At 69.9% G+C, this 57,671-nt stretch carries 48 protein-coding genes, 1 tRNA gene and 1 pseudogene (2 of these 50 cut by a window edge); 29 read left to right on the plus strand and 21 right to left on the minus strand.

Going from position 1 to position 57,671, the window contains the following annotated elements; translation table 11 throughout:
* The 4 genes from gltB to qcrB all read left to right on the plus strand — a co-directional run.
* Positions 1–2,137: the end of a glutamate synthase large subunit gene (gene gltB, locus ABT063_RS13180; RefSeq protein WP_351057548.1), read on the plus strand. The gene continues 2,498 nt to the left of window position 1, outside the view; the window shows 2,137 of its 4,635 coding nt (coding positions 2,499–4,635); its start codon lies beyond the left edge, outside the window; it ends in the stop codon at positions 2,135–2,137.
* Complete coding sequence (locus tag ABT063_RS13185; protein WP_351057358.1) at positions 2,130–3,593, plus strand: glutamate synthase subunit beta; 1,464 nt, start codon at positions 2,130–2,132, stop codon at positions 3,591–3,593. The genes gltB and ABT063_RS13185 overlap by 8 nt, the downstream gene beginning before the upstream one ends.
* 209 nt (positions 3,594–3,802) lie before the next feature.
* On the plus strand, positions 3,803–4,525 hold the full coding sequence (locus ABT063_RS13190; protein WP_351057359.1) for a vWA domain-containing protein: 723 nt from the start codon (positions 3,803–3,805) through the stop codon (positions 4,523–4,525).
* Positions 4,526–4,651: 126 nt separating this feature from the next.
* On the plus strand, positions 4,652–6,304 hold the full coding sequence (gene qcrB, locus ABT063_RS13195) for a cytochrome bc1 complex cytochrome b subunit (protein ID WP_351057360.1): 1,653 nt from the start codon (positions 4,652–4,654) through the stop codon (positions 6,302–6,304).
* On the opposite strand, the gene ABT063_RS13200 is transcribed toward qcrB, so the two are convergent.
* Positions 6,279–7,238, minus strand: a complete 960-nt coding sequence (locus ABT063_RS13200; protein ID WP_351057361.1) for an acyl-CoA dehydrogenase family protein — start codon at positions 7,236–7,238, stop codon at positions 6,279–6,281. The genes qcrB and ABT063_RS13200 overlap by 26 nt on opposite strands.
* Complete coding sequence (locus tag ABT063_RS13205) at positions 7,238–8,377, minus strand: acyl-CoA dehydrogenase family protein (protein ID WP_351057362.1); 1,140 nt, start codon at positions 8,375–8,377, stop codon at positions 7,238–7,240. Before ABT063_RS13205 ends, ABT063_RS13200 begins: the two co-directional genes overlap by 1 nt.
* Positions 8,378–8,457: 80 nt before the next feature.
* Here ABT063_RS13205 and ABT063_RS13210 point away from each other — a divergent pair, with 80 nt between their 5' ends.
* From ABT063_RS13210 to ABT063_RS13220, 3 genes are read left to right on the plus strand one after another with little or no spacing between them, the layout of a single operon-like run.
* On the plus strand, positions 8,458–9,246 hold the full coding sequence (locus tag ABT063_RS13210; RefSeq protein WP_351057363.1) for an SDR family oxidoreductase: 789 nt from the start codon (positions 8,458–8,460) through the stop codon (positions 9,244–9,246).
* 25 nt (positions 9,247–9,271) lie between these two features.
* Complete coding sequence (locus tag ABT063_RS13215) at positions 9,272–9,907, plus strand: TetR/AcrR family transcriptional regulator (protein ID WP_351057364.1); 636 nt, start codon at positions 9,272–9,274, stop codon at positions 9,905–9,907.
* A 26-nt stretch (positions 9,908–9,933) separates the two neighbouring features.
* Entirely contained in the window at positions 9,934–11,091 is a 1,158-nt protein-coding gene (locus ABT063_RS13220) for an acetyl-CoA C-acetyltransferase (RefSeq protein ID WP_351057365.1), read from the plus strand.
* 3 nt (positions 11,092–11,094) lie between these two features.
* On the opposite strand, the gene ABT063_RS13225 is transcribed toward ABT063_RS13220, so the two are convergent.
* From ABT063_RS13225 to ABT063_RS13240, 4 genes are read right to left on the minus strand one after another with little or no spacing between them, the layout of a single operon-like run.
* Positions 11,095–12,144, minus strand: a complete 1,050-nt coding sequence (locus tag ABT063_RS13225) for an NAD(P)H-dependent flavin oxidoreductase (RefSeq protein ID WP_351057366.1) — start codon at positions 12,142–12,144, stop codon at positions 11,095–11,097.
* Positions 12,144–12,860: a CoA-transferase subunit beta gene (locus ABT063_RS13230; protein WP_351057367.1), complete on the minus strand. Its 717-nt coding sequence runs from the start codon at positions 12,858–12,860 to the stop codon at positions 12,144–12,146. The genes ABT063_RS13225 and ABT063_RS13230 overlap by 1 nt, the downstream gene beginning before the upstream one ends.
* The gene (locus ABT063_RS13235; RefSeq protein WP_351057368.1) at positions 12,857–13,693 is read right to left on the minus strand and encodes a CoA transferase subunit A; all 837 of its coding nucleotides are present in this window, start codon (positions 13,691–13,693) and stop codon (positions 12,857–12,859) included. Before ABT063_RS13235 ends, ABT063_RS13230 begins: the two co-directional genes overlap by 4 nt.
* Positions 13,686–14,462: an enoyl-CoA hydratase family protein gene (locus ABT063_RS13240; RefSeq protein ID WP_351057369.1), complete on the minus strand. Its 777-nt coding sequence runs from the start codon at positions 14,460–14,462 to the stop codon at positions 13,686–13,688. Before ABT063_RS13240 ends, ABT063_RS13235 begins: the two co-directional genes overlap by 8 nt.
* A 54-nt stretch (positions 14,463–14,516) precedes the next feature.
* Here ABT063_RS13240 and ABT063_RS13245 point away from each other — a divergent pair, with 54 nt between their 5' ends.
* Positions 14,517–15,272 carry an SDR family oxidoreductase gene (locus ABT063_RS13245; RefSeq protein WP_351057370.1) on the plus strand — a complete coding sequence of 252 codons (756 nt, stop codon included), beginning with the start codon at positions 14,517–14,519 and terminating at the stop codon, positions 15,270–15,272.
* 1 nt (position 15,273) lies between these two features.
* Positions 15,274–16,179, plus strand: a complete 906-nt coding sequence (locus ABT063_RS13250) for an SDR family oxidoreductase (RefSeq protein ID WP_351057371.1) — start codon at positions 15,274–15,276, stop codon at positions 16,177–16,179.
* Positions 16,180–16,296: 117 nt separating this feature from the next.
* Here the strand turns inward: ABT063_RS13250 and ABT063_RS13255 are convergent, their stop codons facing one another.
* A complete protein-coding gene (locus ABT063_RS13255) occupies positions 16,297–17,178 on the minus strand; it encodes a hypothetical protein (RefSeq protein ID WP_351057372.1) in 882 nt (293 codons plus the stop codon).
* A 107-nt stretch (positions 17,179–17,285) separates the two neighbouring features.
* Here ABT063_RS13255 and ABT063_RS13260 point away from each other — a divergent pair, with 107 nt between their 5' ends.
* The 6 genes from ABT063_RS13260 to ABT063_RS13285 all read left to right on the plus strand — a co-directional run bounded on the left by ABT063_RS13260 (position 17,286) and on the right by ABT063_RS13285 (position 24,388).
* Positions 17,286–17,732 (plus strand): GNAT family N-acetyltransferase, encoded by a 447-nt coding sequence (locus ABT063_RS13260; RefSeq protein WP_351057373.1) that lies wholly within the window; start codon positions 17,286–17,288, stop codon positions 17,730–17,732.
* A 113-nt stretch (positions 17,733–17,845) separates the two neighbouring features.
* Entirely contained in the window at positions 17,846–18,196 is a 351-nt protein-coding gene (locus ABT063_RS13265) for a chorismate mutase (protein ID WP_351057374.1), read from the plus strand.
* A 141-nt stretch (positions 18,197–18,337) separates the two neighbouring features.
* Entirely contained in the window at positions 18,338–18,889 is a 552-nt protein-coding gene (locus ABT063_RS13270) for a response regulator (protein WP_351057375.1), read from the plus strand.
* 47 nt (positions 18,890–18,936) lie between these two features.
* Entirely contained in the window at positions 18,937–21,438 is a 2,502-nt protein-coding gene (gene pepN, locus ABT063_RS13275; protein ID WP_351057376.1) for an aminopeptidase N, read from the plus strand.
* A gap of 197 nt (positions 21,439–21,635) precedes the next feature.
* Positions 21,636–22,994, plus strand: a complete 1,359-nt coding sequence (locus ABT063_RS13280) for a pyridoxal phosphate-dependent decarboxylase family protein (RefSeq protein ID WP_351057377.1) — start codon at positions 21,636–21,638, stop codon at positions 22,992–22,994.
* A complete protein-coding gene (locus tag ABT063_RS13285) occupies positions 22,991–24,388 on the plus strand; it encodes a lysine N(6)-hydroxylase/L-ornithine N(5)-oxygenase family protein (RefSeq protein ID WP_351057378.1) in 1,398 nt (465 codons plus the stop codon). The genes ABT063_RS13280 and ABT063_RS13285 overlap by 4 nt, the downstream gene beginning before the upstream one ends.
* A 43-nt stretch (positions 24,389–24,431) precedes the next feature.
* Here ABT063_RS13285 and ABT063_RS13290 read toward each other — a convergent pair whose 3' ends face one another.
* Positions 24,432–26,237 (minus strand): bifunctional metallophosphatase/5'-nucleotidase, encoded by a 1,806-nt coding sequence (locus ABT063_RS13290; RefSeq protein WP_351057380.1) that lies wholly within the window; start codon positions 26,235–26,237, stop codon positions 24,432–24,434.
* 138 nt (positions 26,238–26,375) lie between these two features.
* On the opposite strand from ABT063_RS13290, the gene ABT063_RS13295 reads away from it, so the two are divergent.
* Complete coding sequence (locus ABT063_RS13295) at positions 26,376–27,101, plus strand: SIMPL domain-containing protein (protein ID WP_351057381.1); 726 nt, start codon at positions 26,376–26,378, stop codon at positions 27,099–27,101.
* A gap of 157 nt (positions 27,102–27,258) precedes the next feature.
* The gene (gene pyk / locus ABT063_RS13300; RefSeq protein WP_351057383.1) at positions 27,259–28,695 is read left to right on the plus strand and encodes a pyruvate kinase; all 1,437 of its coding nucleotides are present in this window, start codon (positions 27,259–27,261) and stop codon (positions 28,693–28,695) included.
* A gap of 41 nt (positions 28,696–28,736) precedes the next feature.
* Here pyk and ABT063_RS13305 read toward each other — a convergent pair whose 3' ends face one another.
* Together ABT063_RS13305 and ABT063_RS13310 are read right to left on the minus strand one after the other, a co-directional pair.
* Positions 28,737–29,480: a helix-turn-helix domain-containing protein gene (locus ABT063_RS13305; RefSeq protein WP_351057384.1), complete on the minus strand. Its 744-nt coding sequence runs from the start codon at positions 29,478–29,480 to the stop codon at positions 28,737–28,739.
* A 105-nt stretch (positions 29,481–29,585) separates the two neighbouring features.
* Positions 29,586–29,658 (minus strand) — tRNA-Leu (locus ABT063_RS13310).
* 103 nt (positions 29,659–29,761) lie between these two features.
* On the opposite strand from ABT063_RS13310, the gene ABT063_RS13315 reads away from it, so the two are divergent.
* Positions 29,762–30,418: an ANTAR domain-containing response regulator gene (locus ABT063_RS13315; protein ID WP_351057385.1), complete on the plus strand. Its 657-nt coding sequence runs from the start codon at positions 29,762–29,764 to the stop codon at positions 30,416–30,418.
* Positions 30,419–30,498: 80 nt separating this feature from the next.
* Here the strand turns inward: ABT063_RS13315 and ABT063_RS13320 are convergent, their stop codons facing one another.
* The 7 genes from ABT063_RS13320 to ABT063_RS13350 form a co-directional block, all read right to left on the minus strand.
* Positions 30,499–31,215, minus strand: coding sequence for an ABC transporter ATP-binding protein (locus ABT063_RS13320; RefSeq protein WP_351057386.1), 717 nt, complete (start codon positions 31,213–31,215; stop codon positions 30,499–30,501).
* A complete protein-coding gene (locus ABT063_RS13325; protein ID WP_351057387.1) occupies positions 31,212–32,063 on the minus strand; it encodes an ABC transporter ATP-binding protein in 852 nt (283 codons plus the stop codon). Before ABT063_RS13325 ends, ABT063_RS13320 begins: the two co-directional genes overlap by 4 nt.
* Before the next feature lie 5 nt (positions 32,064–32,068).
* Positions 32,069–33,859, minus strand: coding sequence for a branched-chain amino acid ABC transporter permease (locus tag ABT063_RS13330; RefSeq protein WP_351057388.1), 1,791 nt, complete (start codon positions 33,857–33,859; stop codon positions 32,069–32,071).
* A 5-nt stretch (positions 33,860–33,864) separates the two neighbouring features.
* A complete protein-coding gene (locus tag ABT063_RS13335; protein ID WP_351057549.1) occupies positions 33,865–34,794 on the minus strand; it encodes a branched-chain amino acid ABC transporter permease in 930 nt (309 codons plus the stop codon).
* 127 nt (positions 34,795–34,921) lie between these two features.
* Complete coding sequence (locus ABT063_RS13340; protein WP_351057389.1) at positions 34,922–36,151, minus strand: branched-chain amino acid ABC transporter substrate-binding protein; 1,230 nt, start codon at positions 36,149–36,151, stop codon at positions 34,922–34,924.
* A 1,428-nt stretch (positions 36,152–37,579) separates the two neighbouring features.
* Positions 37,580–38,068, minus strand: a complete 489-nt coding sequence (locus ABT063_RS13345) for a hotdog fold thioesterase (protein WP_351057390.1) — start codon at positions 38,066–38,068, stop codon at positions 37,580–37,582.
* Between the two features lie 48 nt (positions 38,069–38,116).
* Complete coding sequence (locus tag ABT063_RS13350) at positions 38,117–40,396, minus strand: FdhF/YdeP family oxidoreductase (protein ID WP_351057391.1); 2,280 nt, start codon at positions 40,394–40,396, stop codon at positions 38,117–38,119.
* Positions 40,397–40,576: 180 nt separating this feature from the next.
* Between ABT063_RS13350 and polA the strand changes: the two genes are divergently transcribed.
* A complete protein-coding gene (gene polA, locus ABT063_RS13355) occupies positions 40,577–43,303 on the plus strand; it encodes a DNA polymerase I (RefSeq protein WP_351057392.1) in 2,727 nt (908 codons plus the stop codon).
* Positions 43,304–44,208: 905 nt separating this feature from the next.
* Positions 44,209–44,712 carry a hypothetical protein gene (locus ABT063_RS13360; protein ID WP_351057393.1) on the plus strand — a complete coding sequence of 168 codons (504 nt, stop codon included), beginning with the start codon at positions 44,209–44,211 and terminating at the stop codon, positions 44,710–44,712.
* Here ABT063_RS13360 and ABT063_RS13365 read toward each other — a convergent pair.
* Positions 44,633–45,487 (minus strand): DUF4184 family protein, encoded by an 855-nt coding sequence (locus tag ABT063_RS13365; protein ID WP_351057394.1) that lies wholly within the window; start codon positions 45,485–45,487, stop codon positions 44,633–44,635. The two genes, ABT063_RS13360 and ABT063_RS13365, sit on opposite strands and share 80 nt — an antisense overlap.
* Positions 45,488–45,817: 330 nt before the next feature.
* Between ABT063_RS13365 and ABT063_RS13370 the strand changes: the two genes are divergently transcribed.
* The 3 genes from ABT063_RS13370 (at position 45,818) to pgfA (ending at position 48,868) form a co-directional block, all read left to right on the plus strand.
* Positions 45,818–47,578, plus strand: coding sequence for a lytic transglycosylase domain-containing protein (locus ABT063_RS13370; RefSeq protein WP_351057395.1), 1,761 nt, complete (start codon positions 45,818–45,820; stop codon positions 47,576–47,578).
* A 141-nt stretch (positions 47,579–47,719) separates the two neighbouring features.
* Positions 47,720–47,854 carry an SPW_0924 family protein gene (locus ABT063_RS13375; protein WP_107483783.1) on the plus strand — a complete coding sequence of 45 codons (135 nt, stop codon included), beginning with the start codon at positions 47,720–47,722 and terminating at the stop codon, positions 47,852–47,854.
* 21 nt (positions 47,855–47,875) lie between these two features.
* A complete protein-coding gene (gene pgfA / locus ABT063_RS13380; RefSeq protein WP_351057396.1) occupies positions 47,876–48,868 on the plus strand; it encodes a cell envelope lipid trafficking protein PgfA in 993 nt (330 codons plus the stop codon).
* Here pgfA and hrpB read toward each other — a convergent pair.
* Positions 48,858–51,389: an ATP-dependent helicase HrpB gene (gene hrpB / locus ABT063_RS13385; RefSeq protein WP_351057397.1), complete on the minus strand. Its 2,532-nt coding sequence runs from the start codon at positions 51,387–51,389 to the stop codon at positions 48,858–48,860. The two genes, pgfA and hrpB, sit on opposite strands and share 11 nt — an antisense overlap.
* 4 nt (positions 51,390–51,393) lie before the next feature.
* Positions 51,394–52,233, minus strand: coding sequence for a class I SAM-dependent methyltransferase (locus tag ABT063_RS13390; protein ID WP_351057398.1), 840 nt, complete (start codon positions 52,231–52,233; stop codon positions 51,394–51,396).
* A gap of 361 nt (positions 52,234–52,594) precedes the next feature.
* On the opposite strand from ABT063_RS13390, the gene rpsA reads away from it, so the two are divergent.
* The 5 genes and pseudogenes from rpsA (at position 52,595) to ABT063_RS13415 (ending at position 56,726) form a co-directional block, all read left to right on the plus strand.
* A complete protein-coding gene (gene rpsA / locus ABT063_RS13395; protein WP_351057399.1) occupies positions 52,595–54,094 on the plus strand; it encodes a 30S ribosomal protein S1 in 1,500 nt (499 codons plus the stop codon).
* A gap of 357 nt (positions 54,095–54,451) precedes the next feature.
* A pseudogene (locus ABT063_RS13400) lies at positions 54,452–54,553 on the plus strand (FAD-dependent oxidoreductase); the annotation flags it as partial.
* A 116-nt stretch (positions 54,554–54,669) separates the two neighbouring features.
* Complete coding sequence (locus ABT063_RS13405) at positions 54,670–55,608, plus strand: PAC2 family protein (protein WP_351057401.1); 939 nt, start codon at positions 54,670–54,672, stop codon at positions 55,606–55,608.
* Between the two features lie 54 nt (positions 55,609–55,662).
* A complete protein-coding gene (gene coaE / locus ABT063_RS13410; RefSeq protein ID WP_351057402.1) occupies positions 55,663–56,295 on the plus strand; it encodes a dephospho-CoA kinase in 633 nt (210 codons plus the stop codon).
* Positions 56,296–56,345: 50 nt separating this feature from the next.
* Positions 56,346–56,726 carry a tetratricopeptide repeat protein gene (locus ABT063_RS13415; RefSeq protein ID WP_095750091.1) on the plus strand — a complete coding sequence of 127 codons (381 nt, stop codon included), beginning with the start codon at positions 56,346–56,348 and terminating at the stop codon, positions 56,724–56,726.
* A gap of 8 nt (positions 56,727–56,734) precedes the next feature.
* Here ABT063_RS13415 and ABT063_RS13420 read toward each other — a convergent pair whose 3' ends face one another.
* The gene (locus ABT063_RS13420) at positions 56,735–57,010 is read right to left on the minus strand and encodes a DUF6343 family protein (protein WP_351057403.1); all 276 of its coding nucleotides are present in this window, start codon (positions 57,008–57,010) and stop codon (positions 56,735–56,737) included.
* A gap of 68 nt (positions 57,011–57,078) precedes the next feature.
* On the opposite strand from ABT063_RS13420, the gene ABT063_RS13425 reads away from it, so the two are divergent.
* Positions 57,079–57,671 carry the 5' portion of an acyltransferase domain-containing protein gene (locus ABT063_RS13425; protein ID WP_351057404.1) on the plus strand. It continues 307 nt past the right edge of the window, so the window shows 593 of its 900 coding nt (coding positions 1–593); its start codon is at positions 57,079–57,081; its stop codon lies off the right edge, out of view.

Below are 57,671 nucleotides of genomic sequence, written 5' to 3' on the forward strand. Positions count from 1 at the left end.
GGGCGAGCCGCACCTGTTCGACCCGGAGACGGTCTTCCGCCTCCAGCACTCCACGCGCACCGGCCGCTACGACATCTTCAAGAAGTACACCGAGCGCGTGAACGAGCAGTCCGAGCGTCTGATGACGCTGCGCGGCCTGTTCGGGTTCAAGAGCGACCGGCAGCCGATCCCCATCGACGAGGTCGAGCCGGCCAGCGAGATCGTCAAGCGCTTCTCCACCGGCGCCATGTCGTACGGCTCCATCTCCAAGGAGGCGCACGAGACCCTCGCCATCGCCATGAACCAGCTCGGCGGCAAGTCCAACACCGGTGAGGGCGGCGAGGACCCGGAGCGTCTGTACGACCCGGCCCGCCGGTCGTCGATCAAGCAGGTCGCCTCCGGCCGCTTCGGTGTGACGTCCGAGTACCTGGTCAACGCCGACGACATCCAGATCAAGATGGCCCAGGGCGCCAAGCCCGGCGAGGGCGGCCAGCTGCCCGGCCACAAGGTGTACCCGTGGGTGGCGAAGACCCGGCACTCGACGCCGGGCGTGGGGCTCATCTCCCCGCCGCCGCACCACGACATCTACTCCATCGAGGACCTGGCCCAGCTGATCCACGACCTGAAGAACGCGAACCCGCAGGCGCGGATTCACGTCAAGCTGGTCTCCGAGGTCGGCGTCGGCACGGTCGCCGCGGGTGTCTCCAAGGCGCACGCGGACGTCGTGCTCATCTCCGGCCACGACGGCGGCACGGGCGCCTCGCCGCTGACCTCGCTGAAGCACGCGGGCGGTCCCTGGGAGCTCGGCCTCGCCGAGACCCAGCAGACGCTGCTGCTCAACGGCCTGCGCGACCGCATCGTCGTACAGACCGACGGCCAGCTGAAGACCGGCCGTGACGTGGTCATCGCCGCGCTGCTCGGCGCCGAGGAGTTCGGTTTCGCGACCGCGCCGCTCGTCGTCTCCGGCTGCGTCATGATGCGCGTCTGCCACCTGGACACCTGCCCGGTCGGCATCGCCACCCAGAACCCGACCCTCAGGGACCGGTTCACCGGCAAGGCCGAGTACGTCGTGAACTTCTTCCAGTACATCGCCGAAGAGGTCCGCGAGATCCTCGCCGAGCTGGGCTTCCGCTCCATCGAGGAGGCCGTCGGCCACGCCGGGACCCTCGACGTGACCCGCGCGGTCGACCACTGGAAGGCGCAGGGCCTGGACCTGGAGCCGCTGTTCCACGTGCCCGAGCTGCCCGAGGGCGCGGTGCGCCACCAGCTGACCGCGCAGGACCACGGCCTGGAGAAGGCGCTCGACAACGAGCTGATCAAGCTCGCCGCCGACGCGCTCGCCGCGGACTCCGCGACCGACGCCCAGCCGGTGCGTGCCCAGGTCGCGATCCGCAACATCAACCGCACGGTCGGCACCATGCTCGGCCACGAGGTGACGAAGAAGTTCGGCGGGGCAGGTCTGCCCGACGACACCATCGACATCACCTTCACCGGCTCGGCGGGCCAGTCCTTCGGCGCCTTCCTGCCGCGCGGTGTCACGCTGCGCCTGGAGGGCGACGCCAACGACTACGTCGGCAAGGGCCTCTCCGGTGGCCGGGTGATCGTGCGCCCGGACCGGAACGCCGACCACCTCGCCGAGTTCTCGACGATCGCGGGCAACACCATCGCGTACGGCGCGACCGGCGGCGAGCTGTTCCTGCGCGGCCGTACGGGCGAGCGGTTCTGCGTCCGCAACTCCGGCGCCACCGTGGTGTCCGAGGGCGTGGGCGACCACGGCTGCGAGTACATGACCGGCGGCCACGCGGTGGTCCTGGGCGAGACCGGGCGCAACTTCGCGGCCGGCATGTCCGGCGGCATCGCGTACGTCATCGACCTGAACCGCGACAACGTCAACGTCGGCAACCTGGGCGCGATCGAAGCCCTGGACGACGACGACAGGCAGTGGCTGCACGACGTGGTGCGCCGCCACGCCGAGGAGACCGGCTCGACGGTCGCCGAGAAGCTGCTCGCCAACTGGGACGCGTCCGTGGAGCGTTTCAGCAAGATCATCCCCAGCACGTACAAGGCAGTGCTCGCCGCCAAGGACGCCGCCGAGCGAGCCGGTCTCTCCGAGACCGAGATCACCGAGAAGATGATGGAGGCGGCGACCAATGGCTGATCCCAAGGGCTTTCTCAACCACGGCCGCGAGGTCGCCAGGACCCGCCCCGTCGGCGAGCGCGTCAAGGACTGGAACGAGGTCTACGTCCCCGGCTCCCTGCTGCCGATCATCAGCAAGCAGGCCGGCCGGTGCATGGACTGCGGCATCCCGTTCTGCCACAACGGCTGCCCGCTCGGGAACCTGATCCCCGAGTGGAACGACTACGCCTACCGCGAGGACTGGGCCGCCGCCTCGGAACGCCTGCACGCGACGAACAACTTCCCGGAGTTCACCGGGCGGCTGTGCCCGGCCCCGTGCGAGTCGGCGTGTGTGCTCGGCATCAACCAGCCGGCGGTCACCATCAAGAACGTCGAGGTCTCGATCATCGACAAGGCGTGGGAGACCGGTGACGTCGCCCCGCAGATCCCGGAGCGCCTGTCCGGCAAGACGGTCGCGGTCATCGGCTCGGGCCCGGCCGGTCTGGCCGCCGCCCAGCAGCTGACCCGGGCCGGCCACACGGTCGCCGTCTACGAGCGCGCGGACCGCATCGGAGGTCTCCTCCGGTACGGCATCCCCGAGTTCAAGATGGAGAAGCGGCACATCAACCGCCGTATCGAGCAGATGCGCGCGGAGGGCACCCGCTTCCGCACGGGCATCGAGATCGGCCGCGACCTGAAGGCGACGGACCTGAAGAAGCGGTACGACGCGATCGTCATCGCCGCCGGTGCGACGACCGCGCGTGACCTCCCCGTGCCCGGCCGCGAGCTCAAGGGTATCTACCAGGCCATGGAGTACCTGCCCCTGGCCAACAAGGTGCAGGAGGGCGACTTCGTGGCGCCCCCGATCTCGGCCGAGGGCAAGCACGTCGTGGTCATCGGCGGTGGCGACACCGGCGCCGACTGCGTGGGCACGGCTCACCGTCAGGGTGCGGCGTCGGTGACCCAGCTGGAGATCATGCCCCGCCCTGGCGACGAGCGGAACCCGGTCGCCCAGCCGTGGCCGACCTTCCCGATGCTCTACAAGGTCACCTCCGCGCACGAGGAGGGCGGCGAGCGGATCTACTCCGTCTCCACCACCCACTTCGAGGGCGACGAGGACGGCAACGTCCAGTGGCTGCACCTGACCGAGGTGGAGTTCATCGAGGGCAAGCTGACCCAGAAGCCGGGCACGGAGCGCAAGATCCCCGCCCAGCTGGTGACGCTGGCGATGGGCTTCACCGGTCCGGACCGCGACAACGGTCTCGTGGACCAGTTCGGCCTGGACCTCGACGAGCGCGGCAACATCGCCCGCGACGCCGACTTCCAGACCAACGTCCCGGGCGTGTACGTCGCCGGTGACGCGGGTCGGGGTCAGTCGCTGATCGTGTGGGCGATCGCCGAAGGCCGCTCGGCCGCCCGCGGTGTGGACCGCTTCCTGACCGGCGCCAGCGACCTGCCGGCGCCGATCCGGCCGACGGACCGTGCGCTGATGGTCTGACGGCTCCGAGGTAAAACACCTCAACAGACGTCCCGTACAAAGGCGTACGGAACACCAGACGGCGCCTGCCCGCCAGTCCCCGACCGGACGAATGGGCAGGCGCCGCCGCATGTCTACGGCCGGAGCCCGCCCTGAAGCAAGCCGTACATCCGCTGAAGGCGGCCGGTGACGTAACCTCGGCGAACGGTTCAGCGCGAGGGGGAGCTCAAATGGCCGCGATCAGTCTCAGCAAGGTCGAGGAGACCGCGCCCGCGCTGGTCAGCCTGTACAAGAGCGCCGGGGTGTCGCTGCGCAAGCACGGGCTGGAGGGGGTGCGCGCCGCGGTCTACCTCGTCGTCGACTACTCCGGGTCCATGCGGCCGTACTACAAGGACGGCAGCGTGCAGGAGCTCGCCGACCGGGTGCTCGGCCTGTCCGCGCATCTCGACGACGACGGGACCGTGCCGGTGGTGTTCTTCTCGACGGACGTGGACGCCGTGACCGAGATTTCACTCACGGACCACCAGGGGATAGAGCAGTTCGCATCCGGCCTCGGACACATGGGCAGGACGAACTACCACCTGGCGATGGACGCCGTCATCGACCACTACCTCGACAGCGGCTCGAAGGATCCTGCCTTGGTCGTCTTCCAGACCGATGGTGGGCCCAGCAGCAAGCCCGCGGCGGAACGATACGTGTGCAAGGCCGCGAAGCTCCCCCTGTTCTGGCAGTTCATCGGCTTCGGGGATCCCGACAGCCGCCAGTTCGACTTCCTGCGGAAACTGGACGAACTGGCGGTGCCGGACCGGCGGCTCGTGGACAACGCCGGGTTCTTCCACGCCGGTACGGATCCGCGGACGGTGTCCGACGCCGAGTTGTACGACCGGCTGGTGGGCGAGTTCCCGAAGTGGCTGGTGGCGGCGCGGGCGCAGGGGATCGTACGGCCGTCCTGACTCACCCGGCCACGCCCGCCGCGGCCGACTGCTCCCCCCATTGGCCCAGCACCGGCGCTCGCCCTGTTGGCGTGGCCGCGGGGCCGTGCCACGCTGAGGGAGATCCGACGGGGAAGGCGACGACGTATGGACGACGGCGCGCGATCGGGGAACGTGACGGCGCGGTCCGCTCGCCGGGAGCCTCCTGGCAAGGGCGAGAGACTCGCCGACTGGGCTGATGGGCGGCTGGGGATCTTTGCGCTGGCCAAGGCCAACATGCGCAAGGTCTTCCCGGACCACTGGTCCTTCATGCTGGGCGAGGTCGCTCTCTACAGCTTCGTCGTCCTGATCCTGACCGGCGTCTACCTCACCCTGTTCTTCGAGCCGAGCAGCGTCGAGGTCGTCTATCACGGCTCGTACGAGCCCCTCAACGGCGTGATCATGACCAGGGCGTTCGAGTCCACGCTGGACATCAGCTTCGACGTGCGCGGCGGGCTGCTGATCCGGCAGATCCACCACTGGGCCGCGCTGGTCTTCGTCACCGCCATGCTCACGCACATGATGCGGGTGTTCTTCACCGGCGCCTTCCGCAAGCCGCGCGAGGTCAACTGGCTGTTCGGCTGGACCCTGCTGATGCTGGGCATCATCACCGGCCTGACGGGCTACTCCCTGCCCGACGACCTGCTGTCCGGCACCGGCCTCCGCTTCGCGCACGGCGCGATCCTGTCCATCCCGATCGTGGGGACGTACCTGGCGTTCTTCCTCTTCGGCGGGGAGTTCCCGGGCGACGACATCATCGCGCGGCTCTTCCCGATCCATGTGCTGCTGCTGCCCGGGATCATGCTGGGGCTGGTGGCCGCGCACCTGATCCTGGTCTTCTACCACAAGCACACCCAGTACCCGGGCCCCGGCCGGGGCGAGAAGACCGTCATCGGCATGCCCTTCCTGCCGGTCTACATGGCCAAGGCGGGCGGCTTCTTCTTCCTCGTCTTCGGTGTCCTGACGCTGATGGGAGGCATCGCCCAGATCAACCCCCTGTGGGCCTTCGGCCCTTACCGGCCCGATCTGGTCACCACCGGCGCCCAGCCCGACTGGTATCTCGGCTTCTCCGAGGGCCTGATCCGGGTGATGCCGGGATGGGAGATCAACCTCTGGGGCCACACGCTGGTGCCGGGCGTGTTCATCCCGTTCGCGCTGTTCCCGCTGGTCATGCTCGCCATCGGCGTGTACCCCTTCATCGAGGCGTGGATCACCGGCGACAAACGCGAGCACCACATCCTGGACCGCCCGCGCAACGCCCCCGTACGCACCGGCCTCGGCGTGGCCTGGCTCAGTCTGTACTGCGTGCTGCTGATCGGCGGCGGCAACGACATCGTGGCCCTGCGTCTGCACCTGTCCATCAATGCGATCACCTGGTTCGTCCGGGTGTCGGTCTTCGTCGTGCCGGTCCTCGCCTTCATGGTGACGAAACGGATCTGTCTCGGTCTGCAGCGCCGGGACCGGGCCAAGGTGCTGCACGGCAGGGAGACGGGCACCATCAAACGGCTGCCGAACGGCGAGTACGTCGAGGTCCACGAACCCCTCTCGCAGGCGCAGCTGTTCACCCTCACCCAGCACGAGCAGAACCCGCCGTACGAGATCGGGCCGCTCGTCGACGCGGGCGGTGTCCGCCGCCGGGTCAAGCGGTCGCAGCGGCTGCGTGCCCGGCTGTCCCGAACCATGTTCGGGCCCGACACGCGGATCGAGAAGCCGACGGTGGAGGAGTTCCGGGAGCTCACCAGCGGCGATCACCGGCATTGACGACGAGGGCCCGGCACTCCCGCGGACTTCCCCAGGCGGTGCGCAGGGCGCGGGCCTTGGTCAGCCACAGCGACAGGTCGTACTCCGCCGTGTAGCCGATCGCGCCGTGCAGCTGGAGCGCCGTACGGGCGGTGGCGTACGCCGCCTCGCACGCGGCGACCTTGGCGGCGGCCGCCTCGGCGGGGCTCATGCTCAGCGCGGCCCCGAAGACCAGGGGACGCGCGAACTCCAGCGCGATCTTCGCGTCGGCCAGCCGGTGCTTGACGGCCTGGAACGAGCCTATGGGCACGCCGAACTGCGTGCGCTGCTTCACGTACGCCACGGTCCTGTCGAGGAGCGCGAGACCCACGCCGAGGGCCTGGGCGGCGGTGGTGAGGCGGGCGGTGGTGAGGGCGTGGGCGACGGGAGGGTCGGGGACGAGGAGTTCGCCGCCGGGTGCGAGGGGGGTGAGGCGGCGGGCGGGGTCGAGACAGGGGCGCACCGGACCGTGGCCGGGGGCGAGGCGCAGGCCGTCGGGGGTCAGGGCGAGGCGCGTGGTCGCCGCGTCGCCGTCCAGGGCGTACGACCCCGAGGGCGCCAGCGTCGCCATGGCCTCGCCAGAGCCGAGCGCGGGCAGCAGCCGTTTGGCGGGGCCCGGTTCGGTGAGCAGCGCGGCCGCCGTGACGGTTTCGACCAGAGGCCCGGGCACGGCGTGGCGCCCCAACTCGACGAAGGCGACGGCGAGTTCGACGGGGCGCGGCCCCACCCCCTCGTACTCCTCCGGAACCGCCAGCGCGAACACCCCCGCCTCCGCGATACGGCTCCACAGCGCGCGTCCGCTCGCAGGCTCGCCCCGGCTCCACTCCCGTACCACCGACGGCGTGTCCGCGGCCGTCAGCATCGCGTCCAGCGAGTCGGCGAACGCGCGCTGCTCGGCGTCGAGGAGGAAACGCATCAGCGGCGTCCCTTCGGCAGGCCGAGCAGCCGCTCGGCGACGATGTCCCGCTGGATCTCGTTCGTGCCCGCGTAGATGGGGCCGGCGAGGGCGAAGACGTACCGCTGCGACCAGTCCCCGTCCGCCAACTCGCCCTCCGTGCCCAGGAGATCGAGGGCCGTCTCGCTCAGTGCGATGTCGTACTCCGACCAGAAGACCTTGTTCAGGCTGGACTCCGGGCCGAGCAAGGCGCCGTCGAGGAAGCGGGAGGCGGCGGCGTACGTGAACAGCTGGTAGGCGCGGGCGCCGATCAGGGCGTCGGCCACGCGGTCCTTCGTGTCCTGCGGGCTGCCCTGTGTCTGCCAGAGCCGGAACAGCCGGTCGGCGCTCGCCAGGAAGCGGCCGGGGGAGCGGAGCGTCAGCCCGCGCTCGTTGCCCGCCGTGGCCATCGCCACCCGCCAGCCCTGGCCGGGCTCGCCGATCACGTCCTCGTCCGGTACGAACACCTCGTCCAGGAACAGCTCGGCGAAGGCGGGCTTGCCGTCGAGGCGGGCGATGGGGCGGACCGTGACACCCGGGGCACGCAGGTCGAACATCAGGTAGGTCAGCCCCTGGTGGGGTTTCGGGGAGTGCGGATCGCTGCGGAACAGGCCGAACGCGCGGTCCGCGAAGGCCGCCCTCGACGACCAGGTCTTCTGCCCGCTCAGCAGCCAGCCGCCGGGTGCGCGGACGGCCTTCGACCTGAGGGACGCCAGGTCGGAGCCCGCATCCGGTTCCGACCACGCCTGCGCCCAGATCACCTCACCCCGGGCCATGGGCGGCAGCACGCGCGCCCGCTGCTCCTCGGTGCCGTGGTCGAAGAGGGTCGGCGCGAGCAGACTGATGCCGTTCTGGCCGACCCGGCCGGGCGCGCCCGCCGCGTAGTACTCCTCCTCGAAGACCAGCCAGCGGACCAGCCCCGCGTCCCGCCCGCCGTACGCGGTCGGCCAGTTCACCACCGACCAGCGGTCCGCGGCCAGCTCGGCCTCCCACGCGCGGTGCGCCGCGAAGCCCTTCTCCGTCTCCAGGGAGGGGAGGGGCTCGGCGGGTACGTGCGCCGCCAGCCAGGCGCGGGCCTCGGCCCGGAAGGCCTCCTCTTCCCGCGTGAAGGTGAGATCCATCGACGGCAGCCCTTCGACGAGTGCGTCCGGTCCGGATGAGCAACTTCCCTAACAAGTGTTTGGTAGGTTAGCGTGGCCCTATGACAGACGTCGAGAGTCCGGCGTACGTGCCCGGGCACGGACTGCTGGCGGGACGTACCGCCGTCATCACCGCGGCCGCGGGCGCCGGGATCGGCGGGGTCACCGCGCGCCGCTTCCTGGAGGAGGGCGCGCGCGTGCTGATCAGTGACGCGCATGCGCGGCGGCTGAAGGAGTACGAGGCCGAGCTGGCCGGAGAGTTCGGGACGGGATCGGTCGGCGCGGTGCCGTGCGACGTCACCGACGAGGTCCAGGTGCACGAGCTCTTCGAGGCCGCCGTCCGCGAGCACGGCCGACTCGACATCGTGGTCAACAACGCCGGACTCGGCGGCACGGCGGCCCTCGTCGACATGACCGACGAACAGTGGTCCCGCGTCCTGGACGTGACACTGAACGGCACCTTCCGGTGCACCCGGGCCGCACTGCGCCGCATGAAGGAGACCGGCGACGGCGTGATCGTCAACAACGCCTCCGTCGTCGGCTGGCGCGCCCAGGCCGGCCAGGCGCACTACGCCGCCGCGAAGGCGGGAGTGATGGCGCTCACCCGGTGCGCGGCGGCGGAGGCGGCCGAGTACGGGGTGCGCGTCAACGCCGTGTCGCCCAGCCTCGCCATGCATCCGCACCTGGCGAAGGTGACGACCCCCGAACTGCTGGAGGAACTCACCGCCCGCGAGGCCTTCGGGCGGTACGCCGAGCCGTGGGAGGTGGCCAACGTGATCGTGTTCCTGGCCTCGCCCTACTCCTCGTACATGACGGGCGAGGCCGTCTCCGTCAGCAGCCAGCACCCCTAGAAGCCGTCAGGACGACAATGGACCCGTGCCGACCAAGAAGAACCCCCAGGTGACCGCCGCACAGCCCGCCGCGGCTGCCGCCGCTCGCGACCGCCGTCGCGAACTCCTCGACACCGCCGCCGAGGTCTTCGCCGAGCAGGGCTACAACGCCACCACCGTGCGCAAGATCGCGGACCACGCGGGCATGCTCGCGGGCAGCCTCTACTACCACTTCGACTCCAAGGAATCGATGCTGGAGGAGATCCTGCGGACCTTCCTCGACGAGCTCTGGGGCGGCTACGACGCTGTCCTGGGCGCCGAGCTGGGCCCGCGCGAGACCCTCGAAGCCCTGGTCACCGAGTCGTTCCGGGAGATCGACCGGCACCGCGCCGCCGTCGCGATCTACCAGAAGGAGAGCAAGCAGCTGGTCGCGCAGGAGCGGTTCGCGTTCCTCGCCGAGTCGCAGCGCAGGTTCGAGAAGGCATGGCTGTCCACGCTGGAGCGCGGGGTCGCCGCCGAGGTGTTCCGGGCCGACCTCGACGTCCGGCTCACCTACCGGTTCGTGCGCGACACCGTGTGGGTCGCCGCGTCCTGGTACCGGCCCGGCGGACAGCACAGCCCGGAGGAGATCGCCCGGCAGTACCTGTCGATGGTGCTGGACGGGATCGCCGTACGCACGTAACTCATTGACGAGTCTGGGGAGTCGCCATGGCCGAGGCCTACATCGTCGAAGCGGTCCGTACGCCCGTGGGGCGGCGCGGGGGAGGACTGAGCGGGGTCCATCCGGCCGACCTGGGCGCGCATGTGCTGAAGGAACTGGTCGCGCGGGCCGGCGTCGATCCGGCCGCCGTGGAGGACGTCGTCTTCGGCTGCCTGGACACCGTGGGGCCGCAGGCCGGGGACATCGCGCGGACCTGCTGGCTGGCGGCCGGGCTGCCCGAGGAGGTGCCGGGCGTGACGGTGGACCGGCAGTGCGGCTCCTCCCAGCAGGCCGTGCACTTCGCGGCACAGGGCGTGCTCTCCGGCACGCAGGACCTGGTGGTCGCGGGGGGCGTGCAGAACATGTCGCAGATCCCGATCGCCTTCGCGACCCGGCAGGCCGCCGAGCCGCTGGGCTTCACGGAGGGCCCCTTCGCGGGCAGCGAGGGCTGGCGGGCGCGGTACGGGGACCGGGCGGTGAACCAGTTCGTCGGCGCCGAGATGATCGCCGCGAAATGGGGCATCAGCCGGCAGGACCAGGAGGAGTTCGCGCTGCGGTCGCACCGGCGGGCACTGCGGGCGATCGACGAGGGCCGCTTCGAACGGGAGCTGGTGCCCTGCCGGGAGGTCGCCGTCGACGAAGGGCCGCGCCGGGACACCTCCCTGGAGAAGATGGCCGGGCTGAAGCCGGTCATCGACGGCGGCACGATCACGGCCGCCTGCTCCTCGCAGGTCTCCGACGGGGCGGCGGCCATGCTGCTGGCCTCGGAGCGGGCGGTGCGCGAGCACGGGCTGCGGCCCCGCGCGCGTGTGCACCATCTGTCGGTGCGCGGCGAGGACCCCATCCGCATGCTGACGGCCCCCATCCCCGCCACCGCCCACGCACTGAAGAAGACCGGCCTGTCGATCGACGACATCGACCTCGTCGAGATCAACGAGGCCTTCGCACCGGTCGTCCTGGCCTGGCTGAAGGAGACGGGAGCGGATCCGGAGAAGGTCAACGTCAACGGCGGCGCGATCGCGCTCGGGCATCCGCTGGGTGCGACGGGCGTGAAACTGATGACGACCCTGCTGCACGAACTGGAGCGCACCGGCGGCCGGTTCGGGCTGCAGACGATGTGCGAGGGGGGCGGGCAGGCGAACGTTACGATCATCGAGAGGCTGTGAGTCTTAAGGGGAGGGCCTGAGCCCGGCTCGTACCTCCTCCGCCTCCTTCATGATCCGCTCCACCAGCTCCGCGCACGACGGCAGGTCGTCGATCACCCCGGCGACCTGCCCGGAGGCCATCACGCCGAGATCCGTACGGCCGTCCACCATCGCCGACTTCAGCAGCATCGGCGTGTTGGCGGCGAGCAGTAGCTGGCTCCACGTGAGGTCTTTCCCGTGCCGCAGCGCAAGTCCGTCGCGGACCAGCTGCCGCCAGGTCAGCCCGGACAGCTTCCGGAAGCCGGCCGCCCGGCGGACGGCGTGCACCAGGGCCCGCGTCCGGCCGGAATTCTCCAGGGTGCCCACCATTTCCGTACGCAGCATGCGGTGCGGCAGACCGTCGACCGCCCGCGTCACCGTCACGTCCTTCACCGTCGCCGCCAGATACCGCTCCTTCACCGCGTCCGGCACCGTCGAGTCCGAGGTGAGCAGGAACCGCGTGCCCATGGCGACGCCCGCCGCCCCGTAGGCGAGCGCCGCGACCAGGCCCCGCCCGTCGAAGAAGCCGCCCGCCGCCACGACCGGTATCCGCACCGCGTCCACCACCTGCGGCAGCAGGACCGTCGTGGCCACCTCGCCGGTGTGCCCGCCGCCCTCTCCGCCCTGCACGATCACCGCGTCCGCGCCCCACGCCGCTACCTTCTCGGCGTGCCGCCGGGCGCCGACGGAGGGGATGACGACGATCCCCGCCTCCTTGAGCTCGGCGATCAGCTCGGGGGAGGGCGCGAGGGCGAAGGACGCGACCCGTACTCCTTCCTCGATCATGATCCGCACCCGGTCGCCGGCGTCCGCCGCGTCCGCCCGCAGATTCACACCGAACGGCGCGTCCGTACGCGAGGCGACCTCGCGTATCGCCGCACGCAGCCGGTCCAGGGGCATCGTCGCGGAGGCCAGGATGCCCAGCGCGCCCGCGTTCGCCGCCGCCGACACCAGGCGCGGGCCCGCCACCCAGCCCATCCCGGTCTGCACGATCGGATACCGGACCCCGGTCAGCCGGGTGAGCGCGGTCTCCATCAGGCGACCTCCCGGGCACGGGCGTTCTCCGGATCGATCACCTCGCGGATCAGGCGCTGCTCCTCGGCTGTCGGTTCGCGGGTGTACGGCACCTCGTCCGGGACTTCGAGCGTGAATCCCGTCGCCTCCCTGACCTTCTCGACGGTCACCCCGGGATGGAGGGAGACCAGACGCATGGCGTGGTCCGGGGTGGCGAAGTCGAAGACGCCGAGGTCGGAGACGACGCGCGGGACGCGGTGATAACGCGCGCCGGCCGCGCGGTCGTACCCCACTCCGCACACCATGTCGACCTGCTCGACGAAGACCCGTCGGGAGTGCCTGGGGATCCAGTAACTGGTCGGATGGTTCAGGGTGTTGACCGGTGCCCCGCGCACCCCGAGCAGCTGCCGCTTCGGCCGCGCCCAGTCGCCGATGCAGGAGATGTTCTGGTTGCCGTACCGGTCGATCTGGCTCGCGCCCATCATCACGTGCCGTCGGCCGCCGGTGACCAGGGTGAGGTGCTGCCGATAGGGCAGCCAGCCCTCGACCGTGCCGTCGACGCCCACCAGCATCGCCTCGCCGTCGGTCAGCAGCAGGTCCGGCGCGAAGGTGTGCCGGGCGAGGCGGGCGCCGATGGACGGGATCAGGCCCATGGGGCTGGCGAGGATCTCGCCCGCGTCGCGCCAGGCCTCGGCGCAGGCGATCACGCAGTACTCGGCGCGGGTGACCCCCTTCATGTCACCTCCCTGATCGCCGATTGGTACGCCTGTTCGTCCCCACCCAGGAACCGCGCCGCGAACTCCGCCCACGGCGTGGTCGCGTACCGCTTCTGGAACGCCTCGTCCCGCCCGTAGTCGGGCGCACAGGACGTGAAGTGCGCGCCGCTCGGCGCCTCGACGACACCCGTGACCGTGTGCCGCTTGATCAGCAGGGTCTGCGGCGCGGCCTCCTTCGTCAGCTCCGCCGTGTCCACGATCCGCTCGCAGGAGACGTACGCCGCCTGCGCCGCCTCGCAGAACAGGTCGTCGAAGTACGGGTCCGGGCCCAGATACCGGCCGCTGCCCTGCCGGTCCGCGCGATTGACGTGCACCAGCGCCGCATCCATCCGCAGCGCCGGCATGGCCACGAACGTCTCCCCGTCCTCGTACGGCGAAGTCACCGTCCGCAGCCCCGGGTTGACCCGCATCACATCCGAACCGATCCCGGCCCGCACCGGCATGAAGGGCAGCCGGTTCGCTGCCGCGTGCAGGCCCCACATGAACATCGCCTCGTCGATCTCCATCAGCTCGAAGGCCCCCCGCTCGCGCGCCGCGCGGTAGTGCGGTTCGAGCGGGATCGAATCGAGGGTGACGAAGGGCGTGACCAGCCGTCGTACGCGTCCGGCCGCGGCGAGCATGCCGACGTCCGGGCCGCCGTACGACACAAGGGTGAGGTCGGTGATCTCCGACCGGAGCAGCGCTCTGACCAGGGCCATCGGCTTGCGGCGGGAGCCCCAGCCGCCGATGCCGAGGGTCATGCCGCTCTCCAGCCGGCTGACGGCCTCGTCGGCGGTCATCGTCTTGTCAGTCACCCGCACGCTCCCTTCCGAAGCTTTCGCGGACCCGGTCGGCCACGCCGCTGAGGTTGGCCTCGAAGGTGAAACCCTGCTCGAAGCGGTAGCTGCGGCGCACGTCCACCGGGTCGATGCCGTTGATGGCGGCCTTGGCCAGGCGCACCAACTCCCCGTCCTTGGCGGCGATCTCGTCGGCCAGCTCCAGCGCGGCCGCACGCAGTCCGGCGCGCGGCACCACCCGCCACACCGACCCGTGCCCGTGCAGCTCGGCCGCGCTCGCCGTGCGGGAGGTGTAGTACAGCGCCCGCATCAGGTGCTGCGGGACCAGCCGGGCCAGATGCGTGGCGGCACCCAGCGCTCCCCGGTCCAGCTCGGGCAGCCCGAAGGTGGCGTCCTCGCTCGCCACGACCACGTCCGCGTTCCCCACCAGGCCGATGCCGCCGCCCAGGCAGAAGCCCTGCACCGCCACCACCACCGGCACCTCGCACTCGTACACCGCGGCGAAGGCCTCGAAGCAGCCGCGGTTGGCGCCGACCAGCGCCCCCTGCCCCCGCGCCTGGATCTCCTTGATGTCCACGCCCGCGTTGAACCCCCGCCCCTCGGCGGCCAGCACCACACACCGCACCCCGGACTCCCGGCCGGCCGCGCGAACGGCGTCGGCCAGCGCGAACCAGCCGTGCACCGGCAGCGCGTTCACCGGCGGGAAGTCGACGGCGACGACGCAAACCCCGGGAGTCGGGGACGAGACGGAAATCCCCTTTTCCGGGGACGAGGTGGAGACACCCATGGGCGCATCAGCTACCTTTCCACCAAACGTTTGTTAGGTGGAAGGTAGCAGCGAATGGAGCTGGACGGGAAGGTCGCCGTCGTCACCGGCGGCACCCGCGGGGTCGGAGCCGGGATCGCGCGCTCCTTCGCGCGCGCGGGCGCCCAGGTCGTGATCTGCGCGCGCCGGCCACCGGAAGTGCCGGTGGAGAAGACCGATTTCATGCCGTTGGACGTACGGGACGCAGGAGCCGTCCGCCGCTTCTTCGACGCCCTGCCCCGAGTGGACGTCCTCGTCAACAACGCGGGCGGCGCCCCCTACCGGCTGCTGGCCGACGCCGACGCCGAGCGGCACGCCAGGGTCGTCGAACTGAACCTCCTCGCACCGCTGACGGTCTCGCTCACCGCGTACGAGCACCTCAAGCGGACCCGGGGCGCCGTCGTGATGATCGGCAGTGTGAGCGGCAGCCGCCCGTCGCCCGGGACGGCCGCGTACGGGGCGGCCAAGGCGGGCCTGGAGAACCTCGCCCGCTCGATGGCCGTGGAATGGGCACCGGAGGTCCGCGTCAACACCCTCGTCGTCGGCATGGTCCGCACCGAGCTGTCCCACCTCCACTACGGCGACGAGGACGGCATCGCCGCCGTCTCCCGCACCGTCCCCCTCGGCCGCCTCGCCGAACCCGCCGACGTCGGCGCGGCCGCGGTCTTCCTCGCCTCCGACGCCGCGGCCTACATCAGCGGGGCGAGCCTGCTCGTGCACGGCGGCGGGGAACGGCCGGCGTTCCTGGACGCGGCAACCGGCAACGCGGCAACCGCCGACAAGGAGGAGTGAGATGAGTGGAATCTGCGACGGCAGGGTGGTCGTCGTCACCGGCGCGGGCCGAGGACTCGGCCGCGCCCACGCCCTCGCGTTCGCCGCCGAGGGCGCCCGGCTCGTCGTCAACGACCTCGGTGTCGGCCTCGACGGCACACCGGACCCGGACAGCCCCGCCGGGCAGGTGGTGGACACCATCCGCGCGGCCGGCGGCGAAGCGGTCGCGCACGGCGGCGACATCGCGACGAGCGAAGGCGCCACCTCCCTGATCCGGACCGCCCTGGAGACGTACGGCCGCCTCGACACCCTCGTCAACAACGCCGGCTTCCTGCGCGACCGGATGCTCGTCAACCTCGACGAGGACGACTGGGACGCCGTACTGCGCGTCCACCTCAAGGGACACTTCCTGCCCCTGAAACACGCCGCCGCGCACTGGCGCGCCGAGGCCAGGGCGGGACGCACACCCGAGGCACGGATCGTCAACACCAGCAGCGGAGCGGGGCTGCTGGGCTCGGTGGGGCAGGGCAACTACAGCGCGGCCAAGGCCGGGATCGTCGGGCTGACGCTGGTGGCGGCGGCCGAGCTGGCCCGATACGGCGTCCAGGTCAACGCGATCGCGCCCGCGGCCCGCACCCGGATGACGGAACGTACATTCGCCGACACCATGGCCGCACCCACCACCGGCTTCGACGCCATGGCCCCGGAGAACGTCTCCCCACTCGTCGTCTGGCTCGGCTCCCCGGCGAGCGCCGGCGTCACCGGCCGGGTCTTCGAGGCGGAGGGAGGCAGGATCACGGTCATGGAGGGCTGGCGCCCCGGGCCGACGGTCGACAAGGGGGCGCGGTGGGGGCCGGGGGAGGCGGGGGATGCGGCGCGGAAGTTACTGGAAGAGGCGGAGGCGCCAAGAGGGGTGTACGGGGCGTGAGGCGGTACTTCTTGGCCAACCGAGTCGGGCGGCGGGTGGGCATAGGCCGGGAGTCTGGGGGCGGAGCACCCAGGGACGCCCGCACCAAGGCCGGGTGCCTCACCAACGCCGGCCAGCCTACGTATCGCACTCCAACACCGTCCGGCACAACGCACACCGCGCCCGCACCCGCCCCCGCACCGGCACCCTGATCCGCTGATGACAGGTCGGGCAGGGAAACGACACGCGGAGACGGCCGCCACCGTCGGGGCTGAAGGTGTACGGGACACCGGGCTGAGGTTCGGGCGCATGCCGCCGGTCCCGGGCATAGCGCCGCCGCCCCGCCCACCCGGCCGCGGTCAGAGGAGGCTGCTGCTCGTCCTGCCGGGCCCGGGCCATGCCCTTGACGTACGCCGTGTAGGCCTGCGGGCTGGTGAACCACACCGAGGGATCCTCACCGAAGACCAGGGCACGCTTGGCGAGGACGTACCCGAACTCCTCCGGCGTGAGATAGCCCAGCTTCTGGGACGACGCCGCATCCTCCCGGTACGCGTCCAGCAGCAGCCAGCCCGCCCCCAGGTACGTCGTCGCCGTGTCGGTGAGGATCTCGTTGTCCCGGGTGCCCGGGAACGACAGGTCGAGGCGGTGCAGATAGACGTGCATCACCTCGTGGGCGAGGGCCGCGCCGATGTCCCGCCGATGCGTGCGGAAGCGGTCGTTCAGCTCGACGAAGTACTCGGGCCCGGCGGCGAGTTCGACGTTCGCCGCATGACTCATGTCACGGAAGCTGACGACCATCCGGGCATCCGGCAGCCGGTAGTGCCGCACCAGCTCACGGGCCACCCGCTGCGTCCCGAGATACAGATCATCCGTGTCGCAGAACGCCACGTCGGCGGGGGCCACACTGATCGCGAACGTCTGGATGGTGTCGTACGACAACCTTTTGTACAACGCCGTGATCGCGGCCCGCACCGTCTCCAGGTGTGGGTAGCCGTGCTCGACCGGTCCGTCGTTCGCCACGCCCGTACCCCCAAGACGCCGTGAACCCGTCTCCACTCTACGGGGATGCGGCCGGATCATCCCTGCTCGATCCGGCGTGGACCGCGGCCGCTGACATACTCCGGACCGTGACCGACGAACAGCACCCCGAGAACGCCGCCTCGGTGCGGGTGAGCGGCCCGGACGAGACCCTCGAACAGCGACTCGACGACGAACTCACCGCCTTCAACGCCCGCGCGACCGGCGCCGGCACACCTGAGGACTTCACCGTCCGCGTCGAGGACACCGACGGCGAACTGCTCGGCGGGCTCACGGCGTGGATCTGGGGCGGCTGCTGCGCCGTCGACATGCTGTGGGTGCGCGAGGACCAGCGGCACGCGGGCTGGGGGAGCCGGCTGATGCGGGCCGCCGAGGCGGAGGCCGTACGGCGCGGCTGCACCGACATGATCGTCTCCACGTACACCTTCCAGGCCCCGGAGTTCTACCGCAGGCTCGGCTTCCGCGAGACGGGCCGCACCGGAGGAATCCCCGGCGGACACGAGGACGTGCAGTTCCACAAGGCCCTTGGCGCCTAGCCACGCCCCCGGAGCGCGAGCCGAGCCCCGCCGGCGCACAACCAGAGCCCCGACCCCGACGACCCACCCGTGATCGAACGGCACGCAGAACAGGCCACGTAGGGTAGGCACCCATGACCACCAGCAACACCGGTAGCGGTGACGTCGACCCGGCCGTCCGCGAGGAACTCGACCGGCTGCGCGCGAGCATCGACAACATCGACGCGGCCGTCGTCCACATGCTCGCCGAACGCTTCAAATGCACCCAGCAGGTCGGACACCTCAAGGCCCGGCACCAACTGCCGCCCGCCGACCCGGCCCGCGAGGCCCGGCAGATCACCCGCCTGCGCGCCCTCGCCGAGAACGCCAAACTGGACCCGGCCTTCGCTGAGAAGTTCCTGAATTTCATCGTCGGCGAAGTGATCAGGCACCACGAGCGCATCGCCGACGACACGGTGAACGCCTCCACGCACCTGGCGAATTGACCTCGTCCGACGGCTCCCCGCACGTGACACCAAGGCCCACAAGCGGCATGCTGCGCTGTGCACTCCTTGTCAGCTGACGAGCACTCCACGTCAGCTTTTCGGGCATAAGCTGGATCGCCCACGAGGGAGGGACGTCGGGCCATGCCGTCGGATGCCAGGATCCTCATCGTCGACGACCACAAGGACACCCTGTACGCCCTGGAGAGCGCGCTGGCCCCGCTGGGCTACCTGCTGGGCCGCGCCACCAGCGGCGACGAGGCCCTCAAGCAGGTCCTGCGCGGCAAGGTCGGCCTCCTCCTGCTCGACGTGCGCATGCCCGGCGTCAGCGGCCTCGACGTGGTGCGCTACATGCGCCGCCTGGAACAGACCCAGCACATCCCGATCATCCTGCTCACCGGCTTCGGCCCCGACCACGAACTGACCGCCACCGCCTTCGGCCTCGGCGTCGCCGACCTCGTCATGAAACCCATCGACCCCTGGTCCCTGCGCACCAAAGTCCGCTACCTCTTCGACGCCCACCAACGCCAACGCGCCCTCGAACAGGAAGTGCGCGAATTACGCGCCCTGGTCAAGGACCACACCGAACCGGCTAAACCCGCCCCCCGCCCCGCCCTGCCCCACCCGGACGCCCGGGTTCCGCCCCAGCGAGCCCAAGGGGCGCACACCGGAGAGCTGGAGCAGGACCGGACATAGGGCACGTACCGATCCGCCTCTGTGCCACGTCAGCGCCATCAGGCAGCATGTCCTGCATGTCCGTACTGACGCGCGACGAAGCGCAGACCCGTGCCAAGCTCCTCGACGTCCACCGCTACACGATCGACCTCGATCTGACCTGTGGAGACGACAGCTTCGACTCCCGCACCGTCATCAGGTTCACCGTCCGCGCGGACCAGGACGCCACGGACACCTTCGTCGAGGTCAAGCCCGCCGAACTGCGCTCCGTCACCCTCGACGGACAGCCCCTCGACCCGGAAACCCTGGACGGGAACAGGCTGCCCCTGAAGAACCTCACCCCGGGCGAGCACGAACTGCGCGTGGACGCCGGAATGCGCTACTCCCGCACCGGCGAGGGCATGCACCGCTTCACCGACCCCACCGACGACGAAACCTACGTCTACACCCAGCTGTTCATGGAAGACGTCCAGCGCGTCTTCGCCGCCTTCGACCAGCCCGACCTCAAGGCCGTCTTCGAACTCTCGGTCAAAGCCCCCGAAGGCTGGACCGTCCTCGCCAACAGCATCACCGGCCGGCAGGACGACGGCACCTGGCGCGCCGCCCCCACCCCCCTGATCTCCACCTACCTCGTCGCCGTCGCCGCCGGACCCTGGCACTCCGTGCGCACCGAACACCACGGCCTGCCCTTCGGCATCCACTGCCGCCGCTCCCTCGCGCCCCACCTCGACGCCGACGCCGACGAAATCCTCGACATCACGCGCGCCTGCTACGACCGCTACCACGAGAAGTTCGAAGAGCCCTACCCCTTCGACTCCTACGACCAAGCGTTCGTCCCCGAGTTCAACGCCGGCGCCATGGAGAACCCCGGCCTGGTCACCTTCCGCGACGAGTTCGTCTACCGCTCCGCCGTCACCGACACCGAACGACAGACCCGCGCCATGGTCATCGCCCACGAGATGGCCCACATGTGGTTCGGCGACCTCGTCACCCTCAAGTGGTGGGACGACATCTGGCTCAACGAGTCCTTCGCCGAGTACATGGGCTACCAGACCCTCACCGAAGCCACCCGCTTCACCGACACCTGGGTCGACTTCGGCGTCGCCCGCAAAGCCTGGGGCTACGACGCCGACCAACGCCCCTCCACCCACCCCGTCGCCCCCGAAGCCGTCGACGACACCGCCTCCGCCCTCCTCAACTTCGACGGCATCTCCTACGCCAAGGGCGCCTCCGCCCTCCGCCAACTCGTCGCCTGGCTCGGCGAGAAGGACTTCCTGGCCGGCATCAACACCCACTTCGCCCGCCACAAGTTCGCCAACGCCACCCTCGCCGACTTCATCGACTCCCTCGCCGCCCACACCGACCGCGACGTCCACGCCTGGGCCGACGCCTGGCTGCGCACCACCGGCGTCGACACCCTCACCCCCCGCATCACCCCCGACGGCGGCACCTGCACCCTCACCGTCGACCACACCGGCAGCCGCCCCCACCACATCGCCGTCGGCCTCTACGACCGGGACGTCGCGGACGAAGGCCGCCACCTCATCCTGCGCGAACGCATCGACCTCGACCTCCCGCAGACCACCACCCACCCCATCGGCAAACGCCCCGCACTGCTCCTGCTCAACGACGGCGACCTCGCCTACGCCAAGATCCGCTTCGACCCCGAGTCCTTCACCACCCTCACCGCCGCCCTCTCCGGCCTGCCCGAACCCCTCACCCGCGCGGTCGCATGGAACGCCCTCAGGGACGCCGTCCGCGACGGCGAACTCCCGCCCACCGCCTACCTGGAGGCCGCCCGCACCCACCTCCCGCACGAGAGGGACCTCGCCGTCGTCCAAGGCGTCCTCGCCTTCGCCTCCGCCCAGATCGCCGACCGCTACCTCACCCCCGAGACCCGCCCCGCCGCCCTGGCCACGCTCGCCTCCCTGTGCCGCGACCTCATCCGCCGCACCGAGGACGGCGACAACCCCGGCCTGCGCCTGATCGCCGTACGCCACTTCATCGACGTCGCCGCCCACCCCGACACCATCGCCGCCTGGCTCACCGACGGCACCGTCCCCGGCGGCCCCGAACTCGACCCCGAACTGCGCTGGCGCGTCCTCGGCCGACTCGCCGTCCTCGGCGCCACCGACGAAGCCGCCATCGCCGCCGAACTCGACCGCGACCCCAGCGCCACCGGCCAGGAAGGCGCCGCCCGCTGCCGGGCCGCCCTGCCCGAACCGGACGCCAAAGCGAAGGCCTGGCAGGCCATGTTCGCCACCGACGACCTCTCCAACTACCTGTTCACCGCCACCGCCCAAGGCTTCTGGCAGCCCGAACAGGCCGACCTCGTACGGCAGTACGTGCCCCGCTACTACGAGGACGCCGTCGCCGTCGCCGCCCGCCGCGGCCCCGCCATCGCCGAGGCCGCCGGCCGCTGGGCCTTCCCGGGATACGCCATCGACACGGAGACACTCCGCCAGGGCGAGCAGTGCCTCCGGGAAGCCGACCCGATCCCGGCCCTGCGCCGCAAACTCGCCGACCAACTCGACGACCTGGCACGCGCCTTGCGGGTACAGCAGGCGTAGACAGACGTAGACGGCGTAGACAGGGGTAGACAGGCAAGTCGGGGCACGACCGAGACCTGAGGGCCGGCCGTGCCCCGACTGCTTTCCCCGCACCGAATTACCCACTTTCGGGTTCTCATCCCCAGGCTTTTCGGACGCGACCACACAGCCGCATACAAGCTGAAGCTCCCCGCCCGCATCGGTCCCCGGAGGAGCCCATGAGCACGCCGCCCCTGGCCTCAGGCCCCGAAGGCCCCCACGCCCTACGGCCGTTGCTCGACACCGTCCTCGACGCCCTGCGCGACGGCACCCGAACCCGCGGCGGACCACTGCCCGCCGGCGGCCCCGACACGATCGCCGCACACATGCGGGACGCCGTCGGCGACGTACTCCCGGACAACGGCGACCCCGACGCCCTGCGCACCCTCGTCCACGCACTCACCGCAGGCTCCACCGACCCCGCGGACCCCCTGTGCGCCGCCCACCTGCACTGCCCACCCCTCGCCGTCGCCACCGCCGCCGACCTCGCCGCCTCCGCCCTCAACCCCTCCCTCGACTCCTGGGACCAAGCCCCGGCCGCCTCCGCACTCGAGACACTGGTGACACGCGCACTCGCCCGCGAAGTCGGCGCACCCGACGCCGTCGTCACCACCGGCGGCACCGAATCCAACCACCTCGCCCTCCTCCTCGCCCGCGAAACCCACGGCCCCTCACTCCGCCTCGTCTGCGGCACCAACGCCCACCACTCACTACCCCGCGCCGCCTGGCTGCTCGGACTGCCCGACCCCGTCCTCGTCCCCGCCCCCGCCGGCACCCTCGACCCCGCCGCCCTCGACGAAGCCCTCACCACCCTGCCCCGCCCCCTCCTCGTCGCCGCCACCGCCGGCACCACCGACGCCGGACTCATCGACCCCCTCCCCGACATCGCCACCCTGTGCACAGCCCACGGCACCCGCCTCCACATCGACGCCGCCTACGGCGCAGGCCTCCTCTTCAGCAACCGCCACCGCGCACAGCTCACCGGCCTCGATACCGCCGACACCGTCACCCTCGACCTGCACAAACTCGGCTGGCAGCCCGCCGCCGCAGGACTCCTCACCATCAAGAACCCCCACGACCTCACCGCACTCCACCACCACACCGACTACCTCAACGCCGACGACGACACCCAAGCCGGCCTGCCCGACCTGCTCGGCCGCTCCCTGCGCACCACCCGCCGCCCCGACATCCTCAAAATCGCCGTCACCCTCAAAACCCTCGGCCGCACCGGCCTCGGCGCCCTCGTCGACCAAGTCTGCGACCACGCACAAACCCTCGCCGCCCTCGTCCACGACCACCCCGGCTTCGAACTCCACGACCGGCCCACCCTCAGCACGGTCCTGTTCCGGCCCACCGACGCCACCGACGACACCGTCGCCGCCGTACGCCGAAAACTCCTCACCGACGGCCGCGCCGTCCTCGGCCGAGCCCGCCTCGACGGCCGGCTCTGGCTCAAAGCCACCCTCCTCAACCCCCACACCCGCCCCGACGACCTGGCCGCACTCCTGAAACTGGTGGAAGGAAACACCCCCCGATGAGCCCCACCCCCCACCCGACCCACCACGAACCCGACGCACCCCGCGACCTGGTCGGCATCGGCATCGGCCCCTGCAACCTCTCCCTCGCCGCCCTCGCCCACCCCCTCGCCGAACTCGACACCGTCTTCTACGAACAACACCCCACCTTCACCTGGCACCCCGGCCAGCTCATCGAAGGCACCACCATCCAAGTCCCCTTCCTCGCCGACCTGGTCACCCTCGCCGACCCCGCCAGCCCCTGGACCTTCCTCAACTACCTCAAAACCCGCGACCGCCTCTTCCCCTTCTACTTCGCCGAGCGCTTCCACATCCACCGCGCCGAATACGACGCCTACTGCCGCTGGGTCGCCGAAAACCTCCCCGGACTCCACTTCCGCCACCAGGTCGACGCCGTCCGCTGGAACCCCGAACACGACCTCTTCGAAGTCGACTTCACCCAACTCGACAAGGACGGAGAAACCGAAACCCTCGGACGCACCTACACAAGGAACGTCGTCCTCGGCGTCGGCACCGAGCCCCACATCCCCGACCCCCTCAAACCCCTCGTCGAAGCCCCCGCCGTCCCCGTCATCCACGCCGCCGACTACCTCGACCACCGCGACACCCTCCTCGCCGCCGGCCACATCACCGTCATCGGCTCAGGACAGTCCGGCGCCGAGATCTTCCTCGACCTGCTCCGCAACCGCCCCACCGGCCAAGAGAAACTCCACTGGCTCGGCCGCACCGAGGCCTTCGCCCCCATGGAGTACTCCAAACTCGGCCTGGAACACTTCACCCCCGACTACACCCGCTACTTCCACGCCCTCACCGAAAACGTCCGCGACCACCTCGTCACCTCCCAATGGCAGCTCCACAAAGGCATCGACACAGCCACCATCGCCGCCATCCACGACGAGCTCTACCGCCGCACCCTCCACGGCGGCTGGCCCGACACCGTCCTCACCCCCGGCGTCCGCGTCCGCACCGCAGGCCGCATCGCCACCACCAAAGTCGAACTCCACCTCGAACACATCCAGCAGAACACCCGCTCCCGCCTCACCACCGACGCCGTCGTCCTCGCCACCGGCTACCGCGAACGCCCCCTCGACCGCATCCTCGCCGGACTCGACCCCTACCTGCGCCGCGACAGCCGCGCACGCCCCCGCGTCGACGACCAGTACCGCCTCGCCCTCGACCCCGCCGTGACCGGAACGGCCTACGTCCAGAACGCCGAGCGCCACACCCACGGCATCGGCACCCCCGACCTCGGCCTCGCCGCCTGGCGCAGCGCCACCATCCTCAACTCCCTGACACAGAAGGAGCCCTACCCCCTGCCCACACGAACGGCCTTCACCACCTTCGGCCTCGAACAGCCCACGACGCCGGCGCTCCATCGAACGCCGGCGTCGTGGTGACGGTGGTGACAAAACCCCGCGGGAACCTCCGAAAGGCCCGCCCCTAGAACACCGGCGTACCGCCCCGCGTCAGCTTCCAGTCCACCGACGCGAACTCGGCCGGATCGATCGCACCCTTCGCCTTCACCCAGGCGATCATCGTGTTACGGATCTCGTCCGAGTTCGACCACAACAACTGAGCCGCGGCCACATGCGGGAAGTTACCGCCGCCATTGGCCCGATAGTTGTTCACCGCGAACACGAACTTCGCGTCATCCGCCAGCGGCGCCCCCTCGAACCGCACATTCGTCACCCGCGACCCGGCCGCCTTCGCGATGTCGATCTCATACGTCAGACCACTCACCACGTCGTAGTTGTAATCCGGCGTACCGTTCGCGTTCGTCAGCTTCGCCGGATCCACCTCGGCGCCCACGGGCGTCTGCACGAAGTAATTCGCCGAATACTCCAGATACGCCTTCATCTGCGCACCCGTCATCAGACGCGCCTCAAGCGTGTTCTCGAACACGTACAGACCCGCCACATCCCGGATGGTGACCTCACCCGCCGGAATGACCGCACTGCGCGAGAACGCCGCGGCCTGCGACAACACCGGCAGCGCCGCGTACTCCGTGGACGCCAGCGCCTGCCTCACCGTGTCCGCCTGAATGTGGTTGATCAGGTCGATGATCGGCACATCCTTGTACGGAGCCTCGACCGAGGTCATCTCCGCGGCATTCGTACCGATGACCTGGTTGACGTACGCCACGACCTTCTCGTGCTCGTCACCCAGCAACTTCACGATCTCCGGATCCTCCTCCACCGCATTGGAGTTGAGGACCTGCGCACCCACCTTCTCGACCGTCCAACGACCCTTGCCCCACACCAGCTCGAAGTCGAACAACGTCAAGCGCTGCCCCCACTTCAACGGCTCGGACAGCACGACCTGCTTACCGGTCTCCTTGTTGGTGACGAAGTACTCGGGGATCTCGGTGTGCGCGTGGCCGACGAGGATCGCGTCGATGCCCGGCACCTGCTCCGCGACCAGCCCGGCCGCGTTCTCGATGTACGGCAACTGATCACCGTACGACGACGTACCCGACGAACCACTGTGCGCCGAAACGATCACCACATCCGCGCCCATCGACCGCAGCTTCGGCACCCACTTCGCCGCCTGCTCCTCCAGACCCGGGAACGTCATCTTCCCCTGCACATTCGCCTTGTCCCAGATCGCGATACCCGGATTGGTGAGACCGAGAACCGCCACCTTCACGTCCCGGCCGAACGGAGTGCGCAGACAATGCATGCTGTACGGCGGGAAAGCAGGCCGCAGCGTCTTCGCGTCCAGCGCGTTGGCACCGAGCAACGGGAAACGGCACTGCTCCTGGAACTTGCGCAGCACCGGAATGCCGTAGTTGAACTCGTGATTGCCCAGCGCGGCGGCGTCATAGTCGATGGCGTTCATCGCCTGCGCCATCGGATGCACCGGACCACCCTGAGCGGTGATCGGGTCCACCTTCGCGTAGTAGTACGACAGCTGCGTGCCCTGAATCGTGTCGCCCGCGTCGATCAGCAACGTGTTGCGGCGGCCCTTCTCGGCCCGCACCTGGTTCACCAGAGTCGAGATCTTCGCCAGGCCCACATCGTTGTGCGCCTTGTCGTCGAACTCGTTGTCCGTGAAGTAGTCCCAGTTGAAGACGTTGCCATGCAGATCGGTCGTCCCCATCACGGTGAACGCGTACCGCTTCGCCGGCTTCGACCCCTTCCTCGCCTCCGCGGCCTGCGCCGCCGGAGCCGCCGCGGCACCGGCCAGCGCCGCCCCCGCCCCTGTCACGGCGGACTTCTTCAGGAACTTCCGGCGGTTCAACGGCATGTCTCGTTCTCCTTGGGGCATGGTCAACAACGCGCGTAGATTCTGACCCGTGCATGCCGGAACGCAATAGACCCCACATGTTTCGATCTGGTGACCGGCAAGGGCCGTAAGCAGGTAAGAAGTGACAGAGTGGGGCGTATGACCACCCCACCGGCCACGCCCGCCTCCGAACCCGCCGTCCCCTACGGCACCCCCGACGCCCCCCGCATCGCCGTCCGCGGCGAAGCACGCCTCGAAGTCGACCCCGAAATCGCCCGCCTCGGCATCACCGTCACCGCCCGCGGCAAAGACCGCCGCGCCGCCCTCGACGACCTCACTCGCCGCAACACCCTCGCACTCGACCTCATCAAGACATACGGCGAGGCAGTGGAGAAACTGGAGACGGGCTCCTTCTCCATCACCCCACAACTCAAGGAACACGGCCGCGGCGAACGCATCCACGCCTACCACGGCCGCGTCCACATCACCGCCGAACTCACCGACTTCACCGCACTCGGCGAACTCACCACCCGCCTCGCCGACCTCGACCTCACCCAAGTCACCGGCCCCTGGTGGGCCCTACGCCCCAACTCCCCGGCCCACCGCCAAGCACGCCAACAAGCCGTCCGCGAAGCAGTCCAACGCGCCCGCGAATACGCCGAAGCACTCGGCACCTCACTGGCAGCCCTCGTGGAACTCGCCGACATCGGCGCGGAGAACACCCAGCCCCCGCCCTACCCCGCCGCCCCCGGAAGCCGCATGCGCTCCGCCGCCTACGGCGCCGCCGAAGACACCACCGCCGCACCCCTCGACCTCGAACCCCAACGCCAACGCGTCTACGCCCAGGTCAACGCCCGCTTCACCATGGCACCGCCACAGCTGTAGGACCAGGACTCCAAAAGCACCCGGAAAGCCGGCCGGAATGCTCATCGGAGCACCCCGCCGCACAATTCAACACTTGTCAATAGGGCTTCACCCAACAGTTGTTGAGTAGTCATGCCCCACCAATTCTCTACTCGCCGGTAAGCCCTAGGCTCGAAACATGCGCCGAGCAAAGATCGTCTGCACCCTGGGGCCTGCCACCGACTCATACGACCAGATCAAGGCACTGGTCGACGCCGGAATGGACGTAGCCCGATTCAACCTCAGCCACGGCAGCTACGCCGAGCACGAGGTGCGCTACCAGCACGTACGAAAGGCCTCCGACGAAACCGGCCGCAGCGTCGGAATCCTCGCCGACCTTCAAGGCCCGAAGATCCGCCTCGGCCACTTCACCGAAGGCCCCGTACTCCTTGAACGCGGCGACACCTTCACCATCACGGTGGAGGAGGGCGCCGAGGGAGACCGCCAGACCTGCGGTACCACCTACGCGGGGTTGGCCACCGACGTCACCCCCGGCGAACGCATCCTCGTCGACGACGGCAAAGTCTGCCTCGAAGTCACCGCCGTGGACGGCCCCCGCGTCCACACCACGGTGGTCGAAGGAGGCATGGTCTCCGACCACAAAGGGCTGAACCTCCCCGGCGTCGCGGTGTCGGTCCCCGCCCTCTCGGACAAGGACGAGGCGGACCTCCGCTGGGCCCTGCGCATGGGCTTCGACGTCATCGCGCTGTCCTTCGTCCGCAGCGGCAAGGACATCCAGGACGTCCACCGCATCATGGACGAAGAAGGCCGCCGCCTCCCCGTCATCGCCAAGGTCGAAAAGCCCCAGGCGGTCGACGCGATCGACGACATCGTCGCCGCCTTCGACGGCATCATGGTCGCGCGCGGAGACCTGGGCGTGGAAATGCCGCTGGAACAGGTCCCGATCGTCCAGAAGCGCGCGATCAAACTCGCCAAGCGCAACGCCAAGCCGGTCATCGTCGCTACGCAGATGCTCGACTCCATGATCGAAAACTCGCGTCCTACGCGGGCGGAGGCCTCGGACGTGGCGAACGCGGTCATCGACGGCACGGACGCGGTGATGCTGTCCGGCGAGACGAGCGTCGGCAAGTACCCCATCGAGACGGTCACCACGATGGCGAAGATCGTCGAGGCGGCCGAGGAGGACATCCTCGCGAAGGGCCTCCCGCCCCTGACCGAACGCAACAAGCCCCGCACACAGGGCGGCGCGGTCGCCCGAGCGGCGGCGGAAATGGGCGACTTCCTGGGCGCGAAATTCCTGGTCGCCTTCACCCAGTCCGGCGACACGGCCCGCCGCCTGTCCCGGTACCGCTCGCCGATCCCCCTGCTGGCGTTCACCCCTGAACCGGCGACGCGCTCTCAGCTCAATCTGACGTGGGGTGTGGAGACGTTCCTGGGGCCGAGTGTGGAGTCGACAGACGCGATGGTCGACCAGGTGGACGAGTTGTTGTTGAAGTACGGCCGCTGCCAGAAGGGCGACACGGTGGTCATCACCGCCGGCTCCCCGCCTGGCGTCGCCGGTACGACGAATCTGGTCCACGTTCACCATATTGCCGAGGACGACAGTCCTAAGTAGTGGGGGAGGGGCCCCTTTTGGGGAGGGGTCCCTTTTCGGTGTCAGTGTTTGGGGCCTACGTGGGTGTCCATTAGGGCTACGGAGGCTTTGCGGGCGACTGAGATGTTGCGGGGATTCGCCTGTCTCCACTCGACGCCGACGCGGTCAAGTGCCTCGGTGAAGAGGCGGATGATGTCGCTCGACAGGTTCGTGAAGAAGTACCGGGGGTATTCGTAGCGCTTGCTCTCACCGTCGACGAGGCGAGTCGTCCAGTTGGTGATGCGGCAGCCATCGGAGTGGATGAGGCCGCGGATGAACTCCCAGGGGTGAGTGTCGACGATTTCTTGTTGCCAGGGCACGAGGGTGATGGTGCGCTCGTGTTTCTTGCCGGGGCCGTGCTGGGGGAAGATGCGGGGCCAGTGCTGGGAGTAGCTGGTCACCATTGCGCACCCCTGCTTCTGAAGGGTGTAGACACCAACGCCTGGGAGCACTTTCACGATGGCCTCGCGGCACTGTTGGAGGAGGCCGGGCCATGCGTCGGCGCACGCGATGCGGAGGTAGTAGCCGCTGCGTGGATGGGCGCTGATGCAGCCGTCGCCGAGATAGAGGCCCAATAGATACGCGTACGCGCGTTCATCTGCGGGCGGTCCAGGGTCCGGAGGCGCGATGCGAGGCAACGGTTCAAGACGGTCCTGCCAGGAGCGAATCGCGGCTCGTGAGATACCCGTCTCTCGGCTGACCGAATTCAGACTGCGGCCCTGTGCAACCAGCGCGAGCGCTCGCTTGCGTGTGCTGATGTCGTACATGTGGACACCCTGTGAGGGTGATCGCGACGACACGCAGCAAAAAGCGGATGTTCACGAGAACGTGGACATCCGCTTCTAGTCTCGACCTTCGAATCGAAGGAAAAGTGCCCCGGGTGGGATTCGAACCCACGCTGTCGGTGGTTTGAGCACCGTGCCTCTACCGCTGGGCTACCGGGGCTTCCTCTAAAACAAAGGTTGGCGGTCACCCGCCGTGCCCCTACCTTACCGCAGCTAGGTAGGCTCTTGTCAGCAGTACCCCTGCCCCTGAACGAGGAGCCCCCGTGACCGCCCCCGAGTCGCCCCAGCCCGTAGACGCGCCCGACGACGACAAGTCGCACGTGCCTCCGCTGACGACCCGTGTCGTCATCGCCGAGGACGAGGCCCTGATCCGGCTCGATCTCAAAGAGATGCTGGAGGAAGAGGGCTACACCGTCGTAGGCGAGGCCGGTGATGGCGAGCAGGCCGTCGAGCTCGCCCGCGAGCACAAGCCGGACCTGGTGATTCTCGACGTGAAGATGCCCAAGCTGGACGGCATCTCGGCGGCCGAGAAGATCGCGGAAGACCGCATCGCGCCCGTCCTGATGCTTACCGCCTTCTCGCAGCGCGACCTCGTCGAGCGGGCGAGGGACGCGGGTGCGATGGCGTATCTGGTGAAGCCCTTCAGCAAGAGTGACGTCGTTCCGGCGATCGAGATGGCCGTCTCGCGTTTCACTGAGCTGAGGGAACTGGAGAACGAGGTCGCCGACCTCAGCCAGCGTCTGGAGACACGCAAGCTGGTCGACCGGGCGAAGTCGATCCTCCAGACGGAGTACGGGCTCACCGAGCCCGCCGCGTTCCGTTGGATCCAGAAGACGTCCATGGACCGTCGGATGTCCATGCAGCAGGTCGCCGAGGCGGTCATCCAGGACGCCGACGAGAAGAAGGCCAACAAGGGCTGACACGCCGGACCCGAGTACGACGAGGCCCGCGCCCCCGGATCAGGGGGCGCGGGCCTCGTCGTACAAAGCGAAGAGAAGACCTAGTCCTCGCCCAGGTAGGCCTTCCGTACCGACTCGTCGTGGAGCAGGTCCTGCCCCGTGCCGGAGACGACGATGCTGCCGACCTCCATGACGTGTCCTTGGTCGGCCAGGGACAGCGCCGCCTGGGCGTTCTGTTCGACGAGCAGGATGGTGGTGCCCTGGGACTTCAGCTCGGCGATGGTCGACATGATCTTCTGCATCATGATCGGGGAGAGGCCCATGGAGGGCTCGTCGAGCATCAGGAGCTTCGGCTGGGACATCAGGGCGCGGCCCATGGCCAGCATCTGCTGCTCACCGCCGGACAACGTTCCCGCGGCCTGCTTTCTGCGTTCCCCGAGGATGGGGAAGAGGTCGTAGGCGCGCTGGATGTCCTTCTCGATGCCTTCCTTGTCCTTCCTGAGGAAGGCGCCGAGCTGGAGGTTCTCGGCGATGGTGAGGCGGGGGAAGATGTGGCGGCCTTCGGGGGAGTGGGCGAGGCCGAAGGCGACGATCTTGTGGGCGGCGACGCCGTTCAGCGGTTTGCCGTCGAAGAGGATCTTGCCGGAGGTCGGCTTCAGGAGGCCCGAGAGTGTGCGCAGTGTGGTCGTCTTGCCGGCGCCGTTGGTGCCGATGAGGGTGACGACCTGGCCGGCTTCGACGCTGAAGGAGATGCCCTTGACGGCTTCGATCTTGCCGTAGGAGACGCGGAGGTCCTCGACCTCCAGCAGTGCGGTCACTGGCCTTCTCCCTTGGTGCTGGTGGTGCTCTGCGCTGCTTCGGCGGCCTCGACCTCCGCGGCTTCCGCCTCGCCCGGGGCGCCTTCGAACGGTTCGCCCAGGTAGGCGGCGATGACGCGTTCGTCTGCCTGGACGACCTCGGAGGTGCCTTCGACGAGTTTTTCGCCCTGGACGAGGACGGCGACGCGGTCGCACAGGTTGAAGATGAAGCGCATGTCGTGCTCGATGACGAGGACGGCGACGCCCTTGTCGCGGATGGCGAAGACCAACTCCTCGGTGGCCCGCGTCTCCTGGGGGTTCATGCCGGCTGTGGGCTCGTCGAGCAGCAGCAGACCGGGTTCACTCGCCAGTGCCCTCGCGATTTCCAGCTTGCGCTGTTCGCCGTAGGGCAGGTTGCGGGCGAGGTGGTCGCGCTTGTGGGCGAGGCCGATGAACTCGAGGAGTTCCATGGCCCGTTCCTCGCTGTCCTTCTCGGCCTTCTTGAAGCCGGGGCCGCGGAGCAGCGCCGACCACAGGCCTTCCTTTGTCCGGGTGTGGCGGCCGACGAGGACGTTTTCCAGGACGGTCATGTTGGCGAAGAGCCGGATGTTCTGGAAGGTGCGGGCGATGCCGGCCTGGGTGACGAGGTGGGGCTTGGGCGGCAGGACCGTGCCCTTGTACGAGACTGTCCCCTCCGTCGGGATGTACAGGCCCGTGAGGCAGTTGAAGAACGTCGTCTTGCCGGCGCCGTTGGGGCCGATCAGGCCGACGATTTCTCCGGAGTTGACGGTGAAGTCGACGGAGCGTACGGCGGTGAGGCCGCCGAAGCGCATGGTGACGTCGCGTGCTTCGAGTACTGGTGTGGTCATTTTGTTCACGCCCCCGCCTTGGTGACGGTTGCCGGTTCGTCGGTCAGCGTCGTTTGTTGTGGTACGTCGAGTTGGCCGGTCTCGTGGAATTCGAGCTGGCGGCGGCGGTTGGCGATGATGCCCTCGGGGCGGAAGCGCATGAGGAGGATGAGCGCGACGCCGAAGGCGAGCAGCGACTTGTCCTGGAGGAAGACGAGCTTCTCGGGGAGCAGGTAGAGCAGTGCGGCGCCGAGCAGTGGGCCCGCCACCGTGCCCATGCCGCCGAGGACGACCGCGGCAAGGAGGAATGCCGAGTTGGGCGGGGTGGATCCGGCGAACTGGTAGGGGGTGGGGACGACGCTGTAGGTGACGTGGGCGCTGACGGTGCCGGCGAGGCCGGCGAGGGCGGCGCCGAGGGCGAAGGCGACGAGTTTGACGCGGAAGCCGTTGATGCCCATGGCGGTGGCGGCGGTTTCGTCTTCGCGGATGGCGATCCAGGAGCGGCCGATGCGGGAGTCGGCGGCGCGGGTGTAGACGAGGACGACGATGGCCATGACGAGGACCATCAGCAGGTAGTAGTTGGCGAAGCGGCCGAGGGTGAAGCCGGCGATGTCGTGGGATTCGCCGAAGTTGAATCCGAAGAAGCTGAGGTCGGGGATGGAGGGGATTCCGTTGGGGCCGTTTGTGATGTCGGGGCCGGAGTCGCCGTCCATGTTGTTGACGGCGATGCGGAAGATCTCTCCGAAGCCGAGGGTGACGATGGCGAGGTAGTCGCCGCGCAGTCGGAGGGTGGGGGCGCCGATGAGGACGCCGAAGACGAGGCTGGCGGCGGCGCCGGTGAGGGCGGAGGCCCAGAAGGGGAACTGGACGCCGGAGAAGGTGGAGAACTCGGAGCCGGAGACGAGGGCGGCGGTGTAGGCGCCGACGCCGAGGAAGGCGACGTATCCGAGGTCGAGGAGGCCGGCGAGGCCGACGACGATGTTGAGGCCGAGGGCGACGGTTCCGAAGATGAGGATGTTGACGCCGATGTTGGCGTAGTGGTCGTCGGTCTGGGTGAAGGGGAAGGCGATGGCCGCGGCGAAGCCCATGGCGAGCGTGAAGCTGCGGTTGTGGGCGACGAGGCGGGAGCAGCGGTCGATGAGGCCGGCGGTGTGCAGTGCCCAGGCGAAGAAGACGACGACGATGAGGTAGCCGACGAAGAGTTCGCCGTATTCGGTGTCGATGCCGTAGGTGAAGATGGCGAGGCCGGCGATGGTGATGAGGGTGATGACGGCGCGTTCCAGCCAGGGGGTCAGGGGCTGGGGTGCGGGGATGGTGTCGGGTTTGGTGATGTAGGCCTGTATCGATTCCTTGGTGCTGCCTTCGCCGATGCCTTCTTGGGGGAGGGCGAAGGCGCCGAGGACGGGGAGCAGTGAGGCGATGGCTGCGATCCAGGCGCCGGGTTCGAGGTTGACGACGCCGCCGAGGTTGACGCTGATGGCGATGACGGTGAACCAGGTGGTACCGAAGCCGCCGAGGGCGGCGAGAGCGAGGGGTGCGTTGTTGCGGGCGGGCAGGAGCCAGCCGAGGCCGCGGACGCCGTAGAGGGCGAGGGCGAAGAGGGTGGTGAGGAGGCCGGCGGTGAAGGTGAGCCATTGCAGGCCGCCGGGGTAGCCGTTGATGGTGAGGTCGCCGGGGAATTCGTCGGTCCAGGTCCAGGCGAGGTAGGCGGAGGCGGCGGTGGCGATGCCGCCGGCGAGGAGGAGGGCGCGGGCGGCGGTTTCCGGGAGGGGGATGAGGCCGCGCACTGTGGGCTGGGTCTTGGTGGTCGCGGTCATCGTGATCACGCCCTGTCCGCGACGCGTTCGCCGAGCAGGCCTTGGGGTCTGACGAGGAGGACGATGATGAGGAGGCAGAAGGCCCAGACGTTGGCCCAGCTCTGGCCGCCGAGCTGCTGCATGCCGGGGATGCCGTCGATGTAGGCGGAGGCGAGGGTTTCGGCGATGCCGAGGACGAGGCCGCCGAGCATGGCGCCGTAGATGTTGCCGATGCCGCCGAGGACGGCGGCGGTGAAGGCCTTGAGGCCCATGAGGAAGCCCATGCGGTAGTCGACGTTGCCGTATTTGAGGCCGTAGGCGACGGCGGCGACGGCGGCGAAGAAGCCGCCGATGGCGAAGGCGATGACGATGATGCGGTTGGTGTCGATGCCCATGAGCTGGGCGGTGTCCGGGTCCTGGGCGGTGGCCTGCATGGCGCGGCCGGTGCGGCTCTTGCGGACGAAGAAGGCGAGGGCGGCCATGCACACGACGGCGGCGACGATGAGGAAGATGTCGGCGTCCTTGATGGTGATGGAGCCGATGTCGTGGGTGGTGTCGAGGCCGGGGAAGGCGCGGGCGCGGTCGGCGCCGGGGTAGAAGTTGCGGACGACTTCCTGGAGGGCCAGGGAGAGGCCGATGGCGGTGATGAGCGGTGCCAGGCGTGGTGCTCCGCGCAGGGGGCGGTAGGCGAACCGTTCCGCTCCGACGGCGATGAGGATGGCGACGATGCCGCCGCCTATCAGCATCAGGGGGACCGCGATGGCCATCGCGGTGCCGTCGGGGAGGATGTAGAAGTAGACCGTGAGGGCGCCGAAGGCCCCGGTCATGAAGATCTCGCCGTGCGCGAAGTTGATGAGCTGGACGATGCCGTACACCATCGTGTAGCCGATGGCGATAAGCCCGTACATCGAGCCGAGGAGCAGCCCGTTGGCCAGCTGCTGCGGCAGGGTGTTCACCGCGTTGGCCTCCATGTCGCTGGTGGTCGTGTGCACTGATCTGTGCAGGGGTCTGGATGTGGGAAAGGGCCGCGCGGTCGGGGTCCTCCTTCCGCGCGGCCCGTGGTGAAGTTTGCCGGGGCTTGGGTCAGCTGAGGTCGGCGGTGCCGGTCTCGACAGCCTTCCAGGCGCCCTTTTCGACCTGGTAAACCGTGAGCTGCTTGTTGGTGGTGTCGCCGTACTCGTCGAAGGAGACCTTGCCGGTGATGCCTTCGAAGTCGGACTTCTGGACCTCGTCCACGACGGTGGAGCGCAGGGCGTTGATGTCGGTGGGCACCTTGCCGCCGTTGGCGTCCGCGGCGGCCTTCACGGCCTTGATGATGGCGGTGGCGGCGTCGTAGGCGTAGGCGCCGTAGGCGCCGTAGTCACCCTTGTAGCCCTTGGCCTTGTAGGTCTCGATGAACGTCTTGGCGGCGGGCAGGGTGTCGGCGGGGACGCCGATGGCGGTGGCGAGGTCGCCTTCGGAGGAGGCGCCGGCGGCTTCGATGTAGGTGGAGGCGAACATGCCGTCGCCGCCGAACAGCGGGGTCTTGACGCCGGCGTCCTTGAGCTGCTTGGTGATCAGCGCGGATTCGTCGTACTGGCCGCCGTAGTAAAGGAGGTCGGCGCCCGAGTTCTTGATCTTGGTGACGAGGGAGCCGAAGTCCTTGTCGCCGGTGTTGACGTGGTCGGTCTGGACGACCTGGCCGCCGAGCTTCTTGAACTGCTCGTTGAAGATTTTCGCGAGGCCGGCGCCGTAGGTCTGCTTGTCGTCGACGACGAAGGCCTTCTTCTTCTTGAGCTTGTTGAAGGCGTACTGGGCGGCGAAGCTGCCCTGCAGTTCGTCGGTGGTGGCGGTGCGGAAGTAGGTCTTGAACGGCCGCTTCTTGTCGGTCTGCCAGTTCTTGCCCTGGGTCAGCTCGGGGGCGGTGTTCGCGGGGGAGATCTGGACCATGTTGGCCGAGGCGAAGACCTGCTGCATGGTCTGGGCGACGCCGGAGTTCAGCGGGCCGACGGCGCCGACGGCGGTCTTGTCGCCGGTGATGGCGGTGGCGTTGGACTGACCGGTGGCGGGCTGCGCCTTGTCGTCCAGGGCCCTGAGCTTGAACGTCACGCCGGGGACGAGCTTGTTCTTGTTGGCGTCGTCGACGGCGATCTGGGCGCCGTACTGGATGCCGAGGCCGGTGGTGGAGTTCTCACCGGTGAACGGGGCGTCCACGCCGATGGTGAGGGTGGTGTTGTCTCCGTTGTCTCCGCTGTCGCCGCCGTTGTCGTCTCGGGAGCCGCAGGCGGTGAGCGTCAGAGCTCCGGTCGCGAGGACGGAGGTAAGTATCACCAAGGAACGTCGCACAATCAGTCCTTTCCGCAGTCACTGCCATCCCTGTGGGGGGCGGCGGGTGCCGCGCTGGTACCGAACTCCCGATGGAGCGGTGACTGGCCGTGACTCTAAGCCCGGTTTGTACGTGGGGGCAGCGTCGGGTGCTCGCTTGTGACTTTCTTGTTATGACGTGGTGGAGAGCGGGCGTCGGCGGAGGGGGCTCTCGGCCGGTTTGGTGGTTTTTCCCCTCGGTCCGCATTCTGAGAACTCGCACTTCCGCTTGGCAGTGGGGCCGGTCATGCGGTGGTGGGGTGGCAGGCGCCGTGAAGGAGCTCGGAGAGGTCCCGGAAGAAGGCGCCGCCGAAAATGAAACTGTGGTGCTGTATTGCGCGCATGTTACGGAGCGTTACGTCGAGAAAGGGTAGGTCGGCATTCAGGGGCAGGCCCGAACGGTCGGAAACGGATATCTCGACTGTGATTCGGCGTGTTGCGTCGGCGTTCACGGTGAAGGCCGGCCCGGGTGTGGCACGGGCGTGGAGCCCGGGGAAGGCCGTGCCGGTGACTGTAAGGGTGACGGGCGGGCCGTCGGCGACGGTGACGGCGAATAGGTAACGGCCGCTTGTTGTGCCTGTCGTGCGGGAGTTGGGGGGGGCGGGTCTCCTGTAGCGCCAGACGGTGACGTTGGCGGGCCAGGGATGGGTGGCGGGGGCGGTGCGGTGCGGTCGTGTGCGTCGGCGGGTGCGAGCAGCAGGAGCCCGGCCGCTGTGACGACGACGCCGACTGTGAGGGCGGCTTTGCGGGCGCGGGGTGGCAGGGTGGCCGATCGCCGGTGAGACGGCTGGTCGGGCGTCCGGTGAGTCGGTGGGTGAGGCGGTCGGTGAGGCGCGGGGGATCGACGCCGATGATGTCGCAACCGCCGTCCGTCTCCGACGAGTTGGCGGGTTCGACGGGCCGGTGCCGGTCATGAGGGCGGCCTCATGGGGAAATGATGCCGTCAGCCCGCGGGGCAGTCGTGTCGCTGAGGTGGTAGGGCCGGTTGCGTGGTCGCGTGTCCGTCAAGCGTGGGGCGCCGATCTAGCTTGCTTGTCGGGCTGCGGGCAGTCGTTCGCTGGGGCGGTGCGGCCGGTTGCGTGGTCGAGCGTCTTGGGCGGCCGGGGCCGGTGGGCGGCGTGGCCGCGTGCCCGTCAATACCTCGGGCGCCGATCTCGCCTGCTCGTCAGGGCCTGGGGGGCCGATCTAGCTTGCTTGTCGGGCTGCGGGCAGTCGTGTCGCTGGGGCGGTGCGGCCGGTTGCGTGGTCGCGTGTCCGTCAAGCGTGGGGCGCCCATCCCGCCTGCTCGTCAGGCTGCGGGCGGTTGTGCCGCCCGGGGCGGCACGGGTGGGCGCAGGCGGCACCCCGCCAGCGCCGGTCTGCGCGACCCACCCCCGGGCACCCGGTCGACCCGCACGATCAGCCGGCGACCCCCACATTCTTCCCGTCCCCCGGACGGACATCCTGCAGCATGCAGGTGAGCCGCGCAGTGCACACCCGCCGCCCCTCCTCATCACTGATCACGATCTCGTACGTAGCCGTGGACCGCCCCCGATGCAAAGGCGTGGCCACTCCGGTCACCAGCCCCGACCGCACGCCCCGATGATGCGTGCAGTTCAGATCGACCCCCACCGCGATCTTGGAGCTGCCGGCATGCAGCATCGACCCCACCGACCCCAGCGTCTCGGCCAGCACGGCGGACGCGCCCCCGTGCAGCAGTCCGTACGGCTGCGTGTTCCCCTCGACGGGCATCGTGCCGACGACCCGCTCCGCCGAAGCCTGAACTATCTGCACGCCCATCCGCGTCCCGAGGTGCCCCGCGGAGAACAGCGCCGGCAGGTCCACGCCGAGTGCGGCGTACTCGGCGATGACCTCTTGCGGGAACGTCACGTGCTGCTGCTCGCCCATGGGGCCCGACTCCGTTCGTCGTGATCACTGGCTCGACTGAGCAAACGCTCAGTCGGTCGCCGATTGTTCCAGACGTACGACGACGGACTTGCTGGCCGGGGTGTTGCTGGTGTCCGCGGTGGCGTCGAGGGGGACGAGGACGTTGGTCTCCGGGTAGTAGGCGGCCGCGCAGCCCCGTGCCGTCGGGTAGTGCACGACCCGGAATCCGGGCGCCCGGCGCTCGACCCCGTCCTTCCACTCGCCGACCAGGTCGACGTAGGAGCCGTCCGCGACGCCCAGCGCGCGTGCGTCCTCGGGGTTGACCAGGACGACCCTGCGGCCGTTCTTGATGCCCCGGTAGCGGTCGTCCAGGCCGTAGATCGTGGTGTTGTACTGGTCGTGCGAGCGCAGCGTCTGCAGCAGCAGCCGCCCCTCGGGCAGCTCGGGATACTCGACGGGCGCGGCGGTGAAGTTGGCCTTGCCGGTGGCGGTCGGGAAGCGGCGCTCGTCGCGCGGGGCGTGCGGCAGGACGAAGCCACCGGGGTGTGCCACGCGCGCGTTGAAGTCCTCGAAGCCGGGGATCACGCGCGCGATGCGGTCGCGGATCGTGGCGTAGTCCTTCTCGAACTCCTCCCACGGCACCCTGCTGTCCGCGCCGAGCACCCGGCGGGCCAGGCGGCACACGATCGCCGGTTCGGACAGCAGGTGGGTGCTCGCGGGTTCCAGGCGGCCGCGGGAGGCGTGCACCATGCCCATGGAGTCCTCGACGGTGACGAACTGCTCGCCGCCGCCCTGGAGGTCGCGCTCGGTGCGGCCCAGGGTGGGCAGGATCAGGGCACGCGCGCCCGTGACGGCGTGCGAGCGGTTGAGCTTGGTCGACACGTGCACGGTCAGCCGGGCGCGGCGCATGGCCGCCTCGGTGACGTCGGTGTCGGGGGTGGCGGAGACGAAGTTGCCGCCCATGGCGAAGAAGACCTTGGCCTCGCCGTCGCGCAGGGCGCGGATGGCCCGTACGACGTCGTAGCCGTGCTCGCGCGGCGGTGCGAAGCCGAACTCCTTCTCCAGGGCGTCCAGGAAGGCGGGTGCGGGGCGCTCGAAGATGCCCATCGTGCGGTCGCCCTGCACGTTCGAGTGGCCGCGCACCGGGCACACGCCGGCGCCGGGGCGGCCGATGTTGCCGCGCAGGAGGAGGAAGTTGACGACCTCGCGGATGGTCGGCACGGAGTGCTTGTGCTGGGTGAGGCCCATCGCCCAGCAGACGATGGTCCGCTTGGAGGCGAGGACCATGCGCAGGGCTTCCTCGATCTCCTGCTGGGTCAGGCCGGTCGCGGTGAGCGTCTGGTCCCAGTCGGCGGCCCGGGCCTGGTCCGTGAACTCCTCGTAGCCGTGGGTGTGTTCGCTGACGAACTCCTCGTCGACGGCGCCCTCGGTCTCGAGGATGAGCTTGTTGAGGAGGCGGAAGAGGGCCTGGTCGCCGCCGATGCGGATCTGCAGGAACAGGTCGGTGAGCGCGGCTCCGGCGGTGAGGCCCTTGGGGGTCTGCGGGTTCTTGAAGCGTTCCAGGCCGGCCTCGGGCAGCGGGTTGACGCTGATGATCTTCGCGCCGTTGGCCTTGGCCTTCTCCAGGGCGGAGAGCATGCGCGGGTGGTTGGTGCCGGGGTTCTGGCCGGCGACGATGATCAGGTCGGCCTTGTAGAGGTCTTCGAGCAGGACGCTGCCCTTGCCGATGCCGATCGTCTCGGACAGGGCCGAGCCGGAGGACTCGTGGCACATGTTGGAGCAGTCGGGCAGGTTGTTGGTGCCGAGCTCGCGTGCGAAGAGCTGGTAGAGGAAGGCGGCCTCGTTGCTGGTGCGCCCGGAGGTGTAGAAGACGGCCTCGTCGGGGGAGGAGAGCGCGGTGATCTCCTCGGCGATGATGTCGAAGGCGCGCTCCCAGGTCACCGGCTCGTAGTGCGTTCCGCCTTCGGGGAGGTACATGGGGTGGGTGAGCCGTCCCTGCTGGCCGAGCCAGTAGCCGCTGCGTCCGGCGAGGTCGGCGACGGAGTGCGCGGCGAAGAACTCCGGGGTGACCCGGCGCAGGGTGGCTTCCTCGGCGACCGCCTTCGCGCCGTTCTCACAGAACTCCGCCGCGTGCCGGTGGTCCGGCTCCGGCCAGGCGCAGCCCGGGCAGTCGAAGCCGTCCTTCTGATTGACGCGCAGGAGGGTCAGCGCGGTGCGCTTGACGCCCATCTGCTGCTGGGCCATGCGCAGGCTGTGGCCGATGGCCGGGATGCCGGCCGCCGCGTGCTTCGGCTCGGCGACCTGCGGCGCGTCCTGAACGGGATCTGCCTTGGGCGGCTTCGTTGCCATCGCGGCGCTCTCCTTCGCTGACCGTGTGCCCTACGTCTCCGATCCTCGCACGTGGCACCGACAATGAGGCAGCGCGGGCTTGTGGAGGACAGGAGCATCGCCTGCGGTGGACGCTCCTCGAATGTGGCCGTCGATGGAGGGCGGGTCCGACTGTCAGTGGGGCGTGGCAGGATCGGGGGCGTGGCAGAAACAGCATCGAAGAAGACCGAGAACACCTCCGGCGCCGACCGGCCCCGCCTGATGCTCATGGACGGGCACTCGCTGGCCTACCGCGCGTTCTTCGCGCTGCCCGCGGAGAACTTCACGACCGCGACGGGCCAGCCGACGAACGCGATCTACGGCTTCGCGTCGATGCTGGCCAACACCCTGCGCGACGAGGCGCCCACGCACTTCGCGGTGGCCTTCGACGTCTCCCGCAAGACCTGGCGCTCCGAGGAGTTCACGGAGTACAAGGCGAACCGTTCCAAGACCCCGGACGAGTTCAAGGGCCAGGTCGAGCTGATCGGGGAGTTGCTCGACGCGATGCACGCCCAGCGCTTCGCGGTCGACGGTTTCGAGGCGGACGACGTCATCGCCACGCTCGCCACGCAGGCCGAGGCCGAGGGCTTCGATGTGCTGATCGTCACCGGCGACCGCGACTCCTTCCAGTTGGTCAGCGAGCACACGACGGTGCTGTATCCGACGAAGGGCGTCTCCGAGCTGACCCGCTTCACCCCGGAGAAGGTCTTCGAGAAGTACGGGTTGACGCCGTCGCAGTACCCGGACTTCGCGGCCCTGCGCGGCGACCCGTCGGACAACCTGCCGGGCATCCCGGGCGTCGGCGAGAAGACGGCCGCGAAGTGGATCAACCAGTTCGGATCCTTCGCGGAGCTGGTCGAGCGTGTCGACGAGGTCAAGGGCAAGGCCGGGCAGAACCTTCGAGATCACCTGGAGGCGGTCAAGCTCAACCGTCGGCTCACGGAGCTGGAGCGGCGGGTGGAGCTGCCCAAGACGGTCACCGACCTGGAGCGGGCCGCGTACGACCGCAAGGCCGTCGCGATGGTCCTGGACACCCTGGAGATCCGCAACCCGTCCCTGCGCGAGCGGCTCTTCGCCGTCGACCCCGGCGCCGAGGAGGCCGAAGCGACGCCGATCACGACGGACGGCGTCCAGCTGGACGGCAAGGTCCTCGCCACGGGCGAGCTGGCCCCGTGGCTCACCGAGCACGCCGGCGAGGTCCTCGGCGTGGCCACGGTCGACGCCTGGGCGCTCGGCACGGGCTCGGTCGCCGAGGTCGCGCTGGCCGCACCCGATGGCGCGGCCGCCTGGTTCGACCCGTCCCAGCTGGACGAGACGGACGAGAAGGCGTTCGCGGCCTGGCTGGCGGACGCGGGCCGCCCCAAGGTCTTCCACAACGCCAAGGGCGCGATGCGCGTCTTCGCCGAGCACGGCTGGAGCGTGGCCGGTGTCTCCATGGACACGGCACTGGCCGCCTACCTGGTCAAGCCGGGCCGCCGCTCCTTCGACCTGGACGCCCTGTCTCTGGAGTACCTGCACCGCGAGCTGGTCCCCGCCGCGGCGGCCGACGGCCAGCTGGCCTTCGGCGCGGACGACGGCGCGGAGGCCGAGGCGCTGATGATCCAGGCCCGCGCGGTCCTCGACCTGGGCGAGGCCTTCGAGGGCCGCCTGCAGGAGGTCGGCGCGGCGGACCTGCTGAGGGACGTGGAGCTGCCCACCTCCGCCCTCCTGGCCCGGATGGAGCGGCACGGTATCGCGGCCGACCGGGCCCATCTGGAGGCCATGGAGCAGATGTTCGCGGGCGCCGTGCAGCAGGCCGTGAAGGAGGCGCACGCGGCGGCCGGACACGAGTTCAACCTGGGCTCGCCCAAGCAGCTCCAGGAGGTCCTCTTCGGTGAGCTGGCCCTGCCCAAGACCAAGCGCACCAAGACCGGCTACACCACGGACGCCGACGCCCTTGCCTGGCTGGCCACCCAGACGGACAACGAACTGCCGGTGATCATGCTTCGCCACCGTGAGCAGGCGAAGCTGCGCGTCACCGTCGAGGGCCTGATCAAGACGGTCGCGGCGGACGGCCGTATCCACACCACGTTCAACCAGACGGTCGCCGCGACGGGCCGCCTGTCGTCCACGGACCCGAACCTCCAGAACATCCCGGTCCGCACGGACGAGGGCCGGGCGATCCGCCGCGGCTTCGTGGTCGGCGACGGCTTCGAGTCCCTGATGACGGCGGACTACAGCCAGATCGAACTGCGCGTGATGGCCCACCTGTCCGAGGACGCGGGCCTCATCGAGGCGTTCACCTCGGGTGAGGACCTGCACACGACCGCGGCCGCGCAGGTGTTCTCCGTCGAGCCCGCCGGCGTGGACGCGGAGATGCGACGCAAGATCAAGGCGATGTCGTACGGCCTGGCCTACGGTCTGTCGGCCTTCGGCCTCTCCCAGCAGCTGAACATCGAGGCGGCGGAGGCCCGCGCCCTGATGGACGCGTACTTCGAGCGTTTCGGCGGCGTACGGGACTATCTGCGCCGGGCCGTCGACGAGGCGCGATCCACGGGCTACACGGCGACGCTCTTCGGGCGCCGCCGCTACCTGCCCGACCTCAACAGCGACAACCGCCAGCGCCGTGAGGCGGCCGAGCGCATGGCCCTGAACGCGCCCATCCAGGGCACGGCCGCGGACATCGTCAAGATCGCGATGCTGAACGTGGACCGGGCGCTGCGGGAGGCGGACCTGAAGTCCCGCATGCTCCTCCAGGTCCACGACGAAATCGTCCTGGAGATCGCCCCCGGCGAACGCGCGACCGCTGAGGAACTGGTCCGCCGCGAAATGGCGAAGGCGGTCCACCTCCGCGTCCCCCTCGGCGTTTCGGTGGGCGCCGGCCCGGACTGGGAGTCGGCAGCGCACTAGGTGTGCTGTCCGGCGGATCAGGTCGCAGGAAATCGGCGGCGCCCCCGTCAACGCTGGTGAGCGGGGTCTGGTGCGTCCAGCTGCGAGGCGGAGGAGGGAGTCGACGCGAGGGGGGAGTCGGCGAGTGACGACAACGCGGCAGATGGGCGTGCCAGACCCCGCGTCCGCGGCATGATCCGCCGGACAGGCCCTAGCCTCCGGCGATCCGGCGGAGGGCCCGTCCGCGGCATGCGGCCCAGCAGCGGACCCTCCATCGCGGTGGCGGCGGATCTGCTTGGCGCAGAGCTTGGCCGGCACGAGGGGGCGGTCGGTTCAGGGTTCGGCCGGTGTGAGGGTTGGCTGCTCGGGGCTCGGCGGCAAGAGGGCCGGCCAGCTCATGGCTCGGCGGGTGTGACGGGGACGGCTCAGAGTTCGACGTGTGTGAGGTCGGCCAGCTCATGGCTCGGCGGGTGTGAGGGGCGACCGCCCAGGGCTTCGACGGGTGGGGGGGCAACCGCTCAGGGCTCGGCGTGTACCAGGTCGGCCGCCCAGCGGCTCGGCGTGTGTGAGGCAGGGCCCGGCGTCTATGAGGTCGGCTCAGGGCCCGGCGGATACGAGGGCACCCGGTTCAGAGCCCGGCCGGTGTGAGGGGCGGTCGGCTCAGAAGCCGCTCTCGGCGCAGAATCTCCGCCGCAACGGCGAGCAACCCCCACGGCCCCTTCGGCGGTGCCGAACCGCCCGGAACCCCGCCGCACACGCACCCATCCCGCACACGCACCCTCCCGCACACGCACCCACCCCGCACAACCACCCACCCCGCACAACCACCCACCCCGCACAACCCCGCCCAACCCCCGGAGGGACCCGTCACCCACGTGGCCCCCGCGAAAACGCCCCCCGCCGCCCCCGCCCGTCAAGATGCGGGCATGGGTATACGCATGCTCCGCCGCCGGACGGCCCGCGCACGGACGCAGGCACAGGCGCACACCGCATCGGCCCCGTCCACCCGGCCCCGCCCGGTCCCGGCCTTCACAGCCGCCGCAAGCACCGCCCGCATCCCCACCGACCCGGCGACAGTCCTACGCCAAGCAACCACAATCGGCGCGGCACGCATCCCTCCGGACCTGGCGGCAACCCTGCGCCGGGCCGCCGCGGCCGGCGCGGCTCGCATCCCTCCGGACCTGGCAGCCGCCCTGCGCCGGGCCGCCGCAGCCGGTAAGGCCCGCATCCCCACCGAGCTGGCGACAGCCCTGCGCCATGCGAGCGCAGCGCTCGCCCCGGTCCTCACCCTGCTGCCCCGCTCACGTCCGATGCCCACCTTCACGGTGTTCATCGCCCCCGCCGGCCCCCTCAGCGGGCAGCGGGACGGCTCTGCCGCTCCCCGTCCGCGCCCGAACCGTCGGGGACCGGGGCCGGACGCCACACCCTGACCCGCGCGGCGTACAGCAGCACGCCCAGGACGAGTCCCGCGCCCGCCCCGAAGCAAAGCGTCGGGATCAGTTCCCAGGGCTTCGCGGTGGACCCCCCGTACTCCCACCACCGCGTCGCCCGCTGCGCCGCCGCGACCACCGCACAGCCGCCGATCACGGCCCCGGCCCACCACCGGTCCCGTACGGACAACACCGGAACCCCCACCGGCTCGCCCGCGGGTGCCCGCCGTAGCGCGTGTGCCACGAACACGGCGATCACGACCGCGGCCACCGCCGAACCGCCGTACTGCAGGTACCAGTACAAAGGAGAGCCGGCCACCTCCCGCCCCAGGACGGGAAACAGCCGCATCCCCCACCGGTCGAGGTGCGTGAACGCGTCCCACACGACGTGGGTCAGCGCGCCGACTGCGGCGGAGACGTACCACCACACCACCAAAACGGGCCGTACGCGCGCGTGTGGCGCCCCGCAGCGCAGCAGCGCTGCCACCCGGCCCTGCCACGCCCGCGGCAGCAGCGCCACCAGCGGCTCGCGGACCAGCAGCCACAACCCCACCAGTGCCCAGGCGACCAGCACATCGACGGTGAGAACGCCCGGGAAGGAATGGGTGAACTCACCGAACTCCATCGCCCCGGACAGCGCACTCGCCGCGTAATAGGTCATGTCGGGAGCAAAGGAACCCGCCACGAGTACGGCCGGCACCAGCGACCCCCGGCCGGTTCCGTCGGTGCGCACGGCGGGCAGGACGGCCGCCGCATGGCTCAGGGTGAACGGCAACGAAGCTCCTCGCGACGGACGTTGGGCCCGCGGTCGACCGGGTTCTTTAATACCGTTCAGTATGAGCGATGCGACCCGGCCCCGATCCGACATGGCCAATCGGTGAAAATCGGGCACGAACGGGTGCCCGAGCAAAGGAAGTTGTCGTAGGGTCGCCTGGGTCACCGCGCCGGAAAGCGCGGTCGTCGAAGCGGTAGACAGCGAACAGAACGCCGAAGCGCGGCACGGGGGGCAACCCCCAGTGCGATGCGATCGTCACAACAGGTCGAGCACAGACGTCGAACACAGACAGAGACGGGCGCTCGGGCGTCCACGGGAGGGGTTCCATTTATGGCGGCGCAATTCGGTAGGAGGCTGCGCAAGGGAGCGGCGACCACCGCCGTGGCCGCAGCCGCGGTCGCGGCCCTGTCCGCCTCCCAGGCTCCGGGGGTGACGGCCGACGACCAGAACAGACCGGCCACCACCGGCGCCGAGACCGCACCCGACGCGACCGCCGAGGACGGCGGCGGCGCGACCGGCAACTCGCCGTACTACACGGACCTGCCGCCGCTGAACACCCCGAGCCCCTTGCCGACCGCCGACGGCACACCCGCATCCCCGGGCGAGGCCGAGGCGGGCATCCCCGCCACCGTCCTCGACGCCTACAAGAAGGCCGCGGCCGAACTGCGGTCGGCCAAGCCCGGCTGCAACCTGCCCTGGCAGCTCCTCGCCGCCATCGGCAAGGTCGAGTCGGGCCAGGCCCGCGGCGGCCGCGTCAACGCCGACGGCACCACGACCTCCCCGATCCTCGGCCCGCAGCTCGACGGCAACGGCTTCGCGCTCATCAGGGACACCGACGACGGCGCGTACGACGGCAACAGCACGTACGACCAGGCCGTCGGCCCCATGCAGTTCATCCCGTCCACCTGGGCGTGGGCGGGCCGCGACGGCAACGGCGACGGCACCGAGGACCCCAACAACATCTACGACGCCGCGCTCTCGGCCGGCCACTACCTGTGCCGCTACGGCTGGGACCTGTCCACGCAGGCCGACCTCAACAGCGCGATCCTCAGCTACAACAACTCGCAGGACTACCTGAACACGGTCCTGTCGTGGCTGGAGTACTACCGCAAGGGCATCCGCGAGATCCCCGACGGCACCGGCACCGTGCCCGACGAGGACAACCGCAGCAACGGCGGCAACAGGGCGAACCCCAAGCCGTCGCCCCCGGCCTCCAACACGCCGCCCAGCAAGCCCAGCACGCCCGGCAAGCCCGGTGGCGGTTCCCAGAGCCCGAAGCCGCCCGTGTCGTCTCCGCCCAGCACGCCGAAGCCGCCGACCCCGCCCTCGGGCACCCCCCAGACCCCCACCGACACGGTGGACCACCTGGAGGACGCCGGCACCGCCAAGCTCACCGCGATCGCGGGCGACGCGTTCACCCGGAAGATCAGCACCCGTGCCGAGACCAAGGCAGGCGCGGCCGTCGCCAAGGTCCGCATCCGGTTCACCGTCATCGGCGACACCGACACCACCTTCACCAGCGGCGAGAGGGTCGCCACGGTCGTCACCAACAGCACCGGCGTGGCCGTAGCGCCCGCGCTGAAGGCGGGCGAGAAGACGGGCGACTTCACCGTCCGCGCCACCGTCGTCGGCCGCATGGTCAGTGGCCTCGACTACAAGGCCACCGTCACCGAACGCGTGGCCGCCGCCCTCACCCGCACCAGCACCACCGCGCTCACCTGCAAGGCCGGCGAAGAGTTCGCCGAGCAGGTCGAGGTGAAGGCGACGTACCAGGGCGAGGCCGCGGACAAGGTCGCGGTCACCGCCACGCTCATCAAGTCCGTGCTCGACCCGTCCGAGAACGACAAGGGCCCCTACTTCAAGGACGCGGACGGCAAGCCGATCCGCACCCTGAAGAGCCTGGAGACGGACGAGAACGGCCTGTTGAAGCTGCCGAAGCTGTACGCGGACGACACCACCGGCACGTTCCTGCTCCGCATCGAGGCGGCGGGCGGAGCGACGCTCACGGTCCCGCTGACCGTGGAAGCGGCCGAGACGTCGTCGCCGCCGAGCCCGTCGGCCAGCCCCACGGCCAGTAGTCCTTCGCAGTAGTCCTGCGTACGACGACGGCGGCGCCCCCCCCCCCCGGGGGGGGCGCCGCCGTTGTGTGTGCAACGTGTTCTCATCTCACCCGCCCGTTGCTACGGTGCCGGACCTGACGAGGTATCAGTTCCTGTCCCTCGGGAGGCCCGCATGCGCGCCCTGATCGCCGCCGCGACCGGTCTCGCCGTCGCGCTCGCCCTGGTCCTCACGCTCACCGCTCTCGGCACACCCTCGGGCGAGACGTCCCCGAAGCCGCTGCTGACGACGGTGCCCGCACACCCGTAACCACCCGGGAGGGAGGCCGAGATGCGCCGCAAGGCCAGTCTGATCCTGCTCGCCCTCGCCGTGTTCTTCGCGGCGCTGTCCCCGCTGTTGCGCTGGTACGCCTTCCCGCGCCTCGCCAAGATCCCGGCCCACCAGTACCAGGACATGGTCCTGGAGGCGAAGGACGCCACCCTCCTCGACTACGGCACGATGCGCGCCAGGAAGGTCCCCGAGGTCAGCATCGTGCAGACCCTCCGGGGCAACGTGGAGGCCTCCGAGAAGATCGAGAAGACCGCGGGCCGGGACGTCGTGGTCTGGGACGGTCTGTCCTACGTCCAGGGACCCGACGGCAAGATGGTCTCCAAGATCCCCGAGCGCTACGTCTTCGACGCCCACACCCAGGAACCCGTCAACGCCACGGGCGAGATGGTCGACGGCGACCCCGTCAAACGCCAGGGCATCGAGTTCAAGTGGCCGTTCCTGACGGAGAAGCGCGACTACGAGTACTTCGACGCGCAGGCCCGGATCACGGCCCCCATCCACTACCAGGGCACCCAGAACTTCCGCGGGGTCGAGGTCTACTACTTCGAGCAGACCATCCCCTGGACCAAGGTGCCCTTCCCCAAGACCATGCCGGTCGCGGGCATCACCCCCGAGTCGGTCGCGAAGACCGGCACGACACGCTGGTACTCCACCGTCCGCAAGTTCTGGGTCGAACCGCTGACCGGCGCCCCGGTCTACGGCGAGGAGATCCACAAGGAGGAACTGCGCGGCGGCACCCTGCTCGGCGGCCGCGAGAAGGTGACGGCGTTCGCCGGCCATGTGAAGATGCGCGAGGACTACATCGAGCACACCGTGGACCTGGTCAAGTCCAACCGCACCCTCGTCCTGCTGCTGACGTCCTACCTGCCGTGGGGCTTCCTCGCCCTCGGCATCCTGCTGCTGTCCCTCTCCCTCTACCTGGAGGCCCGCAGCCGTCACCGCGGCGACCCGGCCCCCGCCGAGGCCACGAAGCCGGAGCCGGTCACCGCCTGAGCCGGGCGTTGGTGTGCCGCGTCGGCTCGGCACCGGCCGGATCCTCGGGCCACGGATGCTTCGGGTACCGGCCGCGCAGCTCCGCCCGTACGCCCTTGTAGCCGTCCCTCCAGAAGGAGGCGAGGTCGGCGGTCACGGCGGCCGGGCGGCCGGCGGGGGAGAGCAGATGCACGAGCAGTGGCACCCCGGCGACCCGGGGCGACTCCTGCAGCCCGAACATCTCCTGCACCTTCACGGCGAGCACGGGCTGCTCCGGATTCCCGTAGTCGATCCGGATTCTGGACCCACTCGGTACGGTGATCCGCTCCGGGGCGAACTCGTCGAGCCGCGCGGCGTCTCCGGAGGCCCAGGGCAGGAGCCGGGTCAGACATTGCCCCGCATCGATCCGCGCGAGATCGGCCCGCCGCCGGGCCCGGCCCAGCTCGGGCTCCAACCACTCCTCCACGCGCGCGTGGAGCGCGTCGTCGGAGACATCGGGCCACGGATCCCCGATACGCAGGTGCAAAAAGGCGAGCCGCTGCCTCAGTACGGCGGTCTCGGCGGACCACCGCAACAGCCCGAGCCCCTCCCGCCGCAGCCCTTCGACAAGCGCCTCCCGTACGAGACCGGCGTCCGCGTCGGTGAGCGGCCGTACCGCCAGCTCGACGGCCCCCAGCCGCTCGACGCGCCGCGCGACGACGTCCCCGTCGGCCCAGTGGACCTCGTCCCGCTCCTCGACGAAGGCCCCGCCGGCCAGCCGAGCGATCCCCTCGTCGACGACCGCCCCGAGCCGCACACGCGCGTGCCCCTTGCCGACGGGACGGTCGGCCACGGCGACCGCGACCCAGGGAGCCCCGCGCAGGCCGGTACCGTCACCGGCCTCGGCGCGGGTCCCGGACACCATGAGGTAGGACCCGCCGTCGGCCTTGGCGACACGCTCGGGGAACGCGAGGGCGGCGACGAGCCCGGCGACAGCGTCCTCCCCGGCGCCGATCGCGCTGTCGCCGTCACGGGTGGGCGCGTGGGAAAGATCTGTCGAAACGGCCCGCAGCCGCCGAACCTCTCCACGCCACCGCGCCCCATACGCGTCACCCCCGCGTCGGGCGGCCCGCAAAGCGGCGGCCAGGTCATCCCCGTACTCCCGAGGCGCCTCCTCACTCAACAACGCGACCACCTCGGCGGCCCGCTCCGCACCGACCAAGGGCGCCGCGTCGAGCAACGCCCGCCCCAGCCGGGGGTGCAACCCCAGCCGAGCAAGCCGCAAACCCCGCTCAGTGGCCCGACCGGCGGAGTCCACCGCCCCGATCGCCGTCAAAACTCCCCGCGCCGCCCCCATCGCCCCACCCGGCGGCGCGTCCGGCAGTGCCAGGCCGGAGGCCTCCGGATCGCCCCAGCACGCCGTCTGCAGGGCGAACGCGGTCAGGTCGGCCACTTTGATCTCCGGCGCCGGAAAACGCGGCAGACGCGTGTCCTCCGCCTCCGCCCAGCACCGGTACACCGCGCCCGGCGCCTCACGCCCGGCGCGCCCCGCCCGCTGCCGCCCCGCCGCCTGCGAGGCCCGTACCGTCGTCAGCGCGCTCAGCCCGCGCGCGTGATCCACCCGCGGCTCCCGCGCCAGCCCCGAGTCGACGACCACCCGCACCCCGGGAACCGTCAGCGACGACTCGGCAACGGAGGTCGCCAGCACCACCCGGCGCCGCTTCCCAGGAGCCAGCACCGCGTCCTGCACGGCCGCCGGCGCCCGCCCGTGCACCTGAAGCACCTCGACGTCCCCGAAGTCCGCCAGAGCCCCGAGCTGCCCGGCGACCCGCGCGATCTCGCCCACGCCCGGCAGGAAGCACAGCACGTCGCCCTCCCGCTCGGCCAGCGCCCGCCGCACCACCGACGCCAGGTGCGTCAGCAGCGCCGGATCGACGCGCATCCCGTGCGGCGGCCGTACCGGACGCGCCGGCGGCGCCCACACCACCTCCACCGGATACGTGACACCCTCCGCCTCGACCACCGGCGCCCCGCCCAGCAGCCGCGCCCACCCCTCGGCGTCGGTCGTCGCCGACGCGGCCACCAGCCGCAGCTCCGGCCGCAGCGTCTGCCGTACGTCCCACAGGAAGGCAGCCACGGTGTCCGCGTCCAGATGCCGCTCGTGGCACTCGTCGAGCACCACCACGTCCACGTCCGCCAGCTCCTGGTCGCGCTGCACCCGCTGCAACAGCACACCGGTCGTGACGACCTCCACGCGCGGGTGCCGCCCGACGACCCGCTCCCCGCGCACGGTGTAGCCGACGCTGTCGCCGACCTTCTCGCCGAGCAGCCACGCCATCCGCCGTGCCGCCGCCCGCGCCGCGATCCGCCGCGGCTCGGCGACGACCACGCGCCGCGCGGGGCGGTCGTCCAGGAGGCCCGCCAACGCCAGCGGCACCAGCGTCGTCTTACCGGTGCCGGGCGGCGCGACGAGCACGGCGGTACCGTGCCCCTCCAGGGCGTCGTTCAGACCGGGCAGGGCACCGCGTACGGGCAGGGCGTCGAGGGCGTCGTAACGGATCACGCACTCAGTCTCGTACGCACACGAAGATCGCCGTCCCCGGGATCAGATTCCCCCGCAGCGGCGACCAGCCGCCCCACTCGGCGCTGTTCCAGGCCGGCCACTCCGGCTCGACCAGGTCCACCAGACTCAGGCCCGCCGTGACGATGTCCCGCACCCGGTCGCCGAGGGTCCGGTGGTGCTCGACGTAGACCGCGCGACCCTCCTCGTCCTGCTCGACGTACGGCGTGCGGTCGAAGTACGAGGCGGACACCGACAGCCCCTCCGGCCCGGGCTCGTCGGGGAAGGCCCAGCGGATGGGATGGGTGACCGAGAAGACGAAACGCCCGCCCGGCCGCAGCACCCGCCGCACCTCCCGCAGCACCAGCACCGGATCCGCCACGAACGGCAGCGCCCCGTACGCCGAGCAGGCCAGGTCGAAGGTTTCGTCCGCGAACGGCAGGGCGCCCGCGTCGGCGCACACCAAGGGGAACGACCCGCCGATGCGCAGCGCGTGCTGGAGCTGGCGGTGGGAGAGGTCCAGGGCGACCGGGCGGGCGCCCTGCGCGGCCAGCCAGCGCGCGCACTGGGCGGCGCCGGCGCCGATCTCCAGGACGGCCTTGCCCTTCAGCTCCTCCGGCGGGCCGAGCAGCTCGGCCTCCACCTCGTCGAGCCCCTCGGGGCCCCACACGAAACGGTCGTCCCCGAGGAACGTGCCGTGCTCGACCTGGTACTCGTCCGCGTTGCGGTCCCACCAGCCCCGGTTGGCCCGGGCGCTCTCCGTGACGTCGGCATCACGTCGGGTGGCTTCCGGCTCCGGCGCCGGTTCGGACGATACGGACTCTTGGATGATCGGCTCCCTCGTCATACTCTTCCGTCACCTTTATGGCGCCACCCCTCACGGTGGTGCCACGCGGGAGGTGTCCTGTGGCCGTTTGGCCTCCAGGGACAGTTCTTGTGCCGGGTATGCGGCGATCCGCCCCGGGTGTGCGGCTTCGCGCATTGACCCTGTCCGGCTGCCCCCGTATGCTACAAGTTGCGCTGCGGGCCTGCGCACCTCAGACGTAGCAGGCTGCGCTCGCATCTGTTGTATGTCCCCTCGGTTGTCGAGGCGCCACCAGTGGTTTTTGTGGCGCTTCCTTGGCTGTCCGGCTTCTTCAGAGCGAAACGGGCTCCCGGCGTAAAGCAGTACCTACGACTTCAATGTCCGTACCGGAGCCCTTTCCCACATGACGAGCAGCACCGAGACCACCGCCACCACCCCGCAGGTAGCGGTCAACGACATCGGTAACGAGGAAGCCTTCCTCGCCGCGATCGACGAGACGATCAAGTACTTCAACGACGGCGACATCGTCGACGGCGTCATCGTGAAGGTCGACCGGGACGAGGTCCTGCTCGACATCGGTTACAAGACCGAAGGCGTTATCCCGAGCCGCGAGCTCTCGATCAAGCACGACGTCGACCCGAACGAGGTTGTCGCCGTCGGTGACGAGATCGAAGCCCTTGTTCTCCAGAAGGAGGACAAGGAAGGCCGACTGATCCTCTCGAAGAAGCGTGCCCAGTACGAGCGCGCCTGGGGCACCATCGAGAAGATCAAGGAAGAGGACGGGATCGTCACCGGTACCGTCATCGAGGTCGTCAAGGGTGGTCTCATCCTCGACATCGGCCTCCGTGGCTTCCTCCCGGCCTCCCTGGTCGAGATGCGCCGCGTTCGCGACCTCCAGCCCTACGTGGGCAAGGAGCTCGAGGCCAAGATCATCGAGCTGGACAAGAACCGCAACAACGTGGTCCTGTCCCGCCGTGCCTGGCTGGAGCAGACCCAGTCCGAGGTCCGCCAGACGTTCCTCACGACCCTGCAGAAGGGTCAGGTCCGTTCCGGTGTGGTCTCCTCGATCGTCAACTTCGGTGCCTTCGTGGACCTGGGTGGCGTCGACGGTCTGGTCCACGTCTCCGAGCTGTCCTGGAAGCACATCGACCACCCCTCCGAGGTTGTCGAGGTCGGCCAGGAGGTCACCGTCGAGGTCCTCGACGTCGACATGGACCGCGAGCGCGTCTCCCTGTCGCTGAAGGCGACCCAGGAAGACCCGTGGCAGCAGTTCGCCCGCACCCACCAGATCGGTCAGGTCGTGCCCGGCAAGGTCACGAAGCTGGTTCCGTTCGGTGCGTTCGTCCGCGTGGACGAGGGCATCGAGGGTCTGGTCCACATCTCCGAGCTGGCCGAGCGCCACGTGGAGATCCCGGAGCAGGTCGTCCAGGTCAACGACGAGATCTTCGTCAAGGTCATCGACATCGACCTCGAGCGCCGTCGCATCAGCCTCTCGCTGAAGCAGGCCAACGAGTCCTTCGGTACCGACCCGGCCTCGGTCGAGTTCGACCCGACCCTGTACGGCATGGCCGCGTCGTACGACGACCAGGGCAACTACATCTACCCCGAGGGCTTCGACCCCGAGACCAACGACTGGCTCGAGGGCTACGAGAAGCAGCGCGAGGAGTGGGAGCGCCAGTACGCCGAGGCGCAGCAGCGCTTCGAGCAGCACCAGCAGCAGGTCATCAAGTCCCGCGAGGCGGACGAGAAGGCCGCTGCCGAGGGCGGTGGCGAGGCCGCGGCTCCGGCTGCGGCCGGTGGTGGCGGTTCGTACTCCTCCGAGGGCCCGGACAACTCCGGCGCGCTGGCCTCGGACGAGGCGCTGGCCGCACTGCGGGAGAAGCTGGCGGGTGGGCAGAGCTGAACGCCCACTGAGCAGTAGCTCTTGACTGAGGGCCCGCATCCTTTTCGGATGCGGGCCCTCAGTGCGTTTGCTGTCGCGGGGGCGGGGCGCCGCCCGGCGCTGCGGGTCCCTTGCGCAAACGTGTATTGCACGAGTAACTGTTGGGCCGTAACCGGCCATTGGGAGGCTTCCCCGGTCATTTGATCGGAGAGGGGAGCCGAAGTCGCCAGCGGCGTCGGGCGAGTTCGGCTTCGACCAGGCCATGCTGATGTTCCAGCCGGTCGGCGGCATGCCTACACCCAGGGCGGCCGTACGAAGGTCGTCGAGGCCGGCTACCGCGTCGCCGCGCTGCCGCCCAACATCCTCGCCAAGGTGCCGCAGCCCGCCGGGCGCGTGTACTTCGCCGGCGACTGGCTCAGCTACACCGACGCCTGGCAGCACGGTGCCTTCACGTCCGCGGTGACGTCGGCGATTCGGTGACTCAGGGGAGCGACGTATGAAAAGGCAGTGAGAGGTGCCTGTTCAGGGGCGTGGGGCGGGAATGCCCACGCCCTGCACCGCGTTGTGCAGTACGAACACGAGGAGGAGCGGTCACAGTGCTTGATCCGCAGGGTTTGTACGCATGGGAGCCGAAGGGCCTCGCCGTCGTCGACATGGCGCTCGCCCAGGAGTCGGCCAGCCTTGTCATGCTCTACCACTTCGACGGATACATCGACGCGGGCGAGACCGGCGACCAGATCGTCGACCGGCTCCTCGACTCGCTGCCCCACCAGGTCGTCGCGCGCTTCGACCACGACCGGCTCGTGGACTACCGGGCCCGTCGCCCGCTGCTGACGTTCAAGCGCGACCGCTGGGCCGCGTACGAGGAGCCCACCCTCGACGTGCGGCTGGTGCAGGACGCCACCGGTGCGCCCTTCCTGCTGCTGTCCGGCCCGGAGCCGGACGTGGAATGGGAGCGCTTCGCCGCGGCCGTCCAGCAGATCGTGGAGCGGCTCGGCGTCCGCCTGTCGGTGAACTTCCATGGCATTCCCATGGGCGTCCCGCACACCCGCCCGGTGGGCCTCACCCCGCACGGCAACCGCAACGACCTCGTGCCCGGCCACCGCAGCCCCTTCGAGGAGGCCCAGGTGCCCGGCAGCGCGGAGGCGCTGGTCGAGTACCGCCTCATGGAGGCCGGACACGACGTCCTGGGCGTCGCCGCGCACGTGCCGCACTACATCGCCCGCTCGCCGTACCCGGACGCGGCGCTGACCGTCCTGGAAGCCATCACGGCGGCGACCGGCCTGGTCCTGCCCGGCATCGCCCACGCCCTGCGCACGGACGCCTACCGCACGCAGACCGAGATCGACCGGCAGATCCAGGAGGGCGACGAGGAGCTCGTCGCGCTTGTCCAGGGCCTGGAGCACCAGTACGACGCCGCCGCCGGCGCCGAGACCCGGGGCAACATGCTCGCCGAGCCGGTCGAGATTCCGTCGGCGGACGAGATCGGACGCGAGTTCGAGCGGTTCCTGGCGGAACGGGAAGGGGACGGCTGAGCCCTGCCGGAGTCAGCGGGTGCGTTGTCGGTGGCAGGCCCTAAGCTTCCGGTCATGCTGAAAGTGGGGTTGACCGGGGGTATCGGCGCCGGCAAGAGCGAGGTGTCGCGGCTGCTCGTCGAGTGCGGAGCCGTGCTGATCGACGCGGATCGCATCGCACGCGAGGTCGTCGCGCCGGGGAAGCCCGGCCTCGCCGCGGTCGTCGAGGCCTTCGGCGAGGAGGTCCTGGCCGCCGACGGCAGCCTGGACCGGCCCAAGCTGGGCTCGATCGTCTTCGCCGACCCGGAGAAGCTCGCCCGCCTGAACGCGATCGTGCACCCCCTGGTCGGCGCCCGCTCCCGCGAGCTGGAAACCGCCGCCGCCAAGGACGCCGTCGTCGTCCACGACGTCCCGCTCCTCACGGAGAACGGCCTGGCCCCGCTGTACGACGTCGTGGTGGTCGTCGACGCGAGTCCCGAGACCCAGCTCGACCGGCTGGTCCGGCTGCGCGGCATGACCGAGGCGGACGCCCGCGCGCGCATGGCCGCCCAGGCGACGCGCGAGAAGCGCCTGGAGATCGCGGACATCGTCATCGACAACGACGTACCCCTGGAAGAGCTCCGGCGGCGCGTGAAGGACGTCTGGGCCGATCTCGTCCGCAGAGCCCGCGCGACCCAGGGAACACCGTCACGGGAGCCCCAGGAATAGCGGCCCCCCGTCCGGGCGTTGAACCCGTCCAGTAAGGGAAGGACTTTGCCGTGCCCGAGATCAGCGGTTCGACCGGACGTACTCCCGAGACGCATGTCATCGACTTCCGTGCCGCCGAGCAGTTGCTCGCCGCACGGGATCCGCGGGGCGCGGTGAAGCTGCTCGACCCAGTCGTCGCCGCCCACCCGGAGAACACCGCCGCACGGCTGCTGCGCGCGCGTGCCTTCTTCGCGGCCGCGCAACTGCGGCCCGCGGAACTCGAGTTCACCATCGTCCTGGAGCGCGAGCCGGACAACGCGTTCGCGCACTTCGCGCTCGCCCGGACCTATGAGCGCCAGGGGCGCCACGACCAGGCCAGGCGTCACTTCCGGCTGGCGGCGGCGCTGGATCCGAAACCGGAGTTCCTGCAGGCGGCGCGCTTCGACGCGTGAGCCGCCCGTCACGGGCGACGGTTGTCCGGCGGGCGATACGGCGGGACGTCGCGGCCCGGCTGGTAGTGCGGGCCCTGGCGGATGTGCCGCAGGATCAGCGTCATGTCGACGGTGATCACCAGCCACAGCACCCCGCAGGCGATCGCCCAGCCGGGGCGCCCGGCGAGCGTGAAGGCGATCGTGCCGAAGGTCGTCCAGATCAGCCCCCACACGCTCAGCCAGAAGCGCATCCGCAGCGCACTGCGCGCGGTCGTCGGCTCACTGCCCGTACGCATCGGGATCATCACTCCTCTTTTGCAACGTACCCTTCGGAGCGGACGTTCACCAAAGGGTCCGAACAGGGGGTCCCCGCGTGCTTCCGGATGCCGATGAGCTGGCCGAGGTGCTGCTCGACCTCGCGGTACCGCACGACGACATCAACGAACTCGTACGGATGGGCCGGCGGGTCACGGACGACCCGGAGCTGCTGCGGTTCCTCGAGGCGTCGGTCGAGGAGCTCGTCCGGGCAATGGGGGAGATCGGCGGCGCGGTCGACCTGCCCGAGCTCGACTGGGCCTCGGGCGCCCTGCGGCGCTGCTTCCCCGCGTACGTGTTCGTGGCGGCGCTGCCCCACACCCGCGCGTATCACCGGCAGCGCGGCATACCGGCCGACGTGTCCCGGCGCACCCTTGCCGACCTCGGGCGGAACATGGCCGTGCACCGCAGGCGCCACGGCAGGGCAGGCGTGCAGGCGCCGCGCTGGCTCACCCACCACTTCCGGGGCGAGCTGTACCAGTTGGGTCGGCTGCAGTTCGAGCGGGCGCGGCTCGGAGAGCGTACGGGACGGGCGCTCGCGGCGGCCGGGCTGGACGTGGCCCCCGGCACGCCCTGCCTGAACCTCCACATCCCCGACTTCCTCGGCCCGCTGTCACCGGCCGCCTGCGACCGCTCGCTGGCGCTGGCCGG

Source organism: Streptomyces sp. NPDC002838, from assembly GCF_040295365.1.
Taxonomy (GTDB): Bacteria; Actinomycetota; Actinomycetes; order Streptomycetales; family Streptomycetaceae; genus Streptomyces.

Excerpts from the sequence above, each read along its gene's own strand:
- ABT063_RS13185 (WP_351057358.1), top strand. The coding sequence starts at position 2,130 with ATGGCTGATCCCAAGGGCTTTCTCAACCACGGCCGCGAGGTCGCCAGG.
- ABT063_RS13190 (WP_351057359.1), top strand. The coding sequence starts at position 3,803 with ATGGCCGCGATCAGTCTCAGCAAGGTCGAGGAGACCGCGCCCGCGCTG.
- qcrB (WP_351057360.1), top strand. The coding sequence starts at position 4,652 with ATGGACGACGGCGCGCGATCGGGGAACGTGACGGCGCGGTCCGCTCGC.
- ABT063_RS13200 (WP_351057361.1), bottom strand. The coding sequence starts at position 7,238 with ATGCGTTTCCTCCTCGACGCCGAGCAGCGCGCGTTCGCCGACTCGCTG.
- ABT063_RS13205 (WP_351057362.1), bottom strand. The coding sequence starts at position 8,377 with ATGGATCTCACCTTCACGCGGGAAGAGGAGGCCTTCCGGGCCGAGGCC.
- ABT063_RS13210 (WP_351057363.1), top strand. The coding sequence starts at position 8,458 with ATGACAGACGTCGAGAGTCCGGCGTACGTGCCCGGGCACGGACTGCTG.
- ABT063_RS13220 (WP_351057365.1), top strand. The coding sequence starts at position 9,934 with ATGGCCGAGGCCTACATCGTCGAAGCGGTCCGTACGCCCGTGGGGCGG.
- ABT063_RS13225 (WP_351057366.1), bottom strand. The coding sequence starts at position 12,144 with ATGGAGACCGCGCTCACCCGGCTGACCGGGGTCCGGTATCCGATCGTG.
- ABT063_RS13230 (WP_351057367.1), bottom strand. The coding sequence starts at position 12,860 with ATGAAGGGGGTCACCCGCGCCGAGTACTGCGTGATCGCCTGCGCCGAG.
- ABT063_RS13240 (WP_351057369.1), bottom strand. The coding sequence starts at position 14,462 with ATGGGTGTCTCCACCTCGTCCCCGGAAAAGGGGATTTCCGTCTCGTCC.
- ABT063_RS13245 (WP_351057370.1), top strand. The coding sequence starts at position 14,517 with ATGGAGCTGGACGGGAAGGTCGCCGTCGTCACCGGCGGCACCCGCGGG.
- ABT063_RS13250 (WP_351057371.1), top strand. The coding sequence starts at position 15,274 with ATGAGTGGAATCTGCGACGGCAGGGTGGTCGTCGTCACCGGCGCGGGC.
- ABT063_RS13265 (WP_351057374.1), top strand. The coding sequence starts at position 17,846 with ATGACCACCAGCAACACCGGTAGCGGTGACGTCGACCCGGCCGTCCGC.
- ABT063_RS13270 (WP_351057375.1), top strand. The coding sequence starts at position 18,338 with ATGCCGTCGGATGCCAGGATCCTCATCGTCGACGACCACAAGGACACC.
- pepN (WP_351057376.1), top strand. The coding sequence starts at position 18,937 with ATGTCCTGCATGTCCGTACTGACGCGCGACGAAGCGCAGACCCGTGCC.
- ABT063_RS13280 (WP_351057377.1), top strand. The coding sequence starts at position 21,636 with ATGAGCACGCCGCCCCTGGCCTCAGGCCCCGAAGGCCCCCACGCCCTA.
- ABT063_RS13285 (WP_351057378.1), top strand. The coding sequence starts at position 22,991 with ATGAGCCCCACCCCCCACCCGACCCACCACGAACCCGACGCACCCCGC.
- ABT063_RS13290 (WP_351057380.1), bottom strand. The coding sequence starts at position 26,237 with ATGCCGTTGAACCGCCGGAAGTTCCTGAAGAAGTCCGCCGTGACAGGG.
- ABT063_RS13295 (WP_351057381.1), top strand. The coding sequence starts at position 26,376 with ATGACCACCCCACCGGCCACGCCCGCCTCCGAACCCGCCGTCCCCTAC.
- pyk (WP_351057383.1), top strand. The coding sequence starts at position 27,259 with ATGCGCCGAGCAAAGATCGTCTGCACCCTGGGGCCTGCCACCGACTCA.
- ABT063_RS13305 (WP_351057384.1), bottom strand. The coding sequence starts at position 29,480 with ATGTACGACATCAGCACACGCAAGCGAGCGCTCGCGCTGGTTGCACAG.
- ABT063_RS13325 (WP_351057387.1), bottom strand. The coding sequence starts at position 32,063 with ATGACCACACCAGTACTCGAAGCACGCGACGTCACCATGCGCTTCGGC.
- ABT063_RS13330 (WP_351057388.1), bottom strand. The coding sequence starts at position 33,859 with ATGACCGCGACCACCAAGACCCAGCCCACAGTGCGCGGCCTCATCCCC.
- ABT063_RS13345 (WP_351057390.1), bottom strand. The coding sequence starts at position 38,068 with ATGGGCGAGCAGCAGCACGTGACGTTCCCGCAAGAGGTCATCGCCGAG.
- ABT063_RS13350 (WP_351057391.1), bottom strand. The coding sequence starts at position 40,396 with ATGGCAACGAAGCCGCCCAAGGCAGATCCCGTTCAGGACGCGCCGCAG.
- ABT063_RS13360 (WP_351057393.1), top strand. The coding sequence starts at position 44,209 with ATGGGTATACGCATGCTCCGCCGCCGGACGGCCCGCGCACGGACGCAG.
- ABT063_RS13370 (WP_351057395.1), top strand. The coding sequence starts at position 45,818 with ATGGCGGCGCAATTCGGTAGGAGGCTGCGCAAGGGAGCGGCGACCACC.
- ABT063_RS13375 (WP_107483783.1), top strand. The coding sequence starts at position 47,720 with ATGCGCGCCCTGATCGCCGCCGCGACCGGTCTCGCCGTCGCGCTCGCC.
- pgfA (WP_351057396.1), top strand. The coding sequence starts at position 47,876 with ATGCGCCGCAAGGCCAGTCTGATCCTGCTCGCCCTCGCCGTGTTCTTC.
- ABT063_RS13390 (WP_351057398.1), bottom strand. The coding sequence starts at position 52,233 with ATGACGAGGGAGCCGATCATCCAAGAGTCCGTATCGTCCGAACCGGCG.
- rpsA (WP_351057399.1), top strand. The coding sequence starts at position 52,595 with ATGACGAGCAGCACCGAGACCACCGCCACCACCCCGCAGGTAGCGGTC.
- coaE (WP_351057402.1), top strand. The coding sequence starts at position 55,663 with ATGCTGAAAGTGGGGTTGACCGGGGGTATCGGCGCCGGCAAGAGCGAG.
- ABT063_RS13420 (WP_351057403.1), bottom strand. The coding sequence starts at position 57,010 with ATGATCCCGATGCGTACGGGCAGTGAGCCGACGACCGCGCGCAGTGCG.